The sequence below is a fragment of the Microbispora sp. NPDC004025 genome (assembly GCF_053604425.1).
Map to the genome: position 1 here is coordinate 1 of NZ_JBSGHN010000019.1, position 57,671 is coordinate 57,671.

At 72.6% G+C, this 57,671-nt stretch carries 46 protein-coding genes (1 of these 46 running past the window's edge); 22 read left to right on the plus strand and 24 right to left on the minus strand.

The genetic code is table 11. The annotated features are described in order from the left end of the window. Window positions 1-447 precede the first annotated feature (447 nt). Genes ACWEQG_RS34255 through ACWEQG_RS34265 form a run of 3 tightly spaced genes read left to right on the plus strand, consistent with a single transcriptional unit; the run spans window position 448 to window position 3,415 of the window. The gene (locus tag ACWEQG_RS34255; RefSeq protein WP_452291181.1) at window positions 448-1,416 is read left to right on the plus strand and encodes a mechanosensitive ion channel family protein; all 969 of its coding nucleotides are present in this window, start codon (window positions 448-450) and stop codon (window positions 1,414-1,416) included. Between the two features lie 34 nt (window positions 1,417-1,450). After that, window positions 1,451-1,834 (plus strand): globin, encoded by a 384-nt coding sequence (locus ACWEQG_RS34260; RefSeq protein WP_363462680.1) that lies wholly within the window; start codon window positions 1,451-1,453, stop codon window positions 1,832-1,834. Window positions 1,835-1,864: 30 nt separating this feature from the next. After that, complete coding sequence (locus tag ACWEQG_RS34265; RefSeq protein WP_452291183.1) at window positions 1,865-3,415, plus strand: glycoside hydrolase family 13 protein; 1,551 nt, start codon at window positions 1,865-1,867, stop codon at window positions 3,413-3,415. Window positions 3,416-3,546: 131 nt separating this feature from the next. Here ACWEQG_RS34265 and ACWEQG_RS34270 read toward each other — a convergent pair whose 3' ends face one another. From ACWEQG_RS34270 to ACWEQG_RS34315, 10 genes are all read right to left on the minus strand, one after another. Then, the gene (locus tag ACWEQG_RS34270) at window positions 3,547-3,951 is read right to left on the minus strand and encodes an acyl-CoA thioesterase (protein ID WP_452291185.1); all 405 of its coding nucleotides are present in this window, start codon (window positions 3,949-3,951) and stop codon (window positions 3,547-3,549) included. A gap of 93 nt (window positions 3,952-4,044) precedes the next feature. Then, on the minus strand, window positions 4,045-5,709 hold the full coding sequence (gene ettA, locus ACWEQG_RS34275) for an energy-dependent translational throttle protein EttA (RefSeq protein ID WP_452291187.1): 1,665 nt from the start codon (window positions 5,707-5,709) through the stop codon (window positions 4,045-4,047). Between the two features lie 10 nt (window positions 5,710-5,719). After that, window positions 5,720-7,021: a GGDEF domain-containing protein gene (locus ACWEQG_RS34280; protein ID WP_452291189.1), complete on the minus strand. Its 1,302-nt coding sequence runs from the start codon at window positions 7,019-7,021 to the stop codon at window positions 5,720-5,722. Between the two features lie 530 nt (window positions 7,022-7,551). Continuing rightward, entirely contained in the window at window positions 7,552-8,313 is a 762-nt protein-coding gene (locus ACWEQG_RS34285) for a single-stranded DNA-binding protein (protein WP_452291190.1), read from the minus strand. A gap of 213 nt (window positions 8,314-8,526) precedes the next feature. Continuing rightward, window positions 8,527-10,158 (minus strand): GTPase, encoded by a 1,632-nt coding sequence (locus ACWEQG_RS34290; RefSeq protein WP_452291192.1) that lies wholly within the window; start codon window positions 10,156-10,158, stop codon window positions 8,527-8,529. 58 nt (window positions 10,159-10,216) lie between these two features. After that, window positions 10,217-12,568: a dynamin family protein gene (locus tag ACWEQG_RS34295; protein WP_452291194.1), complete on the minus strand. Its 2,352-nt coding sequence runs from the start codon at window positions 12,566-12,568 to the stop codon at window positions 10,217-10,219. Then, a complete protein-coding gene (cobA, locus tag ACWEQG_RS34300) occupies window positions 12,565-13,797 on the minus strand; it encodes a uroporphyrinogen-III C-methyltransferase (RefSeq protein WP_452291196.1) in 1,233 nt (410 codons plus the stop codon). The genes ACWEQG_RS34295 and cobA overlap by 4 nt, the downstream gene beginning before the upstream one ends. Window positions 13,798-13,925: 128 nt before the next feature. Then, window positions 13,926-15,011: a nicotinate-nucleotide--dimethylbenzimidazole phosphoribosyltransferase gene (gene cobT, locus ACWEQG_RS34305; RefSeq protein ID WP_452291198.1), complete on the minus strand. Its 1,086-nt coding sequence runs from the start codon at window positions 15,009-15,011 to the stop codon at window positions 13,926-13,928. A gap of 99 nt (window positions 15,012-15,110) precedes the next feature. Then, window positions 15,111-16,277 (minus strand): sirohydrochlorin chelatase, encoded by a 1,167-nt coding sequence (locus ACWEQG_RS34310; protein WP_452291200.1) that lies wholly within the window; start codon window positions 16,275-16,277, stop codon window positions 15,111-15,113. Window positions 16,278-16,491: 214 nt separating this feature from the next. Next, window positions 16,492-17,580, minus strand: coding sequence for a GNAT family N-acetyltransferase (locus tag ACWEQG_RS34315; RefSeq protein ID WP_452291202.1), 1,089 nt, complete (start codon window positions 17,578-17,580; stop codon window positions 16,492-16,494). Window positions 17,581-17,714: 134 nt separating this feature from the next. Between ACWEQG_RS34315 and ACWEQG_RS34320 the strand changes: the two genes are divergently transcribed. Next, on the plus strand, window positions 17,715-18,134 hold the full coding sequence (locus ACWEQG_RS34320) for a DUF2795 domain-containing protein (RefSeq protein ID WP_076435018.1): 420 nt from the start codon (window positions 17,715-17,717) through the stop codon (window positions 18,132-18,134). A gap of 9 nt (window positions 18,135-18,143) precedes the next feature. Beyond that, entirely contained in the window at window positions 18,144-19,211 is a 1,068-nt protein-coding gene (locus ACWEQG_RS34325) for a baeRF2 domain-containing protein (protein ID WP_452291204.1), read from the plus strand. 38 nt (window positions 19,212-19,249) lie between these two features. Here ACWEQG_RS34325 and ACWEQG_RS34330 read toward each other — a convergent pair whose 3' ends face one another. From ACWEQG_RS34330 to ACWEQG_RS34340, 3 genes are read right to left on the minus strand one after another with little or no spacing between them, the layout of a single operon-like run. After that, window positions 19,250-19,861: a LutC/YkgG family protein gene (locus ACWEQG_RS34330; protein ID WP_452291206.1), complete on the minus strand. Its 612-nt coding sequence runs from the start codon at window positions 19,859-19,861 to the stop codon at window positions 19,250-19,252. Further along, window positions 19,858-21,273 carry a lactate utilization protein B gene (locus ACWEQG_RS34335; RefSeq protein ID WP_452291208.1) on the minus strand — a complete coding sequence of 472 codons (1,416 nt, stop codon included), beginning with the start codon at window positions 21,271-21,273 and terminating at the stop codon, window positions 19,858-19,860. Before ACWEQG_RS34335 ends, ACWEQG_RS34330 begins: the two co-directional genes overlap by 4 nt. Further along, the gene (locus ACWEQG_RS34340; RefSeq protein ID WP_452291209.1) at window positions 21,270-22,007 is read right to left on the minus strand and encodes a (Fe-S)-binding protein; all 738 of its coding nucleotides are present in this window, start codon (window positions 22,005-22,007) and stop codon (window positions 21,270-21,272) included. Before ACWEQG_RS34340 ends, ACWEQG_RS34335 begins: the two co-directional genes overlap by 4 nt. Window positions 22,008-22,095: 88 nt before the next feature. Between ACWEQG_RS34340 and ACWEQG_RS34345 the strand changes: the two genes are divergently transcribed. After that, window positions 22,096-22,809 (plus strand): FadR/GntR family transcriptional regulator, encoded by a 714-nt coding sequence (locus ACWEQG_RS34345; protein ID WP_452291211.1) that lies wholly within the window; start codon window positions 22,096-22,098, stop codon window positions 22,807-22,809. Between the two features lie 20 nt (window positions 22,810-22,829). After that, entirely contained in the window at window positions 22,830-23,843 is a 1,014-nt protein-coding gene (locus ACWEQG_RS34350) for an LLM class F420-dependent oxidoreductase (RefSeq protein WP_452291213.1), read from the plus strand. Here ACWEQG_RS34350 and ACWEQG_RS34355 read toward each other — a convergent pair. Further along, window positions 23,812-24,522: a CTP synthase C-terminal region-related (seleno)protein gene (locus tag ACWEQG_RS34355; RefSeq protein WP_452291215.1), complete on the minus strand. Its 711-nt coding sequence runs from the start codon at window positions 24,520-24,522 to the stop codon at window positions 23,812-23,814. The genes ACWEQG_RS34350 and ACWEQG_RS34355 overlap by 32 nt on opposite strands. Before the next feature lie 76 nt (window positions 24,523-24,598). Between ACWEQG_RS34355 and ACWEQG_RS34360 the strand changes: the two genes are divergently transcribed. Further along, window positions 24,599-25,441, plus strand: a complete 843-nt coding sequence (locus ACWEQG_RS34360) for a LysR family transcriptional regulator (protein WP_452291217.1) — start codon at window positions 24,599-24,601, stop codon at window positions 25,439-25,441. Here the strand turns inward: ACWEQG_RS34360 and ACWEQG_RS34365 are convergent. The 5 genes from ACWEQG_RS34365 to ACWEQG_RS34385 all read right to left on the minus strand — a co-directional run bounded on the left by ACWEQG_RS34365 (window position 25,431) and on the right by ACWEQG_RS34385 (window position 32,979). Then, window positions 25,431-25,907: a hypothetical protein gene (locus ACWEQG_RS34365; protein WP_452291219.1), complete on the minus strand. Its 477-nt coding sequence runs from the start codon at window positions 25,905-25,907 to the stop codon at window positions 25,431-25,433. The genes ACWEQG_RS34360 and ACWEQG_RS34365 overlap by 11 nt on opposite strands. Before the next feature lie 1,033 nt (window positions 25,908-26,940). Beyond that, window positions 26,941-30,465 (minus strand): DNA polymerase III subunit alpha, encoded by a 3,525-nt coding sequence (locus tag ACWEQG_RS34370; RefSeq protein WP_452291221.1) that lies wholly within the window; start codon window positions 30,463-30,465, stop codon window positions 26,941-26,943. 79 nt (window positions 30,466-30,544) lie between these two features. Beyond that, on the minus strand, window positions 30,545-30,811 hold the full coding sequence (locus ACWEQG_RS34375; protein WP_079314666.1) for a DUF6504 family protein: 267 nt from the start codon (window positions 30,809-30,811) through the stop codon (window positions 30,545-30,547). Between the two features lie 123 nt (window positions 30,812-30,934). After that, on the minus strand, window positions 30,935-32,176 hold the full coding sequence (locus tag ACWEQG_RS34380; protein ID WP_452291223.1) for a hypothetical protein: 1,242 nt from the start codon (window positions 32,174-32,176) through the stop codon (window positions 30,935-30,937). A 104-nt stretch (window positions 32,177-32,280) separates the two neighbouring features. Then, window positions 32,281-32,979: a GntR family transcriptional regulator gene (locus ACWEQG_RS34385; RefSeq protein WP_452291225.1), complete on the minus strand. Its 699-nt coding sequence runs from the start codon at window positions 32,977-32,979 to the stop codon at window positions 32,281-32,283. 183 nt (window positions 32,980-33,162) lie between these two features. Here ACWEQG_RS34385 and ACWEQG_RS34390 point away from each other — a divergent pair, with 183 nt between their 5' ends. Genes ACWEQG_RS34390 through ACWEQG_RS34405 form a run of 4 tightly spaced genes read left to right on the plus strand, consistent with a single transcriptional unit; the run spans window position 33,163 to window position 36,758 of the window. Next, complete coding sequence (locus ACWEQG_RS34390; protein ID WP_452291227.1) at window positions 33,163-34,404, plus strand: NRAMP family divalent metal transporter; 1,242 nt, start codon at window positions 33,163-33,165, stop codon at window positions 34,402-34,404. A gap of 1 nt (window position 34,405) precedes the next feature. After that, the gene (locus ACWEQG_RS34395) at window positions 34,406-35,188 is read left to right on the plus strand and encodes a LamB/YcsF family protein (RefSeq protein WP_452291229.1); all 783 of its coding nucleotides are present in this window, start codon (window positions 34,406-34,408) and stop codon (window positions 35,186-35,188) included. Continuing rightward, window positions 35,185-35,814 carry a 5-oxoprolinase subunit B family protein gene (locus ACWEQG_RS34400; RefSeq protein ID WP_452291231.1) on the plus strand — a complete coding sequence of 210 codons (630 nt, stop codon included), beginning with the start codon at window positions 35,185-35,187 and terminating at the stop codon, window positions 35,812-35,814. The genes ACWEQG_RS34395 and ACWEQG_RS34400 overlap by 4 nt, the downstream gene beginning before the upstream one ends. Window positions 35,815-35,840: 26 nt before the next feature. Then, entirely contained in the window at window positions 35,841-36,758 is a 918-nt protein-coding gene (locus ACWEQG_RS34405; RefSeq protein ID WP_452291232.1) for a 5-oxoprolinase subunit C family protein, read from the plus strand. Between the two features lie 112 nt (window positions 36,759-36,870). Here ACWEQG_RS34405 and ACWEQG_RS34410 read toward each other — a convergent pair whose 3' ends face one another. Then, complete coding sequence (locus ACWEQG_RS34410; protein WP_452291234.1) at window positions 36,871-37,800, minus strand: Dyp-type peroxidase; 930 nt, start codon at window positions 37,798-37,800, stop codon at window positions 36,871-36,873. A gap of 737 nt (window positions 37,801-38,537) precedes the next feature. Between ACWEQG_RS34410 and ACWEQG_RS34415 the strand changes: the two genes are divergently transcribed. Together ACWEQG_RS34415 and ACWEQG_RS34420 are read left to right on the plus strand one after the other, a co-directional pair. Further along, window positions 38,538-46,043, plus strand: coding sequence for an RHS repeat-associated core domain-containing protein (locus ACWEQG_RS34415; RefSeq protein ID WP_452291236.1), 7,506 nt, complete (start codon window positions 38,538-38,540; stop codon window positions 46,041-46,043). 82 nt (window positions 46,044-46,125) lie between these two features. Beyond that, complete coding sequence (locus tag ACWEQG_RS34420) at window positions 46,126-46,827, plus strand: DUF6193 family natural product biosynthesis protein (RefSeq protein ID WP_452291238.1); 702 nt, start codon at window positions 46,126-46,128, stop codon at window positions 46,825-46,827. A 9-nt stretch (window positions 46,828-46,836) separates the two neighbouring features. On the opposite strand, the gene ACWEQG_RS34425 is transcribed toward ACWEQG_RS34420, so the two are convergent. After that, complete coding sequence (locus ACWEQG_RS34425; protein WP_182908688.1) at window positions 46,837-47,574, minus strand: GntR family transcriptional regulator; 738 nt, start codon at window positions 47,572-47,574, stop codon at window positions 46,837-46,839. A 112-nt stretch (window positions 47,575-47,686) separates the two neighbouring features. On the opposite strand from ACWEQG_RS34425, the gene ACWEQG_RS34430 reads away from it, so the two are divergent. The 8 genes from ACWEQG_RS34430 to ACWEQG_RS34465 all read left to right on the plus strand — a co-directional run bounded on the left by ACWEQG_RS34430 (window position 47,687) and on the right by ACWEQG_RS34465 (window position 54,917). Beyond that, window positions 47,687-48,838, plus strand: a complete 1,152-nt coding sequence (locus ACWEQG_RS34430; protein ID WP_363464825.1) for an ABC transporter substrate-binding protein — start codon at window positions 47,687-47,689, stop codon at window positions 48,836-48,838. Between the two features lie 4 nt (window positions 48,839-48,842). Continuing rightward, complete coding sequence (locus ACWEQG_RS34435; RefSeq protein ID WP_363464828.1) at window positions 48,843-49,679, plus strand: ABC transporter permease; 837 nt, start codon at window positions 48,843-48,845, stop codon at window positions 49,677-49,679. Further along, window positions 49,667-50,554 carry an ABC transporter permease gene (locus ACWEQG_RS34440; RefSeq protein WP_452291240.1) on the plus strand — a complete coding sequence of 296 codons (888 nt, stop codon included), beginning with the start codon at window positions 49,667-49,669 and terminating at the stop codon, window positions 50,552-50,554. The genes ACWEQG_RS34435 and ACWEQG_RS34440 overlap by 13 nt, the downstream gene beginning before the upstream one ends. Next, a complete protein-coding gene (locus ACWEQG_RS34445; RefSeq protein WP_452291242.1) occupies window positions 50,551-51,633 on the plus strand; it encodes an ABC transporter ATP-binding protein in 1,083 nt (360 codons plus the stop codon). The genes ACWEQG_RS34440 and ACWEQG_RS34445 overlap by 4 nt, the downstream gene beginning before the upstream one ends. Further along, a complete protein-coding gene (locus ACWEQG_RS34450; RefSeq protein WP_452291244.1) occupies window positions 51,623-52,303 on the plus strand; it encodes an HAD family hydrolase in 681 nt (226 codons plus the stop codon). The genes ACWEQG_RS34445 and ACWEQG_RS34450 overlap by 11 nt, the downstream gene beginning before the upstream one ends. Before the next feature lie 24 nt (window positions 52,304-52,327). After that, window positions 52,328-52,681, plus strand: a complete 354-nt coding sequence (locus tag ACWEQG_RS34455; RefSeq protein WP_452291246.1) for a winged helix-turn-helix transcriptional regulator — start codon at window positions 52,328-52,330, stop codon at window positions 52,679-52,681. Between the two features lie 134 nt (window positions 52,682-52,815). Continuing rightward, window positions 52,816-53,871: a zinc-binding alcohol dehydrogenase family protein gene (locus tag ACWEQG_RS34460; RefSeq protein ID WP_452291248.1), complete on the plus strand. Its 1,056-nt coding sequence runs from the start codon at window positions 52,816-52,818 to the stop codon at window positions 53,869-53,871. An 83-nt stretch (window positions 53,872-53,954) separates the two neighbouring features. Then, window positions 53,955-54,917 (plus strand): quinone oxidoreductase family protein, encoded by a 963-nt coding sequence (locus ACWEQG_RS34465; RefSeq protein ID WP_452291250.1) that lies wholly within the window; start codon window positions 53,955-53,957, stop codon window positions 54,915-54,917. Here the strand turns inward: ACWEQG_RS34465 and ACWEQG_RS34470 are convergent. The 3 genes from ACWEQG_RS34470 to ACWEQG_RS34480 form a co-directional block, all read right to left on the minus strand. Further along, a complete protein-coding gene (locus ACWEQG_RS34470; protein ID WP_452291252.1) occupies window positions 54,907-56,136 on the minus strand; it encodes a glycosyltransferase in 1,230 nt (409 codons plus the stop codon). The genes ACWEQG_RS34465 and ACWEQG_RS34470 overlap by 11 nt on opposite strands. A gap of 159 nt (window positions 56,137-56,295) precedes the next feature. Further along, window positions 56,296-57,348, minus strand: a complete 1,053-nt coding sequence (locus ACWEQG_RS34475) for a PucR family transcriptional regulator (protein ID WP_452291254.1) — start codon at window positions 57,346-57,348, stop codon at window positions 56,296-56,298. Beyond that, window positions 57,348-57,671: the final stretch of an ABC transporter permease subunit gene (locus ACWEQG_RS34480; protein WP_452291256.1), read on the minus strand. Its footprint extends 477 nt past the window's final position; the window shows 324 of its 801 coding nt (coding positions 478-801); its start codon lies off the right edge, out of view — the gene reads right to left on this strand; it ends in the stop codon at window positions 57,348-57,350. The genes ACWEQG_RS34475 and ACWEQG_RS34480 overlap by 1 nt, the downstream gene beginning before the upstream one ends.

The following is a 57,671-nucleotide window of genomic DNA, read 5'->3' on the forward strand; positions in this document are numbered from 1 at the left end:
CTCTGGCGGCCGCCCGCCCGCCGTGGGCGCAGCCACCCCGGCCCGCCCCCCCGGCGCCCCGGCGACGCTGCGGCGTCCCGCCCGCCCCGACCCGTCCGCATTCCGGCACGACCGGCGGGCCGACCGGCCCGCCGGCATCATGGACCGCCGTCCGGCCCCGTCGAGCAGGTGGGGCCGGGCGGTGATCGGGGGGGATCCCCCACTTGGAGAACGGCGACGGGCACGCTTCCGGGTGCGCGCCCGCGTCCTGCCACACCGTCACTGGAGCGTGTCCGGTCCGCCCTCCGCGGCCCCGGACGGGACGCGCTTCCGTCTTCCCCGGCGATGTGACGGAGGCCGGATCAGTCGGCAGTATTGGCTACGTTCAATAACTGCCGATGATCCGATCCGGGGGGGATCCACCTCGTGTTGCCGCTGTCACCCGCGACACCCAGTCCAGAGCCGACCGTGCCGGATCTCGATGTGATCGGCCAGAAGGTGGCGAAGGCGTGTGACAACAACGACGGCATCTTCTGCACCGTCCTGAACAGCGCCTTCCCCGAGAAGGACTTCCCCGCCTGGGTGCAGCTCGTGGCGGGCATCGTGGACGTGCTGCTGCTGATCGCCCTCATCCTGGCCGGAGCGCTGGTCATCCGGAAGGTCGTGCACCGGCTGATCACCCGGCTCACCGTGCGGGCCAGCGTCGGCGTGCTGCCGGAGCGGCTGCGCGGCAGGGCCGTGCTGACCAGCACGGAGGCCGCCGCGGCGATCATGACGGAGCGCCGTCGGGCACGCGCCGAGACGATGGGCTCGGTGCTGCGGAGCCTCGCGTCCGTCGTGATCCTGGGCACCGCGGCGCTGATGATCTTCGCGAAGCTCGGAGTCGAACTGGCGCCGCTGCTCACGAGTGTCGGAATCATCGGTGTGGCGGTCGGCTTCGGCGCCCAGGAGCTGGTCAAGGACTTCATCGCGGGCATGTTCATGCTGCTGGAGGACCAGTACGGCGTGGGCGACGTGATCGACACCGGCGTGGCCGTCGGCACGGTGGAGGCCGTCACGCTCCGCATCACCCGCCTGCGCGACGCGGACGGCAAGGTCTGGTACGTGCGCAACGGCACGATCACCCGCATCGGCAACGAGTCGCAGGGCTGGTCGAGGGCCCTGGTGGACGTCCCGGTTCCGTACGACAGCGACGTGGCGACGGTCCGCGACCTGCTGACGAACATCGTCCACGACATGTGGGAGGACCCGGAGTACCGGGACACGGTCATCGTCGAGGAGCCGCAGGTCTTCGGCCTGGAGTCGGTGTCGGGCTCGTCCGTCATCTTCCGCGTCACCGCGAAGACCGTGCCCGCGCGGCACCTGGAGGTCGCCCGTGAGCTGCGCCTGCGGGTGAAGCGCGCCTTCGACGACAAGAGCCTCACCTTCGCCGCCTGACATTACCGATCGGTAGCTGGCCTAGGCTGAATTCGTGACCAGCGAGCAGACCTTGTCCTTCTACGAGGCAGTCGGCGGCGAGGAAACCTTTCAGCGGCTCGTCCACCGGTTCTACCAGGGCGTCGCGGACGACCCCCTGCTGCGCCCGATGTACCCCGAGGAGGACCTGACCGGCGCGGAGGAGCGGCTGCGCCTGTTCCTCATGCAGTACTGGGGCGGCCCGAGGACCTACAGCGAGCAGCGCGGCCACCCCCGGCTGCGGATGCGGCACGTGCCGTTCGTCGTCGACGACGCGGCACGCGACGCCTGGCTGAGGCACATGGGCGACGCCGTGCGCTCCCTCGAGCTGCCGGCCGAGCTGGAGAAGCAGCTGTGGGACTACCTCGTCTACGCCGCCCACAGCATGGTCAACGCTTAAGCAACGGAAGCAGCGGGCAGCCAAAGACACATGGAAACAACCCCCTGGTGGCGTGATGCCGTTGTCTATGAGATCTATGTCCGCAGCTTCGCCGACGCCTCCGGCGACGGTACGGGCGACCTGGCGGGAATCAGGGACCGCCTGCCGTACCTCGCCGAGCTCGGCGTCGACGCTGTTTGGCTGACCCCCTTCTACCCCTCCCCCATGGCCGACGGCGGCTACGACGTCGCCGACTACCGCGACGTGGACCCGTTGTTCGGATCGCTGGCCGACTTCGACGACCTGGTCGCCGACGCGCACGCGCACGGCCTGCGGCTGATGGTGGACATCGTGCCGAACCACAGCTCGTCGGCCCACCCCTGGTTCCAGAAGGCCCTGGCGTCCCCCAGAGGCTCGCAGGAGCGCGAACGGTACATGTTCCGGGACGGCGGCCCCGAGGGCGGCGGAAGCGGCCACGGAGAGCCGAACAACTGGCTGTCCACCTTCGGCGGGCCGGCCTGGACCCAGGCGCCCGACGGGCAGTGGTACCTCCACCTGTTCGCGCCCGAGCAGCCCGACTTCAACTGGCGCAACCCCGAGGTGCGGGAGGAGTTCCTCGACATCCTCCGCTTCTGGCTCGACCGGGGAGTGGACGGCTTCCGGATCGACGTCGCGATGGGCCTGATCAAGGAGGAGGGGCTGCCCGACACGGACCCGGGCTTCGGGGCGAAGTCGCCCATCTGGAGCCGGCCGGAGGTGCACGACATCTACCGCGAGTGGCGGCGGGTGCTCGACGCCTACCCCGGCACCCGCGTCGCCATCGGCGAGGTCTGGACCGACTCGGCCGAGGACCTGGCGTTGTACGTGCGCCCGGACGAGCTGCACCAGAGCTTCAACTTCGCCTGGCTGGAGGCCCCCTGGTCGGCCACGGCCTTCCGCAAGGTCATCGACGACACGCTGAAGGCCGTCACCTCGCCGACCTGGGTGCTGTCCAACCACGACGTCGTACGGCACGTCACCCGCTACGGCCAGGGGTCGCTCGACCCGGGGGCCGGCCTGGCACGGGCTCGCGCGGCGCTGCTCGCCATGCTCGCCCTGCCGGGGTCGGCCTACCTGTACCAGGGTGAGGAACTCGGGCTGCCCGAGGTCACCGATCTCCCACCCGAGTCACGGCAGGACCCGATCTTCGCGCGGTCGAACGGCGAGGTGCCGGGCCGCGACGGCTGCCGCGTGCCGCTGCCCTGGTCGGGCACCGAGCCGCCGTACGGATTCGGGCCGGGCGGCTCGTGGCTGCCGCAGCCGGCGGACTGGGCCGACCTGACCGCCGAGCGGCAGGCGGCCGACCCGTCCTCGACGCTGTGGTTCTACCGGCGGGCGCTGCAGACGCGGCGGGAACTGCGCGGCACCCTGCCCGACGCCATCACCTGGCTGGAGTCGCCGGAGGACACGCTGTTGTTCCGGCGAGGCCGTCTCATCTGCGTGATCAACTGCGGTGAGGGCGCGGTCGCGCTGCCGCCCCACGACCGGGTGCTGATCACCAGCGGCCCGCTCGACGGCACCTCCCTGCCCGCCGACACCGCGGCCTGGCTGCTCGCGGGCTGACCTCGCCACGTTCCGGGGCCGGCCGCGGGCCCTCGCCGTCGCGGCCGGTCGCCGGCGTTCCGATGCCGGACGCCGTGCTTGCGGGTGCGGGGTCCTGTCCCGGAGCGTGATCGGCGTCGGGGGCGCCGGCCTCAGGACAGGGCGGAGAACCGCTTGAGGTAGGCGAGTTCGTCCCCGTCGAGCCTGCGGGGACGGGCGGCCCCGGCGTCGTAGGCGACCATGACCGTGCGCGCCTCGACGTAGAGCGTCTCGTCGTCGCGGATCTCGTACGCCAGGGTGAAGCGGACTCTGGAGATCTCGGTCACCCACACCTCGACACGTACGGGGTCGGTACGGAAGGTCAGTGGCCGACGGTAGTCGATCTCGTGCCGGGCCACCACGAGGTCCTGACGGCGGCCGGCGTCCTCGCGCGGCCGGTCCCACAGCATGGACACCCGCGCGTCCTCGAGGTAGTCGAAGAAGCGGACGTTGTTGACGTGTCCCAAGCTGTCGATGTCGGCGAAGCGCACCTTGCGCTCGAAAACGTAGCGGGTCATCTGATCCGGGTGATTACGCAGCTCGGCCACCGGTCAAAACTAACGGGCCCGCGTCCCCCGCCAGGCGGCGGGGGACGCGGGCCGTGAGTCCGCTCAGTCGCGGGTGAGCTTGCGGTAGGTGACGCGGTGCGGGCGGGCGGCGTCCGCACCCAGCCGCTCGACCTTGTTCTTCTCGTAGTCGGCGAAGTTGCCCTCGAACCAGAACCAGTTCGAGCCCTCTTCCCACGCCAGGATGTGAGTGGCGATGCGGTCGAGGAACCACCGGTCGTGCGAGGTGATCACGGCGCAGCCCGGGAAGTCGAGCAGCGCGTTCTCCAGGCTGGACAGCGTCTCGGTGTCGAGGTCGTTGGTGGGCTCGTCCAGGAGCAGCACGTTGCCACCCTGCTTGAGGGTGAGCGCGAGGTTGAGCCGGTTGCGCTCGCCGCCGGACAGGACGCCCGCGAGCTTCTGCTGGTCCGGGCCCTTGAAGCCGAACGCCGCGACGTACGCCCGCGAGGGCATCTCGACGTTGCCGACCTTGATGTGGTCGAGCCCGTCGGAGACGACCTGCCAGACGTTCTTGCTCGGGTCGATGCCGGCCCTGCCCTGGTCGACGTAGGAGATCTTGACGGTCTCGCCGACCGTGATGGACCCGGTGTCCGGAGTCTCACCCCCGGTGATCATCCGGAACAGCGTGGTCTTGCCGACGCCGTTCGGGCCGATGATGCCGACGATGCCGTTGCGCGGCAGGTCGAAGGACAGCTCGTCCATGAGGAGCCGGTCGCCGAAGCCCTTGCTCAGCTTCTCGGCCCGGATGACCGTCGTGCCGAGGCGCGGGCCCGGCGGGATCTGGATCTCCTCGAAGTCGAGCTTGCGGTACTTGTCGGCTTCGGCGGCCATCTCCTCGTAGCGCTGGAGACGGGCGCGGCTCTTGGTCTGGCGGGCGCGCGCGTTGGAGCGCACCCACTCCAGCTCCTCCTCCAGGCGCTTCTTGCGCTTGACGTCCTTCTGGCCCTCGACCTTCAGACGCGCGGCCTTGGCCTCCAGGTAGGTGGAGTAGTTGCCCTCGTAGGCGAAGCACCGGCCGCGGTCGAGCTCCAGGATCCAGCCGGCCACGTTGTCGAGGAAGTAACGGTCGTGGGTGACGGCCAGGACGGTGCCGGGGTACTTCTCCAGGTGCTGCTCCAGCCACTGGACGCTCTCGGCGTCGAGGTGGTTGGTGGGCTCGTCGAGCAGCAGCAGGTCGGGCTGCTCCAGCAGCAGCTTGCACAGCGCGACCCGGCGCCGCTCGCCACCGCTGAGCGTGGTCACCTCGGCGTCGGGCGGCGGGCAGCGCAGCGCGTCCATGGCCTGTTCGAGCTGGCTGTCGAGGTCCCACGCGTTGCGGTGGTCGAGCGCGTCCTGCAGGCGGCCCATCTCCTCCAGCAGCTCGTCGCTGTAGTCGGTGGCCATCTGCTCGGCGATCTCGTTGAACCGGTCGAGCATCGCCTTGGTCTCGGCGACGCCCTCCTCGACGTTCCCGAGCACGGTCTTCGACTCGTTGAGCGACGGCTCCTGCAGCAGGATGCCGACCGTGAAGCCGGGCATCAGCCGGGCCTCGCCGTTGGACGGCTGCTCCAGCCCCGTCATCATCTTGAGCAGCGTGGACTTGCCCGTGCCGTTCGGGCCCAGGACGCCGATCTTGGCCCCCGGCAGGAACGACAGCGTGACGTCGTCGAGGACCACCTTGTCACCGTGCGCCTTGCGCACGCGCTGCAACGTGTAGATGTACTCCGGCATACCTTCAAGCCTAGGGGATAGCACCGGCAGCGCCGTCCGCGCTGCGGGGAGGCGGGGCCACGGGGGCGGCGGGGAGACAGACCCTGTCCCTGCCGAGCTCCTTGGCGCGGTAGAGGGCGAGGTCGGCGGCGGCCAGCAACTCGATGAGATCCTCACCGTGCACGTTCATGATGGCCACCCCGGCGGAGACCGTGACCGTGACCGTCGCCTGCTCGGACGGGACCACCATCCGGCCCACCCGGGCGCGCAGCCGCTCGGCCACCCGCCGCGCCTCGTGCACGTCGGCGCCGGGGAGCAGCACGACGAACTCCTCACCGCCGAACCGCCCGACCACGTCGTACTCGCGCAGCTGGGTGCGGAGGGTGGCCGCCACCTGGGCGAGGACCTGGTCCCCGACCAGGTGGCCGTAGGTGTCGTTGACCTTCTTGAAGTGGTCGATGTCCACCAGGACCAGCGCGAGGGTGTCCCCGGTGCGCTGCGCCCTGACAATCTCCGTGTCCGCCTCCCGCTGCCAGGCGGCCGCGTTCAGCAGGCCCGTCTTCGGGTCCGTACGAGCCGCGGCCTGCAACTGGGCGTGCAGCAGACTCCGCTGGAGCAGCACGACGGGCGGCAGCACGAGCAGCAGCAGTGCCAGGTTGAGCCCGCAGACGGCCGCGACGAGCACGCCGAGGCAGAGCTCGACCGCGTCGAGGAGGACGCGTTCGCGGTCCCAGAGGACCTCGCCCCAGCGGCCTTCGGGGTCCGACGCGTGCGCCGCGACCGCGATCAGCGCGGTGTTGAGCACCGTGAACAGCACAGCGCAGGCCGCCGCGACCGCGATCGGCCCGCCTTCCCCCGACGACAGGTGCGCGGGAATGGGGACCGTGCGATGGAAGACGGCCGAGGCGGAGGCCGCCGCGAGCCCGATCGCCGCCGCGCTGAACACGCGGCGGTACAGCACGGTCGCCCGGACCCTGAGTTGCAGCAGGATCTGCATCGGTATGGGCGCGAGCAGGGCGTAGACCGGCGGAAGCAGGAACGCCACCGGCAGCCACCAGGCGGACAGCAGGTCGCGGGACACACCGGCCGGCATGCCGAGACGACGGGTCGCCTCGATGCACACCGCCCCGCACACGGTGAGCGCCGAGAACATGACCAGGTGGGGAGCGTGGAACGCGGTGGACCTCGCCAGCACGGCGATCAGGACCGCGTCGAACGCCACGATCGCGCACACGTATGACACGAGGGCGGGCGGCTGGGCCAGCAGCGGCCAGCGACTTCGCGAGCAGATCGCGCTTCGCGGCCTGGCCGAGGTCTGACCGGTCACCGTCATCCCGCCCCCCAGTAGCCGAACCAGTAGCCAGAAGCTCCATCTCACGATGAGTAACACAATAATTGCGGAGTGTGCGAAGCGCGACGGGAACCGCTACCTTGGCACGGTGGCCATCTGCTTCTGATGGGCTAAGGACGCATCTGCGGCGGTTTGGCCGCGGACTCCTGCGGCCCTAGCGGACGGACATGCGGACGGACATGTCGGGTGCGGGGGATAGCGAGCGGAAGCGGGCCACCGCCGGAAGGAGCAGCCATGCTGCGAGGCGTCATCTGGACCTGATCGGGCCCTGCGGAGCCGACCCACGGCGTCCCACACGCCCTCCCCGGCCGGCCTGGCCCCTCCACCGCGCTGCCACCGGTATCACCTGCGTACGCCGCTCCGCCCCGCTGTGCGGTGGGCGTGCCGGTCCGCCGCATGGTGGAGGAGTTCGGCCGCTGAACGGCCGGCGGATGCAGGTGCTCTGGCTGCACACCGCGACCCGCGCCCGGCGCCCGGCACAGCGGGTTCTCCGGCGCGGGGCGACGGCGTGATCAGGCGGCCAGAGCGGGTGGGAGCCAGGCGTCCTCGCCGCTCCGATGGTCGCTCTCCGCGGTCTCCGGATCAGACGCGTCGCCCGCGTCGGACGCGCCGCCCGGGCCGGTCACGGCGGACGTAGTCTCCGGTGCGTCTCCCGCGTCGATCTCCGCCGGCCCGGCGGTCCGTACCGTGTCGGCGGCCCGCCAGGCGTCGCGGGCGCCGGCGGTCTCCCCCGCCCCGGCGGCCCGCAGGGCCTCGTCGTCCGTGCCCCGCCCGCCAACGAGGGCGTCGAAGGCCTCGTCACCGCCTCCGGCGACTCCCCCGGCGAGGGCGGCCGTGCCGGTGAGCTCCCACTCCCGCGTCGCGTCCTCCATCGCCTGGCGCTCGCCGTCGCTCGGCGCGCCCGCCGAGTAGGCCCGGATCGGCTTCTCGAACGTGGCGATGCCCCACTTCAGGTCGTGACCCACGGAGCTGGCCTCGATCTCCGCCCAGAACCGCTGCTCGCCGTCGCGCTCGAACTGCTTGATGCGCAGCTTGCCGTACACAACGACCGGGTGGCCCTTGCGGACCGACTGCTGGACGTTGTCCGCCAGTCCCCGGTAACAGCGCACGGTGTAGTAGGTGGTGTCCCTGGTCTGCCAGGTGTTGGTCTGCTGGTCGAGGACGCGCCTGTTGACGGCCATCCGCATCGAGGTAACGCGAGAGCCGTCGCGGAACTGGTACTGCCGGGGGTCGTCGGTGACGTTCCCGCTCAGCGTGACGAAGATGTCGTTCATCGATGTGCCTCCCCGGCCCGGTCACTCGCCGGGCTCGGGTGACCACACTGGCCTGGGACATCACCGCGCCACCGGCCAGAACCGGGTTCTGTGGATGACGCGGCACCTGTGGACAGCCTGCGGACCGGCAGCCCGTGAGCCGGCAGACTGCCGGACCGGCAGCCTATGAACGGACAGCCCCGCTGACGGCCGCCTCCGCGACCACGTCGCGCGTCAGCGCCTGGTGGCCGCCATCGCGCCGAAGAACTCGTTGTACCGGTCCAGCTCGCGCTCGACCGGCTCGACGACCATGTCCTGCGCCAGGACGCCCACCCGGCGTCGCATGTCGCGCTCCAGCCGGTCGCGTTCCTTGCCCGCCGCGAGCACCACGAAGTTCCTGCTCGCCATGGCCGAGAACAGCCCGAGCCCGAGGACACTGATCATCATCAGCCCCACCCAGGGCAGCACGCCCACGTCGCCGAGGACCTCGGCAGGCGGGCGGCCCGCCTTGAACACGCCGTACGCGAGGATCGCACCCGCCCAGGCGAGGCTCGCGACGAACATGACCACCAGGAGGTACTGCCAGATCTTCAGCAGCCACCACCAGGCGGGCACCCGGTCGAGCGGCGGAGCCTCCTCCGCCAGATCGTTCGACAGCGCCTCGGGAAGCTCGTCCACCCGCGAGCGGGCGGCCTCGCGGACGCCGTCGCGCCACACCTCGGGCATGCCGGCCGTCAGCCCGTCGGCGAGCGCCAGCACCGCGTTGTCCACCTCGGCGGGCTGGGCGGTGACCGCACTCGCGACCAGGCCGCGGATGTCGTCCTTCACCGCCCCGAGACGCAGGCTCTTGAGCGGGTCGGGCCGCAGCCGGGCCGTCCAGCGCGCGTACGGCCAGCCGACCCAGTCGCCCGAGCGGACGGCGTGCACGTTCTCGAGAGCCTCGCCCAGGGCGGAGACACCGATCGCGTCGCACAGCGCGTCGACCAGCCCGGCACGCCGCGCTCCGTCCACCGTGGGCTCCACCCGCAGCAGTTCCGGCATGTCCTTCACCAGCCGCTGCACGAGCCGGTCGAGATCGGCTTCGAGACGCTGGTAGGCCGCCCGCCGGGCGGCCACGGACTCGGCCAGGACGGCCTTAAGGCTGTCCACGCCCTTGCCGGTGGTGGCGGACGTCGCGACCACGCGGGGATGGGCCACGCCCTCACGCCGGAGAAGATCCTCCAGGTCGGCCACGCACTCCGCCTGCTCCTCGGGGGTGAGCCGGTCGGACTGGTTCAGCACGAAGACCGTCACCGCGTCGTGACCGGTCAGCTCGGTCACGTAGCGCCGGTGCACCGAGGCGTCGGCGTACTTCTGCGGGTCGAGCACCCAGACGATGAGGTCGGCCACCTGGATCAGCCGGTGGGCCTCGTGGTCGGTGAGCGCGCGGATCGAGTCGTGGTCGGGCAGGTCGAGCAGGATCAGCCCGTGCAGCTGGCTCTCGCCCTTGTCGAGGGCGCTGGCGCGGGCGAACCGGTGCCGCCACTGGATCTGCAGCCAGTCGAGCAGCGGGCCCGCGCCGTCGATGCCCCACACGCAGGCGTGGGTGCGCGCGGTGGTCGGCCGGCGTACGCCGATGGGCGAGAGCTCCAGCCCGGAGACGGCGTTGAACAGGGAGGACTTCCCGCTGCCCGTGCCGCCCGCGAGCGCCACGACCGTGTGGTCGGACGACAGCTTGAGCCGGTCGCCCGCGCGCAGCAGGAGCTGGGCCGCCTCCGTGACCAGCGCCGGGTCGAGCCGTCCCTGCCCCAGCTCGACGATCTTGGCCAGGGCGGCGAGCCTGGAGCCGAGCCCGTGCTGCGTTTCGGCGGTGCTGAGAGCCGTCATGGATTCCTCACCGTGGTGCCGGAGGCGTACTCGGGTGTGAGCTGCCGGATCGGCTCCGTCATCGTGCGACCTCGAGGTTGTACGTTGCCTGGTACAGCCGCGTCGCCGCGGCCTCGTCCGGGATGCCGGCGCTGTCGAGCGCGTCGACGTACCGGAGGGTCTCCTCGTCGAAGAGCAGGCCGACGCGGGCACGCAGGTCGCTGCGGGCCTTGGCGCTGATGTTGCGGAGCGACTCCGCGCCGAGCAGGCCGCGCAGCAGCCGCTGGGGCAGCGCGCCGGCGCCCGCGCCCGCCGGGGCGTCCGTGGCGCCGTAGCCGAGCAGGCCGATCATGAAGATCAGTGCGAGCGACTCCACGTCGAACGAGATCAGCTTGGCCACCGACCGCTTGGTCACGCCCTCGGTGCGGATCAGTTCGGTGACGTGGTCCTGCCAGGCGGTGACGGTCCTGGTGGTCCTGCGTCCGATCTCCTCCGACGGGCGGCCGAGCCCCGGGGTCGCGGCAAGCCGGTCGCCCGCGCCCGCCCGCTGCCGCCACCGCGCCACGACCTCCTCGGCGGCCTGCTGGACGGCCGAGTTGACCAGCGCTTCGAGGCCGGTCCGCAGGGCGGTCCTCAGTCCGCGCACGCGCTCCGGGCCCTGCTGGTGGCCCTTGCCACCGCGCCGCAACTGCAGAGTGCGCATGAGGTCGCCGGAGCCGGCGAAGTCCTGCCACCGCGCGAGCACCTCCCCGCGCAGCAGCGAGCCGTCCCTGGTGGCCTCGTCGATCCCCGCCAGAGCCCCCATGTACGCCGCGTCGACGTCGGAGCGCAGATCGGCGCGCAGGGCGACCTGGGTCTCCAGGTGCCGGGCGAGGGCGGGCAGCCGGGTGCGGAAGCTGTTCAGCACGCCGTTCAGCGTGGTCTTGACCGCCGCCTCCCGCCGCTCGTCGTCGACGGACAGCGCGGACAGCCACATGCGCAGGTCGGCGATCTCGATCTCGGGCAGCCGCCCCTCCCGTACGGCCGTCTCGTTGATGACGAAGCACTCGACCTCGCCCAGGCCGTACTCCTTCAGCATGCGGCCGAAGTGCTTGACGACGACGTCGCGGGATTTCGGCGGCACGCGGGACAGCACGATGACCAGGCGCGCCCCGCGTTCCTTGGCCCGGCGCAGCAGCCCCCAGGACGGCGCGTCGGCGTAGCGGGACGCCGTGGTGACGAACACCCACAGGTCGGCGGCGTCCAGCATGCGATGCGCGATCTCGTGGTGCTCCTCCACGACCGAGTCGATGTCGGGTGTGTCGAGCAGCGCGAGTCCCCGGGGCAGGGACGGGCTCGACGTCAGCACCACGCTGCCGGCCGGGGCGTCCCGCGTGGGTTCGCCGAGCCTGTGCAGGTCGCCGAGGAGGTCGCCCCGCGCGTACCACTCATGGTCGTCGGGGTGACAGGCGAGCACCGGCGTCGCCGTCGTCGGCCGGCGCACGCCCGTGGCCGAGACCTTCCGCCCGGCGAGCGAGTTGACGATGGTGGACTTGCCCGCCCCGGTCGAACCGGCCACGACGATGAGCGCGGGCGCGGTGCTCATGTGGATGCGCGGGATGACGTAGTCGTCGAGCTGCGCCAGGACCGCCGCCTGCGCCTTGCGCGCCTCCTCGGAGCCGGGCACGTCGAGACCGAAATGCAGGCCCTTCACCGCCGTACGGAGCTGGTTGAGCGCCTCGGTCAGCGCCGCGGAGACCGGCTCCGGCATCGGGAACGAGCGGACCCGGTCGTCGTCGGACGCGTCCTCCTCCGCGGTCGCCGCGCCCGTCTCCTCCACGGTCTCCGCGTCGGTGACGTCCTCGGCGTCCTGCTCGCCGTCGCCGCCCTCCGGCCAGGCAGCCTCTTCCTCCCCGGTCTCCTCCCCGTCGGCTTCCGCGGCCGCGGAGGATCCTCCGGGCGCGCCGTCGCCGGGGTCGTCGGCCGCCGTGTCCTTCACAACAGTGTCGTCCGGAGCCGCGTCATCCGGAGCCGCATCGTCCGGGGCCGTGTGATCCGGAGCCGTGTCGTCCGAGGCTGCGCCGGTCTCGGCGGGCCGTACGACGCCGGCGTCCACCTCGGGGGCGCGGGCGTCCTCCTCTGGGGAGGCCGCGGCGGTCTCCTCTGGGGAGGCCGGAACGGTCTCCTCTGGGGAGGCCGGAACGGTCTCCTGCGCGGTCTCCACTACCGGCTCGGGCGGAGCGGGCGCGGACGGGGCGGGCAGCGGCCCGCGCGAGTCCGAGGGACGCGAAGCGGGCTCCGGATCGGGCTCGTCGTCGCGGATCGGGCGGAACGCGACGGTCCGCGCCCCCGGCGACTCCGGGTGCTCCTCGATGTCCGGCTCCTCGGTCACGGCGTCGCCGGAACTCGCACCGGTCCCGTGGTCGGGCGTGTTCCTGGCTGCCGATCTCACGGGACCCGCTCCGCTCGCACCATCTCGATCTCCTGGCCGACCTTGACGACCTCGCCGACGATCACGATCGCCGGAGGCCGCACTCCGGCCGCGGTCACCCGTTCCGCCACGGTCGACAACGTGGCGGCAACGGCTCGCTGGGTCGGAAGAGTACCGTCCTGTACCACCATCACGGGAGTTTCCGGTGAACGTCCGTCTCGAACCAGCGTTTCGGCGATCTCCTTGATCCGTTCGACCGCCATGAGGAGTATCAGGGTTCCGGTCGATCGCGCCAATCCGGGCCAGTCGACGGTCGACCTTGGGTCGCCGGGCGGGACGTGCACGGAGATGACGTGGAACTCCTGGCTGACCCCGCGGTGGGTGACCGGGACCCCGGCGGACCCGGGGACCGCGACCGCGCTGGTGATCCCGGGCACCACGGTCACCGGGATGCCCGCCCGGGCACAGGCGATCATCTCCTCGCCGCCGCGGCCGAAGACGAACGGGTCGCCGCCCTTCAGCCGTACGACGAACTTGCCCGCGCGGGCGTGCTCGACGAGCAGTTCGTTGATCTTCTCCTGGGACAGCGACCGGCCGTACGGCACCTTCGCCGCGTCGATCAGCTCGACGTCGGGCGACAGCTCGTCCAGGAGCGCGCGCGGCGCGAGACGATCGGCCACGACCACGTCGGCCTGGGCCAGGAGCTGGCGTCCCCGCACGGTGATCAGGCCGGGGTCGCCGGGGCCGCCGCCCACCAGCGCGACGCCGACCGGCTTGGTGCGGTGCCGCCTGGCGTCCACGGTGCCGTCGCGCAGCGCGCCGACGATCGCGTCGCGGATGCCTGCCGCGCGGCGGGGGTCGCCGCCGGCGGTGACCGCCACGCTGACCTCGTCCACCCGCCCGCTGGCGGGGGTCCAGGCCGCGGAGGCGTCCTTGTCGTCGGCCCGCACGCACCAGATGCGCTTGGCCTCGGCCTCGCCGGCGACCGCGGTGTTGACGTCGCGGTGGTCGGTGCAGGCGTGCACGAGCCAGGCGCCGTCGCAGTCGCCGACCTGGTACGGCCGCCGTTCCCAGATCACCCGCCCGGTGGCGATGAGGTCGTCCAGCGCCGGGGTGACGGTGGGCGAGATCAGGGTGACGGAGGCTCCGGCGTCGAGCAGCGCGGGGACCCGCCGCTGTGCGACGCGTCCGCCGCCGACCACGAGAACACGCCGCCCATCGAGGCGGAGGCCGAGCAGGTAGGGCGCCATGACCCCAGTCTCCCTATCGCGTAAAGCGTGCATTGTTAGGAGGCAAACCTACCCGCTGGGCTCGGGCGACATTCACCGGTTGAGACTTGTGAGTCCACGGGTCGGTCGCCCCGCGGGCCCAGGCGGGCTCACTGTCCCTTGTCCGCCACGCCCGCGGAGTCGAAGGTGGCGACCTCGTGCATGACCCGCGCCGCCGCGCTGACCAGAGGGTGGGCGAGCAGCCCGCCCGTTCCCTCGCCGAGACGCAGCCGCAGGTCGACGAGCGGGTCGAGGCCCAGGTGGGCCAGCGCCGCCGCGTGGCCCGGCTCGGCCGACCGGTGCCCGGCCAGGCAGTAGCCGATCGCGTCGGGCGCGATCCCGCCGGCCACCAGGGCCGCCGCTCCGGCGATCACCCCGTCCAGGATGACGGGCACCCGGGCCGCGGCGGCGCCGAGCACGAAACCGGCGATCGCCGCGTGCTCCAGGCCGCCGACCGCCGCGAGCACGCGCAGCGCCGCGTCCGGCCCGTCCGGTACGGCCCCCGTCTCGGCGATGCCGTTGGCCCGCAGGCCCCGCCGTACGATCTCGATCTTGTGCTCGTAGGTGGCGTCGTCGACGCCGGTCCCCCGCCCCGTGACCCCGGCGGCGGGCCTGCCGGTGAACGCGCAGATCAGGGCGGCCGACGCGGTGGTGTTCGCGATGCCCATGTCGCCCGTGACCAGGCAGCGCGCGCCCGCGCCCACCAGGTCGCGGGCGATCTCGATGCCGACGGCCAGGGCGGCGCCGGCCTGCTCCGGCGTCATCGCGGGCCCCTGCGACAGGTCGGCCGTGCCGTACGCGACCTTGCGGGCGAGCAGCCGGGGCGCGGGCGGCAGGTCGGCCGCGACTCCCACGTCCACCACCGTCACCGACGCGCCCACCTCGGCGGCGAAGGCGTTGGCGACGGCTCCTCCCGCGGTGAAGTTGGCCACCATCTGCGCGGTGACCTCCTGCGGCCAGGGGCTCACCCCCTGCGCGTGCACGCCGTGGTCGGCGGCGAAGATCGCCAGAGCGGCCGGGGACGGGAGCGGCGGCGGGCAGGTCCCGGCGATGCCCGCGAGCCGCACCGCGACGTCCTCGAGGACCCCGAGCGAGCCGCTCGGCTTGGTGAGCCTGTCCTGGTGGGCCCTGGCCTCCGCCATGGGGCCGGGGTCGACCGGGCGGATGGCGCCGATCGTCTCGCCGAGGGACGTCATGCTCTCTCCTTCTGTCGCCACCTGGTCCGGCCGCGGCGCCCCTGATGCCGGCCACCTGCTCCGGCCGGGCGGCCGCCGGAACACGGACCGGCGGGCGCGTCAGACGGCGCTGGCGACTCCGGGCTGGGCGAGGGGCCCGTCCGGCGCGTCGTCGCGGGGCTCCTCCCCCGCCTCGCCACGGCCGGCCACGCCGATCATGCTATCCGTCTCGATCTCGCCCTCCGCTTCCGGTTCGGGCATCTCGGCCTCGAGCGTCTCCACGTCGAGGACGTCCAGGTCGAGCTGCTCCAGATCCAGCGGCTCGGGATCGGCGTCCCTGGCCATGGTCAGGCGCGCGCCGATGGCGGTCACGAGGCCGGCGTCGGCCCCGGCGGCCGGGCTCACGTCCGGCTCCGCGCGCCTCGTGGGGAACGGCCGGGTCAGCGGCAGCACGGTGGACGGGCGGCTCGCGGCCGGCGACGAGGACTGCCCGCCCCCGGCGAGCGCCTCCTCGTACCTCTCGATCACCACGTCGGCGAGGCCCTCGCAGTCGCCGATCACCTCGGCGCAGCGGATGTCGAGGCCCTCGTGGTTGGCGCCGTACGCCAGCGCCTGCGCCCAGATGCGTTCGAGGACCGCGCCGGCGAACAGGACGTACGGCAGGACGATCACGCGCTTGGCGCCGAGCCTGCGGCAGCGCTCCAGGCCGCCGGGCACGCCCGGGCGGGTGTGCGAGACGTAGGCCGTCTCCACGGTCAGCAGGTCGGCGGCGTGGGTCTCCCAGAACAGCCGCGAGACCCGGTGGACCTCGGCGTTGACGGCGGGGTCGGTGGAGCCGTGCCCGACCAGGACGACCGCGGTCTCACCGGGCGCGATCTCGGCGGGCGGCTCGTCGCTCACGAACCGCGGCATCTCCGCGCGGGCGTCGGCGAGCCGCTCCGCGAGCAGCTTGAGCACGCGCGGATCGGGCCCGAGCGGGCGGCCGAGGTCGTATTCGAGCGTCGGGTGCCGCTCCTGTTCCAGGGCCATGGTGCCGGGGATGTCCCCGAGCGCGCGCCGGTCGCCGGTCAGGCTGAGCGGCACCGCGATCAGGTGGTGGTGCCCCCGGGCCACGAGAGAGGCGATGGAGTCGCCGAGCGGGGGGCGGGCGTTCGTGATGAAGCCGCCGCTCACTTCGGCGGGGAGCCCGTCGAGGCGGCAGCGGAGGCGGTGAACGAACCTGCCGAACTCGGCGACGCCGGTCTCATCGTGAGTGCCGTGGCCGATGAGCAGCAGCGGCGGTTTCATCTGGTCGATCTCCCCTGCAGTTGACCTGCGTCCGTTCACAATCCCCGCTCGCCGTCCGGGCCGGTTTCGCCCGAGCGCGCCGGACCGGGTCTCCCGCGTCGGGACGCGCGCTCGCCGGCCGGCGGGAGGCTCACGGCTGGCGAGGATAGCCTTCCGGCCCTCAATCATGGTGGCCGCTTGACCGAGCGGCCCAGCGACTAGGGCGATTCTTTACCTATTGCCATGAAATTTCCCCGTTGAGCATGCCGAAGAGTACGGCGTCGGCCCAGCCACCCGGGACCGGCAGCGCCTGCCGCATGATGCCCTCCTCGATGAACCCGGCCTTCCTCGCGACCGCCTGGCTGGCGCGGTTTCCCGTCGCGACCAGCAGATGGACCCGGTGGAATCCGAGGTCGAACAGGTGGGCCGTGGCCAGTTGGGCGGCCTCCACCGCGTACCCCCTGCGGCGGGCCCACGGGGCGATCCAGTATCCCAGCTCGGCGTCGCCGCGCTCGTGGTCCTCGCGCTGCACGCCGATGGCTCCGGCGAGCCGTTCCCCGTCCTTCGGCTGTATCGCGAAGTTGCCACCATAGCCGGGGCCGTTCGCGTGCGCGAGCCGGGTGCACCACTCCAGCGCGCGCTCCAGCGTGTAGCCCTCGGCCCACGTCATCCAGCGGGCGATCTCGGGATCGCCCTTGACCGCGTCGACGACGTCGAAGGCGTCGTGCCGGGCGAACGGCCGCAGGACCAGCCGCTCGCTCTCGATCCTGCGGCGCGGCACGGCCCGCTCGTCGCCGCGCAGCCGGCCGAAGACCACGAGGTCGTACGGGCCGTCGTCCTCGAATCCGGCGCCGCGCAGCAGTCCCTCACGGGTGAAGCCGGCCTTCTCCGCGACCCTGATCGACGCGAGGTTGCCGGCGTCGGCCCGCAGTTCGATCCGGCGCAGCGGGCCCTCCCCGAGCAGGCGGCCGACGAGCCCGCGGACCGCCTCGGTCGCGTATCCCCGGCCGCGGTGGGCGGGATGCACGCCGTATCCCACCTCCGCGGTGCCCGCGCCCCACTGGGTCTTGAAGACGCTGATCGACCCGGCCACACCCTCCCGCGCGTGCATCGCGAGGTGGATGCCCTGACCCGAGCGCCACAACTCGTGCACGCCGTACGACAGCCACTGCGCGATGCCCGAGGCGTGCCCGGGCGCGCCCGGCGGCAGCGCGGTGAGGTGCGCGCCGTCCTCGATGATCGCCCGCACCTGGCCCGCGTCTCCGGGGCCGAACGGCCGCAGGATCAGCCGTTCGGTGTTGACCGTCAGCCGCTCGTCGAACAATGCGTCACTCCATCACACGAGTGGATTTTCCGCTCGCCGCAGATTATGTGGGACACGGCCTCACCGCTCCCGATGTTTGGGGCAGGCGGTCCGGGTACGAGGCACGACAGTGACCCTAATCGGGAGGTGAGGTCATGAGTATCCAGCGCGGCAGCGACAAACACGGCCGCCGGCTCGACGAGGAGCAGAAGCACGAGACGCAAGGCCTCGTGCAGGGCGCCGGACGCACCCGGGTCGAGGAGTGGCGCGAGCCCGAGCCGACGCAGCAGCCCGAGGAGGACATGTCGCCGCCTCGCCGGCACCCGCCCGGCCGCGAGCCCGGGACGCCGCTCGGCATCACCCCCGCCGACGTGGAGCGCCGCAGCCATCTCGCCACCTGGCTCAGCGACGCCGGCTTCCCCGCCGACCCGGCCAAGCTGCTCGCCCACGCCGAGCACAAGAACGCTCCCGACGCCGTGATCGACGCCGTACGGCGGCTACCCGAGATGACGTTCCACAACATCGCGGAGGTGGCGGAGGCACTCGGACTCGGAGTGGAACGTCAGCGCTGGTAGGGAGGGCCCGTGAGACTGGACTTCATCCGCGGGCTGTACGAGCGGAGCGGCCCGTACGCCTCGGTATACGTGGACACCGACCGGTCGTCCGAAGGCGCGGCCAACGTGGTCCAGCGCCGGTGGGCCCAGCTCAGGGACCGGCTCGCCGAGGAGGGAGCCCCGGCCTCGGCCCTCGAGCCCATCGGCGAGCTGATGCTCGATCCGGTGTGGGCCGCGCCGGGGCGCGCGGTCTTCGCCAGGGAGGGCGAGGTCGTGCTCACCGAGGCGCTCGCCCACCGTCCGCGCCGGCAGACCGCGCGGTGGTCGCCGCTCCCCCACGTGGTGCCGTGGCTCGCGCAGCGCGGCGAGCACGTGCCGCACATCGAGGTGCTGGCCGACCGCGCCGGCGGCGAGGTGGTCGTCGTGGCCGACGGGCGGCGGCGGGAGCTGACCGTGGAGGTGGCGGAGGGGCCGCTCCAGAAGACCGGGGCGGGCGGCTGGTCGCAGGGCAACTTCGAGCGGGAGGTCGAGGAGACCTGGCGCCGCAACGCCGTCGCCGTCGCCGAGGTCGTCGAGAAGGAGGCGCACGGCATCGGCGCGGAGGTCGTGGTGCTGGCCGGTGATCCCAAGGCCCGCTCGCTCGTGACCGACTACCTCGCCAAGGACGTCGTACGGCGGCTGACGGTGGCCGAGCACGGCAGCCGGGCCCCGGGCGCCGACCTGGACCACTTCCGGCGGGAGGTCGAGAGCGCCTGCCGGGCCTGGACCGACCGGCGCTACGAGGAGCTGCTGAACACGTACGCGGCGGGCAACGCCGTGGCGGGACTCACGGAGACGGCACGGGCGCTGCGCGACCGGCGGGTGGGCGCGGTGCTGATGCACGACGACCCGTCGTCCACGGCCACGATGTGGATCGGGCCCGAGCCCACGCAGCTGTCCACCGATCCCACGGAGCTGACCGCCTGGGGGGTCGAGCGGCCCGTACGGGAGCGCGCGGACGCCGCCCTCGCGCGGGCGGTGGCCGCGACCGACGCCGAGCTGTGGTTCGTCCCGCGCATCGAGTCGCCGGACGGCATCGGGGCGCTGCTGCGCTTCTGATCCGGGATTCTGATCCGGGCTTCTGGTCCGGGCGAATCTCAGGTCACGATCAGCACTTCGAGCGTGCGGGGGCCGTGGACGCCCTCGACCCGGTTCAGCTCGATGTCGCTGGTCGCCGAGGGACCGCTGATCCAGGTCTGGGGCCGCGCGGGGTCGAGCCGGGCGACGGCGTCCGGCACCGCCGCGACGATCTGCGCGGCGCGCACCACGCACAGGTGATAATCGGGCACCAGCGTGAGCGCCCGCCGGCCCTGGCCCGGCCCGGTGTCGAGGACGATCGTGCCGGTCTCGGCGATCGCGACCGCGCAGGTCGTGAGCACACCGTCCACCGCGTCGAGGTCGGCGGCGCTCAGCGGCGGGTCGTCGGCGACCGCTTCCACACCTTCGGCGGGCGACCACCGTGGGGGGAACCCGCCGGGCACGACGACCCGGCGCGCCCCGCGCCCGGCGAGGGACCGCGCGACGCGCCCGGCCGCGCCCGCCTCGTCCACCACGTGGACCAGGGCGCGGTAGTCGCGGATCCGCTCCTCGAACAGGCGGATCTCGCCCGGGGCCGGGGACGGCCCGCGGTAGGCGCGGGTGATCCCGGCGTCGGGCACGCCCTCCAGCGCGCGGCGGACCCGGGCGAGGATCAGGTCGCGGGAGCTCATCGGCGTCCTCCGTCCGTACGGTCCCACCATTCGCGGAACGACTCGCGGGGCACCTCCGGGAGGTCCCTGGTGTCGGTCCAGCCGCCGAGCGGCCCCGGCAGTCTGCGGGGCACGAGCCGGCGCAGCCGTCCCCCCGCCCGCTGCAGACGCGCCAGCCGTCCCGAACGCTCGAACACCCATCCGGCCGCCGCCATCCCGGCGCGCTCCGGCCAGGGGTGGCGGGCCCGGGAACGCAGGTCCACCAGTACGGACGGGATGTCGATGGCCACCGGGCAGACCTCGTAACAGGCTCCGCACAGCGAGGAGGCGTAGGGCAGCGAGCGGTCCAGCTCCGAGCCCATGCCGCGCAGCTGCGGCGTCAGGATGGCCCCGATCGGCCCGGGATAGACCGAGCCGTACGCGTGGCCGCCGGTCCGTTCGTACACGGGGCAGACGTTGAGGCAGGCCGAGCAGCGGATGCAGCGCAGCGCCTGCCGTCCCACCTCGTCGGCGAGGACGCGGGTGCGGCCGTTGTCGAGCAGCACGAGGTGGAACTCCTGGCCCTCGGCGGCGCCTGTCCACGTCGAGGTGTAGGGGTTCATCCGCTCCCCGGTGGAGCTGCGCGGCAGGAGCTGGAGGAAGACCTCCAGGTCGCGCCAGGCCGGCAGCACCTTCTCGATGCCGACCACGCTGATCAGCGTGCGCGGCAGCGTGAGGCACATGCGGCCGTTGCCCTCGGACTCCAGCACGACCAGGGTGCCGGTCTCGGCGATCGCGAAGTTGGCCCCGGAGATCGCCACCTTCGTCCTCAGGAAGCGCTCGCGCAGGTGGAGCCGGGCCGCCTCGGCCAGCGCGGCGGGGTCGTCGGTCAGGTCCTCCGGGGCGGGGCGGCCCCAGCCGGACATGTGCTCGGCGAAGATCTCCCGGATCTCCGCGCGGTTGCGGTGGATCGCCGGGACGAGGATGTGCGAGGGCCGGTCGTCGCCCAGCTGCACGATCAGCTCGGCGAGGTCGGTCTCGTAGGCGGTGATGCCCCGCTCCAGCAGCGCCTCGTTGAGGCCGATCTCCTGGGTGGCCATCGACTTGACCTTGACGACCTCCGTCTCGCCCGTGGCCTTCACCAGGTCGGCGACGATCCGGTTGGCCTCCGCCGCGTCGGCGGCCCAGTGCACCTGGCCTCCGGCCGCCGTGACGGCCTCCTCCAGCTGGATCAGGTATCGGTCGAGGTTGCGGAGCGTGTGCTCCTTGATCGCCCGGCCGGCCTCGCGCAGCTCGGCCCAGTCGGGCGCCTCCGCCACGACGCTCGCCCGCCTGGCCCTGATGGTCCTGGTCGCCTTGCGCAGGTTGAACCGCAGCTGCGAGTCCCGTACGGCTCTCGCGGCGTTGCGGGGGAAGGGGCGGTCCGCCGGCATGCCGAGGAAGGTGACGCTCATCGGACCCCCGCCGTCTCGGTCGCGCAGAGGATCTCGGCCAGGTGCATCACGCGTACGCCCGCCTTCTGCCGGCCGAGCATGCCGCCGATGTGCATCAGGCAGGAGTTGTCGGCCGCGCACAGCACCTCGGCGCCGGTGTCGAGGACGGCGCGCACCTTGTCGGCGCACATCGCCGCCGACACGTCGGCGTTCTTGAGCGCGAAGGTGCCGCCGAAGCCGCAGCACTCCTCGGCGCCCGCCAGTGGCACCAGTTCCAGCCCCTTGACCTGGCGTAACAGCGTCAGCGGGCGGTCGCCCAGGTGGATGCCGCGCAGCGAGTGGCACGTCGGGTGGTAGGTGACCCGGTGCGGGAAGTACGCCCCCACGTCGGTCACCCCCAGCACGTCGACCAGGAACTCGGTCAGCTCGTAGGTCCTGGGCACGACCCGCGCCGCCGCGTCGGCGAAAGGACCGGACGACCCGGCCAGCTTCGGGTACTGCTCGCGGATCATGGCGGCGCACGAGCCCGAGGGGACGACGACGGCGTCGTAGCCGCGCAGCGCCGCCACACTGCGCCGGGCCAGCCGTACGGCCTCGTCCCGGTAGCCGGTGTTGGCGTGCATCTGCCCGCAGCAGGTCTGGGCGCGGGGGAAGTCGGCCTCCACGCCGAGACGGCGCAGCAGGCGCACGACCGCCCGTCCGGTGTCCGGGAAGAGCGTGTCGTTGACGCAGGTGACGAACAGGGCTACCCGCACATGCCCTCCCGGCGTGTATGGTCAGACCAAATATGGTCAGACCATACATCCTGGTTCGCCCCCGGCGACACCCGAGTGAGGAGCCGCGGTGACCACCGGAGAACGCCGGCGTACGGACGCCCGCCCGCGCGCCTTCGAGGAGGTGCTGGCCCGGATCGAGGAGCGCATCGCGGCCGACGGCCTGACCGTCGGCGACCGGCTGCCGGGCGAACGCCAGCTCGCCGAGCAGCTCGGCGTCGGGCGGTCGTCGGTCCGCGAGGCGCTGCGCGTGCTGGAGACCCTCGGCGTGGTCACGCCGCAGGCGGGCCGGGGCCCGGACGCCGGGGCGGTGCTCACCTCCCGCCCGGGAAGCGCGCTCACCGACCTCCTCCGGCTGCATCTCGGCCTCGCCACGCTCTCGATGCGCGAGGTGATCGACACCCGGCTGATGATCGAGCAGTGGGCCGCGGCCCGGGCGGCGGCGGTTCCGGCGGGAACCGCGACGGCGCGGATGGCGGAGGCGATCGCGGCCATGGACGCGGCCCGCGACCCCGCCGAGTTCGTCGAGCACGACATCGCGTTCCACCTGGCCCTCGCCGAGGCGTCGGGCAACCGGCTGATCGTGGCGGTCATGCGGGCGCTGCGCGACGCCGTGCGCCGCTACGCCGTGGACGCCGTCGTACGGCTCGGCGACACCGGCGGGCTTCAGGACGACCACCGGCGCATCCACCGGGCGATCGAGGACGGCGACGCCGCCGCGGCGGCGGCCGCGGTCGCCGGGCACCTCGCCCGCGCCTATCCGGAGTCTGGCCCGGATTCATAGAACGTGTTCTAATCACGCGTGTGGCCGATGATCTGAGACTCGGGCTGAACCTCGGGTACTGGCAGCGGAGCGCCGACGACGCGACCGAGGTGGTGCTGGCCGCCGAGCGCCTCGGCTACGAGTCGGTGTGGACCGCCGAGGCGTACGGCAGCGACGCGTTCACCCCCCTGGCCTGGTACGGCGCCAGGACCAGCCGGATCAAGCTCGGCACCAGCGTGGCCCAGCTGTCCGCCCGTCCCCCGGTGACCACGGCGATGACCGCGATGACGCTCGACCACCTCACCGGCGGGCGGCTGCTGCTCGGCGTCGGCGCCTCGGGCCCGCAGGTCGTGGAGGGCTGGTACGGCCGGCCGTTCGCCGCGCCGCTCGCCCGCACCCGCGAGTACGTCGAGATCATGCGGAAGGTGTGGCGGCGGGAGGAGCCGGTGACCAGCCCCGGCCCGCACTATCCGCTGCCGCTGCCCGGCGGCCTCGGCAAGCCGCTCAAGCTGATCACCCATCCGCTCCGCCCCGACATCCCGGTCTACCTGGGGGCCGAGGGCCCGAAGAACGTCGCGCTCGCGGCCGAGATCGGGCAGGGCTGGCTGCCGCTGTTCGCCTTCCCCGAGAAGATCGAGGCGATGTACGGCGACGCGCTGGCCGGCGCGAAACCGGGGTTCGACATCGCCGCCATGGTCATGGTGGTCGTGACCGGCGACCTGCGGGCCGCGCTCGACGGCGTGAAGATGATGCTGACCCTCTACATCGGCGGCATGGGGGCGAAGACCCGCAACTTCCACGCCGACATCATCGGCAGGATGGGCTACGCCGAGCAGGCCGGCCGCATCCAGGAGCTGTACCTGGCCGGCCGGCGTGACGAGGCGTTCGCCGCCATCCCCGACGAGCTGGCCGACGGCATCGCGCTCCTCGGCCCGCTCGGCCGCATCCGGGAGCGGCTGGAGCTGTGGCGCCGCAGCCCGGTCACCACGCTGCTCGTCATGGGCCCCCGCGACGAGCCCACACTCAGAGCCGTACGGGATCTGGTTCTCGGCTGAGCGCCGCCCGGTCGGCGGCAGCGGCGGCGAAGGCCCGGACCAGCGGGTGCGGCTGCCGTTCGGCCAGCTCGGGCTGGAACAGCGTGACCAGATAGAAGGGGTGACCGGGCAGCTCGGCCACCCGCGCCTCGCCCTCGTCGTCGTGCCCGGTGAAGCGCAGGCCGTGGGCCTCCAGGGTCTCCAGGTAGGCGGGGTCGGGGCCGTAGGAGCAGAAGTAGCGCTCCACGGTGCGGTCCGCGCCGACGACGCGCTCGGCGAGCGAGCCGGGGGTGAGCCGCACGGCCGCCTCGTGTCCGGCGAGGGAGCAGGACAGCTGCCTGATCAGCGGGTTCGGGGCATCGGGGTCGTTTTCGGCATGGCTGACGGTCAGCCCGCATACGTGACGGGCGTACTCCAGCAGCGCGTGCTGGAAGCCGGCACAGGTGCCGAGCAGCGGGATCGCGTGCTCGCGCGCGGTCCGGGCGGCCGTGATCGCCCCCTGCTCGCTGCGGTACGGGCTGCCGGGCAGGATCCAGACGCCGTCGAACCCGCCGAGGCCGGCGACCTCGTCGGTCCTGATCCAGTAGGCGTCGAGGTCCAGCCCCTCGCGCTCGCGCAGCGCGCCGAGGATGAGTGGGATGCGGGTGTGGGAGCGGACGGTGGGCGACCGGTCGCCGACCAGCGCGATGCGGGGTCTCATGGCGTCCATGCTGGCGACGTGCGAACTTAATGACAAATGATGATTCATAGGGTTCCCATAAGAGATGCTGATGCCCATGGATCCTCATCTGCTGCGCACGTTCGTGACCGTGGTCGCCGAAGGGTCGTTCTCGGCGGCGGCCGACCGGCTCGGCTACACCCAGCCCGCGGTGTCCCAGCAGATCGCCGCGCTGGAGGCCGACCTCGGGGTGCCGCTGCTCGGCCGCCGCCCCGTACGGCCGACCCGGGCGGGCGAACGCCTGCTGGAGCACGCCGGGCCGCTGCTGCTGCGGCTGCGGGCCGCGCGGGCGGACGTGGCACGGCTGTCCGCCGAACCGCGGACGCTGACCGTCGCCGCCGGCCCGCTCACCCTCACGGCGGGCACGGCGGCGGCGCTGGCCGGGGTGACGACGGTGCGCGTCGCGGGCGCGGCGGCGGCCGTGGCGCTGGTGGCCTCGGGCGAGGCCGATCTCGCGCTCGTCGACGGCCCGGCGGCGCCCTCCGACCCGCTGACTCTTCCCGAGGCGGGGCCGCTCACCACCGTAGGCGTGCGGGAGGAGAAGCTCGTCGTCGTGCTGCCGGAGGGGCATCCGCTGGCGGGCCGCGCCGGTGTGCGGCTGGACGACCTGGCGGACGCCGTCTGGGTCGACGCCGCGGAGGTGATGCCGCTCGACCGGCTGCGCGCCGTGGCGGGGCTCGACGGGCTGCGACCCGGCATCCGCTACGAGGGCCACGACCCGGCGGTCGCGGCGCGCCTGGCCGCGGCCGGGCACGGCCTGACTCTGCTGCCCGCGTCCGCCGCGCCGTGCGGGGTGCGGGTGCCGCTGGTCGCGCCGCGGATCGTGCACCGGGTCGAGCTGGTGCACGCGGCCCTGCCGCCCGGCCCCGCCGCCGGGGTCGTCCGCGCGCTCACCTCGTGAGCGACAGATCGCCCACGGCGTCCGCGTAGTAGACCGATTCGCCGAGGTGGAAGGCGATCTGGCGGAGCGTCCAGCCCTCGCCGGGCGAGTGGTCGAGCTGGTCCGGGGTCAGCGCCTCCAGGCGGGCCGTCCAGATCCTGGCGAGGCGGGTGAGCCTGCTGCGGGCCTCGTCGAGGTCCTGCCCGGTGAACGGGGCGAGGTCGGCCGCGGTAGTGATCATCGACGCGTGCCAATGGTCGGGCAGGGGCACGCGACCGGCCAGCCGGTCCTCGACCTCCGCCAGGTGGTCCACGAGGTGGTCGGCCACCCGGCGGATCGCCTTGTGCGGGGTGTAGATCCGGTCGCCCGAGGGCACCGGACGGCCGTCCCAGGCGGTCCAGGTCTCCGCCAGGCGGAGAACGTGGTCGATCATCCCGGTCACGACCAGCGCGGGCACGCGGTCGTCGGTCAGCGGGGCGTCCGTCATGTGCGGCCTCCAGGGGTGTGAACGGGTCTGCGCGCAGGCTAGGGCCAGGCTGTTTCGACGCCCGCCGAAACGTCCCGGCGGCACGCCGCGAAGGTCGGGTGAGGCCCTTTTCCACGGGCGTACGAAGATCGGATTAGCGGCGGCGCGGACGGGATAAGAGTGAGGCAGGTCACACACCCGGCGCGGGGGGAGAACACATGCGGTCCACGTCGTCAGCGGTGAGCCGGGCGGCGGCCGGCGTGTACGCGGCCCTCGCCGCCCAGGTCGTCTCGGTGGCCGCGCTGGCCGTGTTCGAGGAGTCCCGGGGCAACCGGCTGGCCTCGCAGATCGCGGCCTTCGGCGGAGATCCCGCCTCTCCGGCCGCACGGGCCGTCAGCGGCGCGGCGACGACGTTCGCCGTGCTGGTCCTCGCGCTCCTCACCGCCACCGTGACCGCCGCGCTCGCCTATTTGTCCTGGCTGCGGCAGGTGCGCCCGGCCACGCCGCCCGTCGCGCTCGCGGCGGCGTGCCTCGTGCCCGGGGTGAACCTGGTGGTCCCGCTGTTCCTGACGGACCTCGCCTGGCGTGAGGCCCCCGCGAAACCCCGCGGCCGCCCGGCGGGCCGTACGCGGCGGGCGAACGGCTCGGGGACCGCGGGCGGCGCCGCCGGGCCCGCGGAGCGCACCCGATGGCTGGTGCTCCTCGCCTGCTGGGGGGTGAGCTGGCTTGCGGCGCTCGGGCTGGTGTTCGCCGGCCCGGCGCGGGAGGGGCTGACCGGCCTCGGCACGCCGCAGGCCGCCGCGGCCGCCGTCGCGGCGCTCCTGTGCGCCTCGGCCGTCCGCGAGGTCACCGCCCGGCACACGGGTGCGGGGCACGGGCGCCCGGCGCGGCCCGCGATCCGGCCGCAGGTCCACCTCAGCTCCGCCGGCACCCCTGCCCACGACCATGCTCTCGACCAGGCACTCGACCAGGCCGAACGGCCGTCCGGCAGGCCCGTCGCGGCGGCGCCGGCCGCTCGTGCGGCACGGGCCGGGCGCGCGGACGGCGGGGAGGATCACCGGCCGGGCGACGGCCCCGAGCTGCCGGAGCTGGCGTGCCAGAGCCGCCGCTGGGGCTCCCCCGAGTGGCCGAGGAACCGCCCCTCCCGCACGGCCGGCGGAGCGCCGTTGTCGGAGTAGGGCGACACCCGGAAGCCGTTGCCGTACTCGATGGGCCGTCCGCCCACCCCGGCGCCGGGCGCGGGCACCTCGTTGATCACGGCGCGTACGGCGTCGAGCCCTTCGGTGCGCCACACCCGGTCGAGGTCGGCGAGGTTCCAGCAGTTCACGGCGCGCAGCGAGACCGCCCGGCCTCCGGTGCGCCGCACCACCCCCCTGGCCGCCAGCAGCCACGACCCGAACACGGTCGCGGCCGTGTGCGCCTGCACCGACTCGAAGAACGTCAGGTCGATCGGGCCGGTGGAGTCGTCGACGGTAGTGAAGATCACCCGCTGCCCCGACCGCACGGCGGGCGTCTGGGTGGCGACCTTGACCCCCGCGACCAGGACCTCCGCGCCGTTGCGCTGCCGGAGCAGATCCCTGGCCCGCGTCACGCCGAGCGCGTCGAGCAGGTCGCGGTAGAAGTCCATGACATGGCGGCTCACGTCCATGCCGAGGATCTCCAGCTCGGCCTCGACGGCCTCGGCCTCGGTCATCTCCGGCAGCTCTCCGGGCGTGACATGTTCGGTGAACCCCATCGGGAGCTGTCCCTCCGCGCCCCCGGGAGAGCCGCGGTCGAGCGCGCGGACCTGGGCGACCAGGTCGCGCCTGGTCAGCCGTCCGGGCCGCCAGCGCGGCTCCCCCGGCCGCAGGCCGTGCAGCGCGTCGAACCCGCCGACCTCCACGATCCGCTCGGCGACCGGACGCGAGGGCCGGGCCCGCTCCCAGAAGTCGGCCAGCGAGGTGTACGGCCGGCCGGCGACCATGCGGTCCACCTCGGCCTCGCTCACCCCCCGGACGGCCGAGAACGGCACCCGCAGGCCGTACCCGCGGCCGTACCCGCCGGGGCTCTCCTCCGCCGGTCCCGTACGCTCCACCAGCCAGGTCTTCCCCGAACGGTTGACGTCGAGGGGCAGGACGTCCACCCCGCACTGGCGGGCCTCGTCGAGGATGACCCGGCTGGGGTACATGCCGGGGTCATGGGTGAGCACACCCGCGAGGAACGCGGCGGTGTGGTGCCGCTTCAGCCAGGCCGACTGATAGGTGGGCAGCGCGAACGCCGCCGCGTGGGCCTTGCAGAACCCGAACCCGCCGAACGCGTCGAGCACCTTCCACGCCCGTTCGACGACGTCGGGCGCGTAGCCGTTCTCCCTGGCGAGCGGCACGAACCAGGCGCGTACGGCGGCACGGCCCTCCGGCGTCCCGAGGGCGCGGCGGGCCCGGTCGGCCTCCGACAGCCCCGACCCGGTCATGACGTCGATGACCTTCATGACCTGCTCGTGGAAGACGACCACCCCGTTGGTCTCCGTGAGCGCCTCGCGCAGCGACTCGTGCGGGTAGCGCGGCTCGCGGAAGCCGTGCCTGGTCTCCAGGTAGGGCGTGACCATGTCGGAGTTGACCGGTCCCGGGCGGAACAGCGAGATGTCCACGATCAGGTCGTGCATCGTCCGCGGCTCCAGCTTGGCGACCAGCTCGCGCTGTCCCGGCGACTCGATCTGGAAGCAGCCGATCGTGCGGCTGAGGCGGATCATGTCGTAGGTTTCGGTGTCGTCGCGTGGCACGGCGTCCAGGTCGATCTTCCGGTTCTCGACCCGTTCGACCTCCTGCAGGGCGTAGGCGAGCGCCGACTGCATGCGCACCCCGAGCACGTCGAGCTTGAGCAGGCCCGCCTCCTCGACGTCGTCCTTGTCGAACTGCGACATCGGGAACTCCAGCAGGCTGCGCTCGACCGGCGTGCGGTCGCGCAGCGTGGAGTTGCCGATCAGCACGCCGCAGGGGTGCAGCGCGATGTGCCGGGGCAGCCCGTCGAGCCGCTCGGCCAGGCGGAACACGGTCTCCAGCGACCGGTCGTTCAGCCCGCTGTCGCGCAGCTCCGGCAGGTCGGACAGCGCGGCCCTGATCTGCCTGGCCCGCACCTGCGGGAACGCCTTGGCGATGACGTCGATCTCGTGCGGCGGCAGGCCCATCGCGGCGCCGACGTCCCTGATCGCGCTGCGGGCGCGGTAGGTCTCCATCATCGACACGCAGGCCACCCGGTCCTCGCCGTACCGGCCGAGGATCGCGCGGTAGCAGTCGAGGCGGCGGGCCGACTCCACGTCGATGTCGATGTCGGGCAGGCCCTTGCGGCCCTCCGACAGGAAGCGCTCCATCAGCAGGCCGTGTTCGAGCGGGTTCACCTCGCCGATGCCGATCAGGTAGTTGACCAGGCTGCCCGCCCCCGAGCCGCGGATCGCGCACCGCACGCCCATCGCCCGGATCATGTCCGTAATGCCGGCGACGGAGGTGAAGTAGCCCGACAGCCGCTTCTTCTCGATCACGCCTAGCTCGGCGGCGAGCCGGTCGCGGGCCTCGGCCGAACGCTCCAGCCCCCGCCGGGCCAGCCCCTCCTCGCAGCGGTTCCGCAGCAGGGGCACCGGGTCCTCGCCGACCTCCGGCAGGTGGAGCCGGGGCCGCTCGGGTTCGAGCAGCGGCACGATCTCTACGGGGTCGAGCACGCACCGGTCGGCCACGCGGCGCGTCTCGGCGAGTAGCCGCCCGGCCCGGCCGGGATCGCCGCCGCAGATCCGCGCGGCCACCCGCGTCATCTCGGCGCCGTCCTTCAGGTACGCGTGGGCCGTGGGGTCGTCCAGATGCCGCCCGTCGAGGGGCACCAGCTTGCGCGCCGCGTCGAGCACGTTGCCGACCTGGTGGTCGGCGGCGTCCAGGTAGCGGACCGCGTTGGTCAGCACGACCGGCACGCCCATCGAGTCGGCCAGCCCGATCATGCGCGCGGCGGTGTTCGCGTCGCGGTAGCCGTACAGGTCGGACACCTCGACGACCAGGTCGGGGACGACCGCGCGCCAGGCGGCCAGCAGGGCGCGGGCCTGGTCGTCGCGCCGTTCGGCCACCGCGCGGCCGACCCCGGAGCGGGGCCCGAGCAGCACGGTCAGCCGCGGCTCCCCGTCCGGGCCGGTCGCGTGCTCGGCCACCATCCCCGGCGTGACGTGCGGCTCGCCGCGTTCCCCCGCGTGGTGGGCGGCGGTGACCAGGTGGCACAGCGCGGCCCAGCCGTGCGAGCGCGCGAGCACGACGACCCGCGCGGGCTCGGCCGCCGGCCTCCTCCGCGCCGTACGGCGGCCGGACGGCGGAAGACCGCCGCCGAACAGGTCGTCCGGCGTGGAGTCCGGACCGAGGGCCAGATCCACGCCGGCGACCGGGCGGACACCCCGCTCGTGGCACGCGATGACGTGCTTGATCGCGCCGTAGAGGCCGTCGCGGTCGGTCAGCGCCAGCGTGTCCATGCCGTGCTCGGCGGCCCGCCGGACGAGGGCGGCGGGGAACGCGGTGCCGTACCGCAGCGAGAAGGCGGACGCCACGTGCAGGTGGGCGAAGGCGTGCGTCACCGGCGCGCCCCCGTCCGTCCCCCGGTCCGTCCTCCAGCGGCCCGTCCCCCGGTCGTCGTGGGTGGCTGGAGCGTTCCCATCAGTCCCAGGCCCTCAGCAGGAGCCATCCGCCGCTGGCGGTGTCGAAGCGCAGTTCATAGGTCCCGACCTCCTTGCCGGCCGCGGCCCCCAGTCGCCAGAAGCGCCGCTCGCCGGGATCGGCGTCCGAGGTCTTCCACCATTCCCTGGCGACCACCCAGTGGTCCTGGATCTCGCGGACGGTGTAGAGCCGGTCACGCCAGACGAACTGAGCAGGGTGCCCGTCCCGGACCCACACCTCGATCGGATCGCCGTAAAGTCTGCTCAAGACTCCTTCTCCCTGTGGCTTTCTGGCCACCCGGGGGAAGACGGGCGGATGATTCGGGCAGAATCGCCGCTACTTCGAACATACGTTCCCAGGAGGGTGAACGCAAGTCGGCGGGCCGCGTGTTCAGTCGGCGAGCCAGACGCCGCTGCCCTGGTAGGGCGGCTCCTCGCGCTCGGTGTCGTCGGCCGCCACCGCCCAGACGCGGGCCGCCCCCGGCTGCCTCACGACGGCCGCCACCCGGGTGTGCCCGAGCGGCCCGGCCGGAAACGTCCCGTACGTCCATTTGCCGCCCGACAGGTGACCGACCGCCGTGTTCCACTCGGTTTTGGAGTAGAACAGCCAGAACCCGCCCCGGCCGTCGGCCTCCAGCCGCACGTGCGGGTCGAGCCCGGGCTCGGACGGCAGGCTGTGACTCCACCGCCCGTTCTCCCGCCGCAGCAGCAGCGTGCGGCCGCAGTAGGTCACGTCTTCCTCCTGGACGCCGCAGACCCACGCGATCCAGCCGACGGCCGCCACCCGGCCCGACTCGTCCACGGCGAGGTCGACGAGCTCGGAGAGCTGGTTCCGGTGCAGCACCGGGACCGCGGGCAGCGGGACCATGCTCCAGGACCAGCCGTTCCACCGGGCGACGGCGGCCCGGCCGCGGCTGGAACCGGCGGCCCAGACCTCGCCGCCGGGCAGGCCGCCGACGTCCTTGGCGACCAGCGGCGGCCGCGCCTTGCGCCAGGCGGCGCCGTCCCAGTGCCGCAGATCCGACCAGGAGCTCCAGGCGCCCTCTGCTCCCCCGGCCCCGTCCAGGAAGTTCGCCTTCACGATCGCCCAGACGTCGCCGGGGCCCGCCGCGTGCACCCGTTTCAGGTCGGCGCCCAGGCCGGGCGCCGCGGTCCATCTCCGCCCGTTCCAGCGCGCGGCGTTCTCCCCGCCGAACAGCCACACGTCGCGGTCGGACGACGCGGCCATGGCTCTCGGCTCGGGCACCATCGGCGGGGCCGCGACCTCCTGCCACCGCCCGCCGTCCCCGCGCAGCAGCAGCGGCGTCCCCGTCTCAGGCCCGCAGGCGCGGGGCACCCGGGTGCCTGCCGCCCACACGGTCCCCTCGCGGGTCACGGCCAGGCCCCTGAGCCGGTCGCGGTAGTCGTAGTACGCCGCGCGCCACGCTCCGGCCCGCCCGTCCTCCCCGCCCGGCTCCGGCGTCGGCGACCCGGTCAGGCAGGAGGGCGACGGGCGCTCCCGCACGGCGGGCTCGCCGCTCACGGCGTCGGACTCGTTCCAGGTCTCGAGATCGCGGGGCGTGGGCGACGCGCATGCCGCCGGCAGGATCACCGCGGCCAGCGCCGCCGTCACTCCGAGAATCCGCGTCCGCATATCCGTAGGACGCGGCGGCCGGTCATCCGGTTCTGCCGAAACCGCAAGCCGGATCGGCGGGCCCGGATCGGCGGGCCCAGCCCGGCGAGCCCAGCCCGGCGGGCTCAGCCGGTGTGTTCCGCGTAGGCGGCCAGCAGCTGGGCCTGCGCGGCGTCGAAGTACGCGAGCAGCTCCCGCTCGGCCCGCTCGTGGTCACCCTCTGCCAGCAGCGCGGCGATGCGCGCGTTGTCTTCCAGGTAGGGCTCGTGGAAGGTCCTGAGCTCGCCCATGACGTGGAAGGCCAGCCGCAGCTCGGCGAGCAGGCGCGCCATGCTCTCGTCCACGCGCGGGCTGGACAGCAGCGCGGCGATGGCCCGGTGGAATCGCATGTTGGCGGTGCCGACGGCTACCCAGTCGCCGGCCTCCGCGGCGGTCCGGCCCTCCTCGACATGGCGCCCCACCTCCCGTACGGCTTCGGGCGGGGCCGCGGCGGCGGCGCGCACGCCCGCCGTCTCCAGGATGCGCCGCATCGCGTAGATGTCCGCCACGTCGGCCGCCGCGAGCTTGCGCACGAAGACGCCGCGGTGCAGCTCGTGCACGAGCAGGTTCTCGTGCGACAGCAGTCTGAACGCCTCCCGGAGGGTGTTGCGGGAGACGCCGAGCAGGTTGCCGATCGTCTCCTCCGACAGGCGGGTGCCCGGCGGCAGGGAACCGTCGATCACGTTCTCCCGCAGGACGTCGGCGACCAGTTCGGCGGCGCTGGCCCGATCGAGCAGCGGCCGAGCCGCGCTCAACCGTGCCGCCCAGTCAGCCATGGCCGTCATTCCGTGATCCCTTCTTGGTCGCCAGATCACCTCAGCTTAGGCCGGACACGCCGGTCCGGCCGCGCGAGAGGCCGGGGCGCGGGCTCGGGCAGGACGAGTGTAACGCGGAAGCAACCACAAAAGTATTGCCGGATCGTTGAACAATCCTCTAACTTCGGCGCAGAGGCGAGCGAAGGAGTCTCCATGGACACACCCCCCACCACCCAGGCGGCCTCACCCGCGGAAGCCACGGGCGGAGGACGGCGCGCGGCCCTGCTCGGCGCGATGTTCCTCATGGCCACCAGCGCCATCGGCCCCGGCTTCATCACTCAGACGACGACGTTCACCGCGCGCCTCGGGGCGGCGTTCGCGTTCGCGATCATCGCGTCGATCCTCGTCGACATCGCCGTCCAGCTGAACGTCTGGCGCGTGATCGCGGTCTCCGGGATGCGCGCCCAGACACTGGGCAACCGGGTGCTGCCCGGCTCCGGCTACGTCCTGGCCGGCCTGGTGGCCTTCGGCGGCCTGGTGTTCAACATCGGCAACGTCGGCGGCGCGGCGCTCGGTCTCAACGCCCTCGCGGGGATCGACGTCAAGATCGGCGGCGCGCTGTCCGCCCTGATCGCCGTCGGCGTCTTCCTCAGCAGGAGAGCCGGTGTGGCCGTCGACCGGATCGTCGTCGTCCTCGGGATCGTGATGGTGGCGCTGACGCTGTACGTGGCGATCGTCTCCCACCCGCCGGTGGGCGAGGCCCTGCGGCAGACCGTCCTGCCGGACGCGGTCGACTTCCTCGCCGTCACGACGCTGATCGGCGGCACGGTCGGGGGGTACATCACCTACGCGGGGGCGCACCGGCTCATCGACGCGGGCCTGACCGGCCCCCAGAACGCCCGGCGCATCGCCCGCGGCTCGGTCACCGGCATCCTCGTCACCGGGCTCATGCGGGTGATCCTCTTCCTCGCCGCGCTCGGCGTGGTCGCCGGGGGCTTCCGGCTTGCCCCGGACGCGGCGAACCCGGCCGCCGACATCTTCCGGAGCGCGGCGGGCGAGCTGGGCCTGCGGCTGTTCGGGGTCGTCCTGTGGGCCGCGGCCATCACCTCGGTCATCGGCGCGTCGTACACGTCGGTCTCGTTCCTCGCCAGCTTCTCGCCGCGCACGGATCGCCACCGCTCGTGGATCACGGTGGCCTTCATCGTGGTCTCGACCGCGGTCTTTCTGCTCCTCGGCAAGGCTCCGGCCAACCTCCTGATCCTCGCCGGAGCACTCAACGGCCTCATCCTGCCCGTCGGCCTGGCGGTGATCCTCTGGGTCGCCGCGCGCCGCCGCGATCTCCTGGGCGGGTACCGCTACCCGGCCTGGCTCCTCGCCGTAGGCGTGCTGGCCTGGGCGCTTACCATCTACCTCGGCTGGAACTCTCTCAGCGGCATCAGCGCACTCTGGAGCTGACGTGTCCTACCGAACCACGCGCATCGACCTCAACTCGGACCTGGGCGAGGGCTTCGGCCAGTGGAAGCTCGGCGACGACGAGGCGCTGCTGTCGATCGTCACGAGCGCCAACGTCGCCTGCGGATTCCACGCGGGCGATCCGGTGATCATGCGGCGCACCTGCGAGACCGCGGCCGCGCGCGGCGTGGTGATCGGCGCCCAGGTCGGCTACCGCGACCTGGCGGGCTTCGGGCGGCGCTTCATCGACGTGCCGCCCGTCGAGCTCGCCGACGACGTCATCTACCAGATCGGGGCGCTGGACGCCTTCGCCCGGGTGGCGGGCGCCAAGGTCAGGTACGTCAAGCCGCACGGCGCGCTCTACAACGCGATCGTGCACCACGAGGCGCAGGCCGCCGCGGTGGTCGCGGCCGTGCGGGCCTACGACCCCGGCCTGCCCGTGCTCGGTCTCCCCGGCTCGGCGTGGCTGCGCCAGGCCGGCCGGGCCGGCCTCACCACGGTCGCCGAATGCTTCGCCGACCGCGCCTACACCCCCGAGGGCACGCTGGTGCCGCGCGGTGTGCCCGGCGCCGTCCTGCACGACCCCGCCCGGGTCGCCGAGCGCAGCGTGCGCATGGCCAGGGGAGAGCCGATCGAGGCGATCGACGGGACGCCGCTCACCGTCACGGCCGACTCGATCTGCGTGCACGGTGACAGCCCCGGCGCCGTCGCCATGGCCATGGAGGTCCGCGACGCGCTCAAGGCGCACGGCATCGGCCTGGCGCCGTTCGCCGGGGAGAGCCCGTGAACGCACGGCTGCACCGCTGCGGCGAGCACGCGGTCCTGGTCGAGCTCGACCGGCTCGAGGAGGTCGTCGCCCTCTACGACGCCCTCGCGGCCGACACCCCGCCGGGAGTCGTCGACATCGTCCCCGCGGCGCGGACCGTGCTCGTCCGGTTCGAGCCGCCGGCGCGCCACGCCGCGGTGGAGGCCGCCGTCATGGCCGTACGGCCGGCGGGAGGCCGCCGTACGACGGCAGAGGAGGTGGTGATCCCGGTCGTGTACGACGGCGACGACCTCGGCGACGTGGCCGCGCTGACCGGGCTCACCGAACGCGAGGTCGTGGCGGCGCACACCGGGACACCCTGGACCGTCGCCTTCTGCGGGTTCGCCCCCGGCTTCGGCTACCTGATCGGCGGCGACCCCCGGCTGGCCGTGCCGCGGCGGCCGGAGTCGCGCGTACGCGTGCCCGCCGGGGCCGTGGGGCTCGCCGGGGAGTTCAGCGGGGTCTACCCGCGCGAGTCGCCGGGCGGCTGGCAGCTCATCGGGCGCACCGAGACCGTGGTGTGGGACATCGCGGCCGACCCGCCCGCCCTGCTGCGCCCGGGGGTCCGGGTGCGGTTCACGGAGTCGCCGCGAGCGGGGGCATCGTGACGGGTGCGGCTGTAAGCGGGGCGGCCGTGAGCGGGTCCCGGCGGGCGCTGCTGGTGCTGGCTCCCGGCCCGCTCACCACCGTGCAGGACCTCGGGCGGCGCGGGCACGGCCATCTCGGCGTCGGGCGTTCCGGCGCCGCGGACCGCGGCGCGCTGCGGCTGGCCAACCGCCTGCTGGCCAATCCCGAGGACGCGGCCTGCCTGGAGATCACGCTGGGCGGGCTGGAGGTGCGCGCCACCGGCGATCTGCTCGTGACGCTCGCCGGCGCGCCCTGTCCCGCCACCGTCACCGACGCCGGAGGACGCACGCGCGGCATCGGGCACGCGTCGGTCGAGCGCCTGCCGGACGGCGCCACGCTCCGGCTCGGCGTGCCGTCCCGCGGGCTGCGGACCTACCTCGCGGTCCGCGGCGGGATCGACGTCCCGGAGGTGCTGGGGTCGCGGGCCACCGACCTGCTCTCGGGGGTCGGCCCGGAACGTCCCGTCCCCGGATCGGTCCTGCCCGTCGGGCCCGCGCCGGCGGGGTTTCCCGTGGCCGATCTCGCCCCGGTGCCCGAGCCCGAGTCCGGCGTGCTCACGCTGGACGTGATCCCGGGGCCGCGCCACGACTGGTTCGAGCCCGGGGCGCTCGCGGCCCTGTGCGCCGAGCCGTACGAGGTCACCGCGCAGAGCGACCGGGTCGGCATGCGGCTGCGCGGGCCTCGCCTGGAACGCGCGCGCGCAGGAGAGCTGCCGAGCGAGGGCATGGTCCCCGGCGCGTTGCAGGTGCCGCCGTCCGGCCAGCCGACGCTCTTCCTCGCCGACCACCCCGTGACCGGCGGATATCCCGTCATAGCCGTGGTGCGCGACGCCGACGTCGACCGGGCGGCGCAGGCGCGCCCCGGGCAGCGCATCCGTTTCCGCGTGACCGGCGACCACCGGCCTGCCGGCCCGAGGAGGTCCTGACGGAACGCGACCCCGCGCGTTTGCTCCCCGCGAGGCGCGGGAGCTGTTCCGGGGAGGACTGGTCACGCCCGCCTGCGGCTGGGCGGGCGGACCTGTGCGGCGGTGACCGCGCTCAGCCGCTCCACCACCGATCGGGGTCCAGCCTGGCGGGTACGAAGAAGTAGCCCCCACCCGTTGTGAGCGTGTACCGGCTCATGGCCTCACCCGCCAGGCGTCCCTGGACGGCCTCGAAGCCACGCGCCAGGTCCGCCTGGTAGCACACGAACAACAGGCCCTCGTCCAAAGTGCCGGAGCCGTCCCTGCCACGGCTGTAGGAGAAGCTGCGGCGGAGCATGCGAGGTGGTTCGACTCCGGGCAGCCGCGGGTTGGCGCGGCGAACGTGGGAGTCCAACGGCGTGATCGACCCGTCCGCGTCCCCGGCGAACGCTGCGTCGTCGAACGGGGCGAGCCCGTCCAGGCGCGTCCCGTCACGGTGCCGTCCGATCGTCTTTTCCTGCACCTCCACGGGGTCGGCGTCCCACAGCGTCTGAGCCAGCCGGACGAGCCGGACCACCTGGTAAGTGCCGGCGCGCGCCCAGTGCGGCTCTCCCGCCGCCTCAGGCACCTCGATCAAATCCCGCAATGCGCCCTGGCTTCCACGGAGATCCGGATTTCCGTAGCCTTCCGTGAATCCGAAGAGATTACGAGTGAGCGCCCGGCCGCTCTCCTCCCGGTTCTCGTTCCTGAAGCCGTGCACCGACCATCGGACCTGGTGGCCGGGAATCGTGTCCAGCAGGTCCCTGGTCGCGCTCTGCGCCTCTCGCGCGGTCGCGGCGCAGATCTGGACCAGCACGTCTCCATGGGTGAAGCCGGGATCGAGCAGGTCCCCCGGGAACGAGGGCATCCGGCTCAACTGCCGGGGACGTCCGACGGGCATGCCCTTGTCGAACAACGACGCCCCGAGCCCGATCGTGATTTCGGCGGACGCGGGCGACGTCCGCGTCGCCGCTCCGAGTTCGCGGAAGAACGGCTCGGCCTCGTTGACCTCGAGAGCGGTGAACACCGCGTACGAGGGTGGCGGTGACATGAGAACGGCGGGCTGAGAAGACCGCGGACTGTGCCCTCCGCTACCCGCGGTGAGCAGAGCACCGCCCACCACCGTTCCCGCCGTCGCCAGTGCCCTCCGGCGAGAGATCGGCCGGCTCGGAATTCCGGTCGGCAACAAGTGGCGCTCCCGGCCCGGCTCGCCGCGCCGAGCACCAAAATCTACTGACGGATCGCCCATGACCACGGTTTCCCAGCCATGCATCTCCTGAAAGGATAAGTTTCCGGATCAACTCTTGACCGAACTTGCGTCTTATAACAGGATACGTCCTGTTGATATTGATCTTCGAGATAGTTCAACAACCTGTCAAGGGGCCACGGACCGACCGGGATCGAGAATTCCGGGCTGGACGGGGCGTGCACACAGGGGCACTTCTGGCGGCCATGGCGGCTCCGCTCAACGCGAAAACGAGTTCGCCGTCGATTGCCGAAGGCGCCATTTTCGAACCCGATTCAGGGCGATCGCCGGTTCCGCCGATCCCGGAGAGTTCGGCAGGCCGAAATCACCCACGACATCGGGTGGAAGCGATTTCCACGTGCGGATGAATTCCTGGCCGAGTCGCCACGCGAGACCTCCTGCGTCGCCGTCGGCCTTACAGGGGCGGAGTCGGGCCGATGCGCGTACGGGTACGTTCTCGGATTTTCATCGCCGCTTTGGCGATGCTCGTGGTCCAATCGGCCCTTCCCACGGGATCGATGACGGCGTATGCGGGGTCGGCGACGGAAAAGGACATGGTGGCCGCCGCCGCCGGACCTACCGCTGAGACGGTCTCCGGGGAAGAGACCGAGGCGTCCACCACCTCGCGCGTCCACGGCCCGGTCGCCCCTGCGGCGTCGGCCCCGGCGGGCCCGGCCACCTACGCCTACGACGCCGCCGGACGCCTGGTCGGGGTCACCCAGCCCTCCGGTGAGACGGCCCGTTACCGCTACGACCCGACCGGGAACCTGCTCGGCGTCGACCGTTTCCCGTCCAGCGATCTGTCGGTGCTGAGCGTGGTCCCCACCTCCGGCCGGCCGGGAGCCACCGTCACCGTCAACGGCACCGGCTTCTCCGCCACCGCATCGGCGAACCAGGTGACCTTCAACGGCACGACGGCGACGGTCACCGGGGCGACCCCCACCTCGCTCCAAGTGGAGGTGCCGGCCGCGGTGACGGCGGGCCCGGTGCGTGTTCAGGTGGGCGGCACCACGGTCACCGGGGAGACGTTCACCATCGCCGCCGCGCCACCGGCCGTCACCGCGGTCTCGCCCACGGCCGGGCCGCCCTCCACCACCGTGACGCTGACCGGCTCCGGCTTCGACCCGGTGCTCGCCGACAACGTTGTGGACGTCAACGGCACCCTCGCCGAGGTGACGGCGGTCACCGCGACCAGCCTGCAGTTCGTGGTCCCCCTCGGAGCGACCACCGGAGACATCCTCGTCACCACCCCCGCGGGCGGGACGAAGGCGCCCGGCCAGTTCTCTGTGCCCTACCCGGAGATCGACGCGGCCCTCATCGAGAGCGTCACCCCGATGACCGTCGGCGGTGCGGCCCAGGCCGTCAGCGTCGGCACCGCGGGCAGGGCCGCGCTGGTGGTGTTCCGCGCCCCCGACGACGGCCAGGTCGGCATCGGGCTGACCGCGTCGACCTTCAGCGGCTCGATCAAGGCCCAGGTGGTCGGTCCCAAGGGCAAGGTGGTCGCCGAGCTGTCCGGCATTCCGGCCCGTGATCTGGAGCTGACCCGTCTGGAGGCCGACGCCACCTACCAGTTGCTGCTGGACCCCGACGTCGCGTCGGACACCGGGCAGGTTCAGGTGACCCTGAGCGCTCCGGCCGGCGGGCAACTCGCCGTCAACGGCACGGCGTCGGTCGCCGCACTGTCCAGGCCCGGACAGGACGGACTGTTCACCTTTATGGGCCAGGAGGGCGACGATCTCAGCCTGGGCTTCACCGCCGACACGCTGACCAGCTACGCCTTCGTCGACATCCTGGCCCCCGACCTGTCGGTCCTGGTCGACGACTATCAGCTCACCACCGGGGGGACCGCCGACATCGACCTTCCGGCGCTCGACGCGTCCGGCACATACGTCGTCCGCATCGACCCCAACCAGGCGTCGACCGGCAACGTCACCCTCACGCTTTCGGCCGCGCAGACCGCCGTCCTGACCTCCTCGGGCGCCGCGACCCAGATCTCCATCACCCGTCCCGGTCAGGACGCGGTCGTGACCTTCAGCGGCGCCGAGGGCGAGACGGCCAACATCGGCCTCACCTCCAGCACTCTCAACCAGGACACCAAGTTCACCGTCAAGGACCCCTCGGGGAACGTCCTGGTGGACTGGACCTTCCTGAAGATCTACTCCGCCTCCGACATCGACCTCACGCGGCTGCCCGCGACCGGAACCTACACCGTGCGGCTCGACCCCGCGTCAGCCGGCACCGGCGGGGTGCGGCTGACGCTCTCCCCTCCCACCACCGCGGGACCGCTCACGGCGAACGGTTCCGCGCTCACCGCTTCGATCACCCGCCCCGGCCAGGACGCCGTCTTCACCTTCACCGGGACGGCCGGCACGAAAGTCAACCTCGGACTGAGCACCACGCTGTCCAAGAACGCCTACATCTACGTCAGCAAACCGGACGGCTCCCTCCTCGTGGACGGCCGGCTCCTCGTGGCCTACACCAAGGGGAACGTCGATCTGACGCTGCCGGCCGACGGCACCTACCGGCTCCGGCTCGACATCGCCGACGCCGGGACCGGCAACGTCACCGCCACGCTCTCCACTCCTTTCGCGGCCGGCGAGGTCACCCCCACGGGACCCGCCAAGACGGTGTCAATCGGCCGTCTCGGCCAGAACGCCGTCCTGACCTTCACCGGGACGGCAGGGCAGGCGGTGAACTTCGGGTTCACCGGCAACACGTTCACCGATCAGATCTACGTCGATTTCGTGGCGCCCGACGGGACGGTCGTGGTCAACGACCGGAGCGTCGCCGCGTACTCCAAGAGCGATCTGGACCTGCTGTCGCTCCCGGCGTCCGGCGCCTACCAGCTCGTCATCGACCCGGCGTACGGGGTGACCGGAAGCATCACCGTGACCGGCTCCCTGTCGGTCCTGCCCGGCGAGCTGGCCGTGAACGGCGCGGCGCTGCCCGCCTCGCTCACCCGGGCGGGTCAGGACGCGATCTTCACCTTCACCGGCGCAAGTGGGCAGCTCCTGCGGCTGAACGTGTCCGGCGTGGCGTCGTTCGGCGGCAGTTACGTGTTCGTCACGGTGATCAAGCCCGACGGCACTGAGCTGAGCCCTTACGCCACGCTCAGCGCCGACGGGGCGGTCACGGTTCCGGCTCTGCCCGTCTCCGGGTCCTACAAGATCGCAGTGGACGTCGGCAACGCGGCCACGGGAACCGTCACCCTCGCGCTCGCCACCAGGACGGCGGCCGTCGCGCCGACGGCGCGGACTGCGCCCACGCCTGCACCGGCGCCGGTGCCGGTGCCGTCTGCCTCGGAACCCACGTCTCCGCGGCTCGAGACCATGGCCGGCGAAGCCATGGGCAAGGGCCCGTCATGGCAGCCGGACCGCGGCAACCTGATCGGTTTCGACTGGAACATCCGGCGCGGCCCCGCGCAGCAGGCACAGGCGTTGACCGCCGCGCCCGGCCAGACCGCGCTGGCGGGCCAGGTCCGTACGGTGGACGGCCGGGCGCTGCCGCGCGTCGCCGTACGGCTCGGCGAGACGCGCGGGGAGACCGACGCCCAGGGCAGGTTCCTGCTCACCGGAGCGCCCGCCGGCATGGGAACCCTGGTCGTCGACGGGGGCCCGGCGGGCCGTAAGGGCGTCAGATACGGCCACTACGAGATGCGGGTCGAGGTGGCCGCCGGGCGGACCACCGCGCTGCCGTACACCATCTGGATGCAGCAGCTCGACACCGAGCACATGGTGCGCTTCCCCTCGCCGGCGACCGCGGAGACCGTGCTGCGCACTCCCAAGATCCCGGGCCTGGAGGTGCGCATCCCCGCGGGCTCGGTCATCCGCGACGGCGACGGCCGCATCGTGACCGAGCTGGGGATCACGCCGATCCCGGTCGACCGGCCACCGTTCCCGCTGCCCGAGCGCGGCATCGTCCCGGTCTACTTCACCGTGCAGCCGGGCGGGACGTACATTTTCCCCGACGGGGCGCAGATCATATATCCGAACTACACCAAGCTGCCGGCCGGCACGCGGGTGGACTTCTGGAACTACGACCCCGAGCGGCGCGGCTGGTACGTCTACGGCAAGGGCCGGGTGAGCGCCGATGCGCGCCAGGTCGTCCCGGACCCGGGCACCAAGGTGTGGGCGTTCCACGGCGCCATGTTCAACACCGAGTTCATCCCGCCGTGGCTGAAGAAGTGGGCGAAGGACTTCGTCGACTGGCTGTCGGGTGACCCGGTGGAGCTGTCGTCGGGCCTGATGTCCGACACCCGGACCGACCTCGCCGTCGACGACGTGATGCCGATCGACGTCACCCGTGTCATGTGGCAGGGCGATGTCGAGCCGCGTGAATTCGGGATCGGGACCACCTCCCGCTACGGCATGATCCTCCACTCCGAGCACCAGTACACCGAGGTGGACCTGTACATCCCCGGCGGCGGCAAGGTCCACTATGTGCGGACCTCGCCCGGCATCAGCTTCACGGACGCGGTGTTTGAGGCGCGTGGCACCACCGGGGAGTTCCAGGGCTCGAAGGTGTGGTTCAAGGGGAACGGCAGCTGGGTCGGCGACTGGCGCCTGACCCTCCGCGATGGCACCGAGTACGTCTTCCCGCAGTACTCACGGCTCAGCGCGATCCGGGACCGGCACGGCAACGAGATCCGGCTCACCCGGGCCGCCAACCCGACCGAGGACCTGACGCAGATCACCTCCCCCAGTGGCAAGTGGATCAAACTGAGCTACGACGCCCAGCACCGCGTCGTCCAGGCCCGCGACAACATCGGCCGCACAGTGGGATACGCCTACAACGCCGCCGGACGCCTGGAGACCGTGACCGACCCCGCGGGGAAGGTGACCCGCTACACCTACGACTCCTCCGGACGCCTCGCCACGGCCAGGGACGGCCGCGGCATCACCTACCTGACCAACGAGTACGACACCGCGGGGCGGGTCCGGCGGCAGACGCTCACCGACGGGCAGGTGTACGACTTCGCCTACACCACCGACGGGAACGGCCAGGTCACCGAGACGCGCGTCACCGAACCCGGCGGCAGGGTGCGGCGCGTCACCTTCGCGGACGGCCTGTTGAACACCGACACCACCGCGTACGGCACGCCGCTGGCGCGCACCGTCACCTACGAACGCGACGCGGACCAACGGGTGGACACCGTCGTCGACCCCTTCGGACGGCGCAGGGCCTACCACTACGACGCGCGGGGAAACGTCACCCACACCACCACTCTGGCGGGCACCGCGAGCGCCGTCGATTCGGCCAGGGTCACCTACGCGGGGCCGTACGGCCAGCCGACGAAGATCGTGGACGAGCTGGGCAAGACCACGAAGTTCGGCTACGACCAGAACGGCAACCTGGCCTCGGTCACCGACCCGATGGGCCGCTCGGCGACCTACGTACACAACCGCGCCGGGCAGCTCACCTCGGTCACCGATCTCACCGGGCAGACCACGACGTTCACCTACCGTCACGGCCAACTGGCCGGCGCCACCGGCCCGGCGGGCGGCAGAACGACCTTCTTCAGCGACGCCGCCGGGCGCCGGACAGCGGTCACCGCTCCCGACGGCACGACTTCCCGTGTCGTCTACGACGCCCGCAACCAGGTCACCCAGACCGTCGACCCGCTCGGCCAGACGCTGACCTTCGGCTACGACGACACCGGCAACCTGCGTACGCTCACTGACGCGCGCCAGCACAGCATCACCTGGAGTTACGACGACTCGGACCGGGTGATCGGGGTCACCGACCCCCTCGGCCGTTCCTCCTCCGCCACGTACGACGCCGCGGGACGACCCGTCACCACCGTGAGCCGCAAGGGCACGGTCACCGAGATCGACTACGACACGCTGAACCGGCCCACCCGCGTCTCCTACGGTGTCAGCGGCGCCGCCGCCGAGTCGCGCACAACGTTCTCCTACGACGCCTTCGACCGGTTACAGCAGGTTACCGACACCGCGACCACCGCCCCGGCCACCTTCGGCTACGACGACCTCGACCGCACGACCCAGGTGACCACGGCGAACGGCGCGATCGGTTACACCTACGACGCCGCGCAACGGCTCGCCACCATGACCGCCACCGGTCAGGCTCCCGTCACCTACACCTACGACGACGCCGGCGACATCACTCGCATCGCCCAGGGGGCGCAGCAGACCGATGTCCACCGCGACGGCTCCGGACGCGTCGACCGTCTCGGCCTGCCCGGCTCCTGGAGCCAGAACTACACCTACGACACGCGCAACCGGATCACGGCCGTGACCTACGAACACGGCGCCACCGTCAAGGGCGTGCTCAACCAGGCGTACGGCCCGACGGGCAACCTGACCGAGGTCACCGGCGACTTCGCGAGGATCGCCCTGCCCCAGGCCGTCACCGGCCTGACCTACGACGACGCCAACCGCCTGACCAGCCGAGGCGGCCAGACCCTCACCTACGACAACGACGGCAACCTCACCGACGACGGCACCACCACCTACAGTTGGAACGCACGCGGCGAGCTCACCGGCCTGAACCGCACCGGCCTGAGTGCCGCCTTCGGCTACGACCCCCTGGGGGACCGGGATCGCCGCAGCGTCGCGGGGAGCATCCGGAACTACCTGAACGGCCAGGGCAACCCCGTCACCGAGACCGAAGGCGCCGGCGCCGCCACAACCCTGCTCTCCGCCGGCACCGACCGCTGGCTCGCCCGTACCTCACCCACCGGCACCCGGGCGTACCTGACCGATCCCCTCGGATCGGTCCTCGCGCTCGGCGACGCCTCCGGCCAGATCACCGCCTCCTACACCTACGACCCGTACGGCAACGCCTCCGCAAGCGGCGACCCGGAGGGCAACACCCTGACCTACACCGGCCGGGACGACGACGGCACCGGCCTGATGTACTACCGGGCCCGTTACTACAGCCCCACCCTCCAGCGCTTCATCAGCGAGGACCCCATCGGCGTCGCCGGGGGCTCCAACCTGTACGCCTACGCGGCGAACTCGCCGACGAACTACACCGATCCCACAGGCAACAATCCCATGCTCGTCGGCTGCCTGGTCGGAGGGCTCACCGACGGCGCCATCGACTACCTGAGCCAGCGCCTGTCGGGCCGCAAGGTCGACTGGGGGCTGAGCGGCGTCGGCGGCGCCGCACTCGGCGGCTGCCTGCTGGGCGGTCTGTTCGGCGCCTTCGCCAAGCTGCCGAAGTTCGGGCGATGCCTGCTCAACAGCTTCACCGCCGACACCCTTGTGGTGATGGCCGACGGCAGCCGCAAGCCGATCTCAGCCGTACGCGTCGGAGACAAGGTGCTGGCCGCCGACCCGGAGACCGGCGAGACCCGCACCGAAGAGGTCACCGCACTGATCACCGGGAAAGGCGAGAAACAACTGGTTCACATCACCGTCGACACGGACGGACCCGGCGGAACCGCGACCGGGACGGTCACCGCGACCGACGGGCATCCCTTCTGGGAACCGGTCCTCGGCGAGTGGCTCACCGCCGGCAGGCTGAAGCCGGGCATGTGGCTGCGCACCGGCGCGGGCACGCACGTCCAGATCACCGCGGTTGCCCGGGAGACCGTGCACACGCGGGTCCACAACCTGACGATCGCCGACCTGCACACCTACCATGTGCTCGCCGGAACGGCGTCGCTTCTCGTCCACAACGACGGCTGCGGAGTGGCACTGGGGTTCCAGGTGCACGGAACCAAGCAGTTCGCGGAGGGCAGAGGCCTGCGGCACTTCCTGCACCCGCGCTATTCCGGGGACGCGTGGCGGGCGCCGGTCCAAAGAGCGATCGGTGACGGCACCGTGGACCTGCACGTGAACACGACCGGCTTCAACGCCGGCTTCCGTGAGATGGTGATGCGGGGTAAGAGCACCGGCGCCAGGGCGACCGAGGAGGAGATGTACTGGATCGCGAGAGCGGTCGCGAACGGCCGCAGGGAATGGAGTTCCGTCAGGTTCTACGACGAGAACGGGAACATTCTGAACATTCCCGAACCCGACTGGTCGACCTTCGGCAGGCTTCCTGATTTCTATTTCTGAGCCGCCGAGCCCCCGTCACGGGTCGGGGCCGGGCCTGCCGCGTACGATACGATGACGCGCCGCTGGAAAGGGACGATGCCGGGTGGCGGAGACAGGAAAAGATCCGGACGACGCAATAGCCGGCGTCGTCGACGGGAGCCTTTACCCGGACCTCCTGCGGGACGGCGGCCTCGCGCCGGCGATGCGCCGCCTGGCCTCCCGCGGCCGATGGGATCTGGGCCCGATCGAGACCGAGCCCGGCCCGGCGCGTTTCGTCACCGCCACGATGAGTTCCGATCGGGGCAGGATCGCGATTCTCCTCGGCGCCGAGAAGCGCTTCTTCTCCATCAGGATCTCGCACCTGGGCCATGTCTGGGCAAGCGGCGCCACCGACGACCTGGCGGCGGTCACCGAGGTCGCGGACGCCTGGCGCAGGGGCGCGACCCTGGACGAGCTGGTGCGCCGCTTCCCCTTCATGCGGACGAACGCGCTGGCGCTTGCCTTCGAACGGGGCGACCCGATCCCCGCGCAGTGGGACGGGCTTCTCGGAGATCCCGGCCTCGTTCACGTCCGGCCGCTGGTGAGCGCGGCCCATTCCGACGAGCGGCTGCGCGCCCTGTTTCCCTACGTCAGCCATGGCGCCCTGCGCCTCTACCGGGATGTTCGCGACACGTCGCTGGGGGAGCTTCGGCTCGTGCCGCTGGCCGGCGGAGGGTTCCGGGTCGAGGCGACCTGGGACGGCTCGACGGGCGAAGCCGGCTCGCTGCGGGAAGCCGTGGGACTCGCTCTCTCCTTCCTGTCCTGACCGGGCCGGTCAGTCGCCGGCGCGGCGGACGAGGGGGTTGGCGGCGGTGGAGTTGCGGATGCTGAAGGTCACGCTCCCGGCGCGGTAGCGGTCGTCGGAGGACTCGACGGGCCGGCCCTCCTGGGTGGTGGTGACGCGGCGCTGGCGCAGCAGAGGACTGCCCCGCCGCACGCCGAGCAGCCGGGCGTCCTCGCTGCCGGCCGCCACCGCGTCGATCAGGTGCTCGCCGTACGCGAAGACCAGGCCGACCGACTCGTAGAGCTCCTGGGTCACCGACTCGCAATCGGGGTCGAGCCGCTCGACGGCGGGGGCGATCCAGCCGGCGTAGACGGTGCGCTCGACCAGCACCGGCTCGCCGTCGAGCCGCCGCAGCCGCAGCACGGCGAGCACCTCCTCCCCCGGCTCGAGCGACAGCCGTACGGCCTCGGAGGGCGAGCACGGACGGCGCCCGGAGGACAGCACGGTCCCGCTGGCGCGGTAGCCCATCGAGCGGGCCCACTGCGCGAAGCTGTGCAACTCGGCGAAGCTCTGGCTGCGCTCGCTGCCGAGCACGATGCGCCGGGCGCCCTGCCGGGACCCGACCAGCCCCTCGGCGGCGAGCAGGGCGACGGCCTGGCGGACGGTCCCGCGCGCGGCGGCGTACCGTAAGGCCAGCTCAGCCTCGGAGGGAAGCTGAGCGCCTATCGGATAGTCCCCCCTGACGATGGCGTCCCGCAGGTCACTCGCGATCTGTTCGTAGCGCGCCATCGTGCTGAGCCCTTCCGTTCACGCGACTGACATCGATATGCGACTTACTGGCTCTGGCTTGTTTGTACAAGTTCGCCTAAGTTCGATCCACGCACCATAGTGGGAGGGACCTTTGTCCACACGTACCGCCGGCCTCGTGGCCGCGCTCACGATAACCACCTCAGTGATCGCGGCCTGCGGCGCCGCCCCGACGACCGCCGGCGGCGGCTCGGGATCGGGCGACTCCAAGGCCGCCTCCGCGACCTCCGCCCAGGACTTCGGCGGCATGGACAAGCTGGTGGAGGCCGCCAAGAAGGAGGGCCGGCTCAACACCATCGCGCTGCCGCCGGACTGGGCCAACTACGGCGAGGTCATCAAGGCGTTCGAGGCCAAGTACGGCATCAAGATCACCAATGACAACCCCGACGGCTCCAGCCAGGACGAGATCAACGCGGTCAAGACCCTCAAGGGCCAGGACCGCGCCCCCGACGTGCTCGACCTCGGCAGCGCCTTCGCGCTCAGCGGCGCCCAGGAGGGCCTGTTCGCGCCGTACAAGGTGCAGAGCTGGGACAAGATCCCCGACGGGCAGAAGGAGAGCGGCGGCGCCTGGTACTACGACTACGGCGGCTACATCTCCATCGGCTGCGACGCCAAGCGGGTCAAGACCTGCCCGCAGACGTTCGCCGACCTGCTCAAGCCCGAGTACAAGGGCATGGTCGCGCTGAACGGCGACCCGACCAAGGCCGGCGCCGCCTTCGCCGGCGTGTACGCCGCCTCGCTCGCCAACCAGGGCTCGTTCGACGACATCCAGCCCGGCATCGACTTCTTCAAGAAGCTCAAGGAGAACGGCAACTTCAACCCCGTGGAGGCCACCCCCGCCACGGTCGAGAAGGGCGAGACGCCGATCACCCTCGACTGGGACTACCTGCAGGCCAGCTACGCCAAGGAGTTCGCGTCCAAGGGCGTGGACTGGAAGATCGCGATCCCCTCCGACGGGCAGTACGCCAACTTTTACGCCCAGGCGATCAACAAGTGGGCGCCGCACCCCGCCGCCGCCCGCCTGTGGCAGGAGTTCCTCTACAGCGCCGAGGGCCAGAACCTGTGGCTGAAGGGCTACGCCCGCCCGGTGCTGCTGCCGTCCATGCAGGAGGACGGCAGCGCGGACGCCGCCATGGTCGACCAGCTCCCCAAGGTCGAGGGCACCCCCTCCTTCCCCACTCCGGACCAGGTCAACAAGGCCAAGGAGGTCCTGGCGAGCGGGTGGGGCGCGGCGGTCTCGGGCTGAGACCGTGCGCGACAGCCGTACGCGATCGAAGAGCCGGTGGGCGGCCGCGCCGCTGCTGGTCTTCGCCGTCATCGTCTTCGGCGTGCCGATGCTGGTCCTCCTCGGTGGCACGTTCACCAAGGAGGGCTCGCTCAGCACCGCCAACCTCACCGAGTCGCTCCAGGGCGCGTACCTGACCGCCCTGCTCGGGAGCGTCAAGATCTCGGCGCTCGTGGCGGTGCTGGGCGGGGTGCTCGGCACCTTCCTCGCGCAGGCCGTGGTGACCTCCAGGTTCCGGGCGCTGCGCGAGGCGGTGCTGACCGCCTCCGGTGTGCTGGCCAACTTCGGCGGCGTGCCGCTGGCCTTCGCCTGGATCGCCACGCTCGGCAACTCGGGCGTCGTCACCACCACGCTCGGCCTCGGCCAGCACGGGTGGAGCCTGTACAACTTCTGGGGTCTCACCCTGGTCTATCTGTACTTCTCCATCCCCCTCCAGGTGCTCACGGTCGTGCCCGCGCTGGACGGGCTGCGCCCGCAGTGGCGTGAGGCCGCGCAGAACAACGGCGCGAGCACCTGGCAGTTCTGGCGGTACGTCGGGATCCCGGTGCTGACCCCGGCGCTGCTCGGCGGGGTCGTGCTGCTGTTCGGCGGCGCGTTCTCGGCCTACGCCACGGCGCAGGCCATGGTCGGGTCCACCGTCCCGCTGGTCACGCTGAAGATCGCCGACGCGCTCACCGGCAACGTCCTGATCGGGCACGAGAACGTCGCGCTGGCCCTCAGCCTCGACATGATCGTGGTCGCTGGGCTGGTCATGGCCGTCTACCTCCCGCTGCAGCGAAGGAGCGCCCGATGGCTTCGCTGACCCCCCAGGTTTCCACACAGGTGACCGCACAGGTCGCCCCCGGAACGGCGCCCGCGCGCGGCGGCCGGCCGCGCCGTCCCCGGGTGTGGCGCGGCGTGGTCCTCGTGCTCGCCGCCGTCTACTTCCTCGTCCCGCTGATCGCGTCGTTCGTCTTCACGGTGAAGGCTCCCGACCAGGGCTTCTCGCTCGACGCGTACGGCCAGATCTTCTCGGCCGAGGGCTTCGGCGGCAGCCTCCTGCTGTCGCTCGGCCTCGGGCTCGCCACGATCGTGCTGGTGCTGCTGCTGACGCTGCCCGCCGTGGTGGCCGTACGGCTCGGCGCGCCGCGGCTGCGGCCGGTGCTGGAGGTGGTCTGCACGCTGCCGCTGGTCGTGCCCCCGATCACGTTCGTGGCCGGGATCAGCACGGTGCTGCGGTGGGGGCCGGACTACCTGGCGAGCACGCCCTTCTACCAGACGATCATCGCGCTGCAGAACCCCGGATTCCCGGTGGTGCTCGTGCTCGCCTACGTCGTGCTCGCGCTGCCGTTCGCCTACCGCTCGCTCGACGCGGGCCTGGGCGCGATCGACGTGCGCACGCTGTCGGAGGCGGCCAGGAACCTCGGGGCGTCGTGGCCCCACGTGCTACTGCGGGTGATCATCCCGAACATGCGGTCGGCGATGGCCAGCGCGTCGTTCCTCACGCTGGCGCTGGTGCTCGGGGAGTTCACCATCGCCCGGTTGCTCAGCTTCGAGACCTTCCCCAACTGGATCTACCGGATCTCCGGCTCACAGGCGCAGGTGTCGGTGGCCGTCTCGGTGTTCAGCCTGCTGATCACCTGGCTGCTGCTGCTCGCCCTGTCGTCCGCCGGCGCGAGGCAAAGGAGTGGATCATGAACGGCGCCCGGGTCGAGTTCCGCGGCCTGCGGCGGCGGTTCGGCAGCACGGTCGCGCTGGACGGGCTCGACCTCACGGTGGAGCCCGGCGAGCTGATCGCGCTGCTCGGCCCGTCGGGATGCGGCAAGACCACCGCGCTGCGCTGCCTGGCCGGCTTCGAGCAGCCCGACGAGGGCGAGGTCCTGGTGGACGGCGCCGACATCACGCGCGTGCCGGCCAACCGGCGCGACGCCGGCATGGTCTTCCAGTCCTACAGCCTCTTCCCCAACCTCAACGCGCGGGACAACGTGGGCTTCGGCATGCGGGTGCGCAAGGTGCCCGCCGCCAGGCGGCACGCCCGCGCGCAGGAACTGCTGGAGCTGGTCGGCCTGCCCTCGGTCGGCGACCGCTACCCCCACCAGCTGTCCGGCGGTCAGCAGCAGCGCGTGGCGCTGGCCCGCGCGCTCGCCCTGGAGCCCAGGGTGCTGCTGCTGGACGAGCCGCTGTCGGCGCTCGACGCCAAGGTGCGGGTCACGCTGCGCGAGGAGATCCGCCGCCTGCAGCTCTCCCTCGGCATCACGACGATCTTCGTGACGCACGACCAGGAGGAGGCGCTGTCGATGGCCGACCGCGTCGCCGTGCTGCGCGACGGCCGTCTGGAGCAGGTCGCCGGCCCCGCCACGTTGTACGACCGGCCGGCCACCCCGTTCGTCGCCGAGTTCGTCGGGGCGATGAACCACCTGCCCGGCCTGGTGTCGGGCGACCGGGTCACGGTCCTCGGCCAGACGCTGCCGGTGGAGGGGCCGTCCCCGGACGCCGCGCGGGCGGACGTGCTCGTGCGGCCCGAGGCCGTGCTGGTCACCCCCGACGGCGAGGGCGACGGGATCGTCATGGTCTCCTCGTTCCGCGGCTCCACCGCCCGGCTGCGGGTCCGCCTGGGCGACGGCACCGAGGTGCTCGCCGACGTGCCCGGGCACGACTCCGCGCGCTTCGCGCCCGGCACCGCCGTACGCGTCGGGCTGGTCGAGCGGCCCGTGCTCGTGTCGGCCCGTACGGAGACCGGAGCCGCGGCGGCGATCCCCGAACCCGATGTCGTCTAGCGGGTGCGGCCCGGCGGCGGTCCTGTTCGACATGGACGGCACGCTGGTGGACACCGAGGGCCTGTGGTGGGACGCCTGCGTGGAGGTCGCCGGCGGCCTGGGCTCCCCTCTCGGGAAGGCCGACCGGAAGGCGTTGTACGGCCTGTCGGTCGAGGACGCCGCCCTGCACATCACCGCCGCCCTGGACACCGCCGGGGGTCCAGGGGGTCCCGGGGCACCGGCCGTCGAGGCCATGCTGACGGACGCGTTCACCGCCCGGCTCGGAAGCGGGGTGACCACGCTCCCCGGCGCGGTCGCGCTGCTGGAGGCCCTGCGCGCGGCCGGGGTCCCGGCCGGGCTGGTCAGCGCGTCCCCCCGGCCGGTCGTGGACCTGGTGCTGGAGACCGTCGGCGGGCACCGCTTCCGGCTGTCGGTGGCCGCCGGGGACAGCGCCAGGAACAAACCCGCGCCCGATCCGTACCTGGCCGCCGCCGCGCGGCTCGGCGTCGACCCCGCCGCGTGCGTGGCGATCGAGGACAGCCCGACGGGCGTCGCCTCGGCCCGGGCCGCCGGGTGCGCCGTCATCGCGGTCGGCCTCCCGGTCACGGCGAGCGGCGTGACGACCGTGCCGACGCTGGAAAGCGTCGACCTGCCGCTGCTGCGCCGGCTGGTGGTTCCCCCAAGGGCATAAGTTCCTTTTGGATATCTTCACGGCATGAACACCGTGTGCGACGACCCCAAGGACGTCTACTCCGCCGCCTGCCCGTGCCGCGACATGCTCGACCTGCTGGCCAACAAGTGGAGCGCACTGGCCCTGGGGGCCCTGGAGGACGGGCCGCGGCGTTTCGGCGCGCTGCGCGCCCGCCTCCAGGGCGTCAGCCCCAAGGTGCTCACCCAGACGCTGCGCCGCCTGGAAGACCACGGCCTCGTCCACCGCGAGGTGTATCCGGAGGTGCCGCTGCGCGTGGAATACAGCCTCACCTCGCTCGGCAGGGACGCCAACGTCCCGCTCGCCCACCTGCGGACGTGGGTGGAGCGCAACATCGGCCGCTTCCCCGGCTCCGAATAGCCCTCCTCACCTCGATGGTTCCCATCGGGTACTCGTATCCCTTGCGGGTAACCAGGCTCCGGCGGGTACCGTCCCACAGTCACCGCGGCGCCGTGCGATCCGCACCCGCCGCCTTTGTGTCTGGGAGGACCATCATGAGTGAGCACCCGAGCACGACCCTGTCCGCCGTACCCGCCGTCATGCCCGCCGTCGCCTACCGGCGCAGCCTTCCCGTCGACGACCCGGAGAGCCTCCTGGACGTCGAGCTGCCGGTGCCCGAGCCCGGCCCGCGCGACCTGCTGGTCCGGGTGGAGGCCGTCGCCGTCAACCCGGTGGACTACAAGGTCCGGCGGGGCAGCGATCCGGGCGGCGAGCCCAAGGTGCTCGGCTGGGACGCCGCCGGCACCGTGGTCGCCGTGGGCGGCGAGGTGGAGCTCTTCGAGGTCGGAGACGAGGTCTACTACGCCGGCGCGATCGACCGGCCCGGCGCGAACTCCCGCTTCCACGTCGTCGACGAGCGCATCGCCGGCCACAAGCCCGCCACGCTGTCCTTCACCGAGGCCGCCGCGCTGCCGCTGACCTCCCTCACGGCCTGGGAGGGCCTGTTCGAGCGGCTGGGCCTGCGCGGCGACGCTCTCGACCAGACGGGGACGCTGCTGGTGACCGCGGCCGCGGGCGGCGTCGGCTCCATCGTCGTGCAGCTCGCACGCGCCCTGACCGGGCTGACCGTGATCGGCACGGCCTCCCGGCCGGAGACCGTGGAGTTCGCCCGCCGGATGGGCGCCCACCACCTGGTGGACCACCGCGCGCCGCTGGCCAAGCAGCTGGCCGAGGTCGCGCCGGACGGCGTCGACTTCGTCTTCAGCACGACCGGCACCGACCGCAACCTCACGGCCTACGCCGAGGCGCTCACCCCCTTCGGCCGGATCGTCGCCATCGACGACCACGACTCCCTCGACATCGGCGTGCTCAAGCCGAAGAGCATCGCCTTCCACTGGGAGCTCATGTTCACCCACTCGCTGTTCAAGACCCCGAACCAGGTGAACCAGCACCGCACCCTCGACCGGGTGGCGCGGCTCGTCGACGCCGGGGTCGTCACGACCACCGCCAACCTGGACCTCGGCCCGGTCAACGCCGCCAACCTGCGCGAGGCCCACCGCATCCTCGAATCGGGCACCGCGATCGGCAAGATCACCCTCACCGGCTTCTGAGGCCCGCCGTACCGGGGCCCCGGAACAATTTCCGGGGAGCGGCCGGTTAGGGGCATTCAGGAGAGACCAGACAGGAGCCGCGCATGCATGCCATCGTCGTCCCCGCGTACGGTGATTCCTCGGTGCTGGAGTACGCCGAGCGTCCCGACCCCGAGCCCGGCCCCGGTGAGGTGCTGGTCGAGGTCGCGGCGACGGGCGTCAACTTCATCGACGTCTACCACCGCGAGGGCCGCTACCCGATGCCGCTGCCGCTGGTGCCCGGCAACGAGGGCGCCGGCACGGTCACGGCCGTCGGGCCCGACGTGACCGACATCGTGCCCGGCGACCGGGTCGCCTGGGCCAGCGTCATGGGCTCATACGCCACCAGGGCCGTGGTCCCGGCGGACAAGGCGATCCGGCTCCCCGACGGGCTGTCGCCGGACCTGGCGGCGGCGGTGCTGCTCCAGGGGCTGACCGCGCACTACCTGACCCACTCCACGTATGCGATCCGGTCGGGTGACGACGTGCTCGTGCACGCGGCGGCCGGCGGCATGGGCCTGCTGCTCGTGCAGATGGCCAAGCTCCGCGGCGCCCGCGTGATCGGCACGGTCTCCAGCGCCGAGAAGGAGAAGCTCGCCCGGCAGGCGGGCGCCGACGAGGTCGTCGGCTACGAGGGCTTCCCCGAGGCCGTGAAGGAGCTCACCGACGGCGCCGGGGTGCACGTGGTCTACGACGGGGTCGGCGCCGCCACGTTCGACGGATCGCTCGCGTCGCTGCGGCCGCGCGGCATGATGGCGTTGTACGGCGCGGCCAGCGGGCCCGTCCCGCCGTTCGACCCGCAGCGGCTCAACGCGGCCGGGTCGCTGTTCCTGACCCGGCCCACCCTCGGGCACTACACGGCCACCCGCGAGGAGCTGCTGTCGCGGGCGAACGACCTGCTCGGCTGGGTCGCCTCCGGCGCGGTGAAGGTGCACGTCTCCCAGCGCTACCCGCTGGCCGAGGCCCGGCGCGCCCACGACGACCTGGAAGCCAGGCGGACGACCGGCAAGCTGCTGCTCATCCCCTGACCGTCCCCTCGGCCGCCATGGCGGCCAGACGTCGCGCCGCGACTTCGGCGCCGTCGGTGCGCACCTCGCCCGCGACGGCCCCGGCACGGGCCGCCACATCGGGGTGGAGGACCCGCCGGAGGGCCGCGGTCAGCGACTCGGCGGTCGGCGCGACGGGCGGGTGCGCGGTCCCGATCCCGAGTTCGCCGACCCGCCGCGCCCAGTAGTGCTGGTCGTAGTGCTGCGGCAGGACGACCTGGGGCGTCCCGGCCAGCGCGGCGGCGGTCGTGGTGCCCGCGCCACCGTGGTGGACGACGGCGGCGACCCGGGGGAACAGCGCCCGCTGGTCGGCCTCGTCGATCGCCAGGCAGCCGGGTCCGTCGTCCGCCGGGGACAGGCCGGCCCAGCCGCGGAGCACGACCACGCGGCGGCCGAGCGCGCGGGCCGCGTCCGTCATCGCCGCGGCGATGCCCTCGGGCGCCCGGATGCTCCCGAAGCCGACGTAGATCGGCGGTTCGCCGTCGTCGAGGAACTTCTCCAGTTCCGGTGGCAGCGGGCGCCGCTCCGGCAGGATCCAGGCGCCCGTCTGCACGACGTCGATGTCCGCGGGCTCGGGCCAGGGCCCCAGCGCCGGGTCGGCGGCCAGCCAGGGCCGGTCGGTGAACATGTGTCTTCTGGTGTCCGTGACCGGAGCCAGGCCGGCCGACGCCCGGTGGGCGTTGAGCGCGGCGCCGACGGTGCCGTTCCAGCGCCGCGCATCCTCGGCCCAGAGCGCGCGGTTGCCGGCCGTCGCGTCCGCTGGCCCCTGCCCCCAGACGGGCACGGGCGCATGGTGCGGCGACGGCAGCGTGACCGGGCAGTAGCTCACGTAGACGTAGCCGATCCCCAGCTGCTCCGCCACCGAGCGGGCGGCCATCGACATGGCCCCGCCGCCCACGATGACGTCGCAGCCCTCGGCCGCCGCGGGGATCGTGGCGAACTGGACGGCGATCGTGCCCTCGATCATCCGCCGGCGTTGCTCGGGCGTGGGCGGAGCCTGGACCCGTGGGGCGGCCGACGCCACCGGGCGCAGCTCGGGCCCGATGGGCACGACGGGGAATCCCAGGCGCTCGATCCAGCCGCGGAAGTCGGGCGGCACGCACAGCCGGGCCTCATGCCCGAGGGCCCGCAACTCCACGGCCAGCGCCACCATCGGCTGGACTTCCCCCCGCGTTCCGATCGTGGACAACAGCACGCGCATGTGCACTCCCCTGTGACGGCATGGCGAACGTGAGCCTGCCCGCGGCCGTGTGCCGCACCGGGCGATCCGGCTGACGGCCTCCGATTCTGCGGCGTCACCGGGGTCTTGCCGCAAGCCCCCTCGTCGCCTATACGTTGAAAGTGGCGGGGGATGCTCCGATCAGGCCAGAGGGTGAGCCGGCCACTCCAGGAGGCGGGCCCCGAGCACGGCCGTCTCCAGCGTGAACCGCTGGGTGGGGTCGCTCGGCGAGAAACCGGTCAGCCTCCGGATCCGCTCCAGCCGGTAGGTGATCGCCCGGGTGCTGACGCCGAGCCTGCGCGCCGCCGCCGTGTGGTTGCCCTGGGAGGCGAAGACGGCCTCCAGCGTCTCCAGCAGCGCCTCGGGCCCGCCGCGCGCGGAGGTCAGCGGCCCGAGCACGGTGGAGACGAGGTCCACGATCGCCTCCCTGTCGCGCAGCAGCACCGGGAAGACCAGCAGGTCGGCCGCCCTCAGCACCTGGGCGCGCAGGCCGAGGCGCTCGCCGAGGTCGATGGCGCCCGCCGCCTCGCGGTAGGAGGTGACGATGCCGCCGGGGCCCTGGTGGGGGCGGCCCACCCCGGCCCGCCAGTCCGTCAGCGCGGCGCGTACGTGGTGGGTGAACTCGCCGCTCGCGGCGGCCAGCGCGGCCGGGGACACGCACACCAGCAGACCGTCGCGGACGGCGACCAGGATGTTGTGCGAGCCGAACCGGGCCACCAGCGCCTGCTCGATCCGCGCGGCCATCGGGTCGCCCGGCGCCACCGGGACGCCCGGCCTCGCCACGGTCACGACGTACGCCCCGGCGAGCCGCAGGCCGAAGTGCTCGGCCCGCTCGGCGTCCGCCCTGCCCTGCAGCAGGTCGTCGACGAACAGGCGGCGGGCCTCCTCCTCCTGCCGGAGGGCGGCGCGCTGGGCCTCCTCGTAACCCTCGATGTAGGCGGCCACGCCCCGGCGTACGGCGCCGAACGCCCCGCCGGCGGTGAGCTCGGCGGCGTGCAGGCAGGCGTCGGCGAGCACCCGCAGCGGGATGCCGCGCTCGGCGGCGAGGGCGCCGCACTCGCGCAGGCCGTCCACGTCGGCGCGGCCGGGCAGCCTGCCGGTGGCGGCCGACGCGGCCAGGACCGACAGGAACCCGCCGAGTAAGTCGGCGGGCACCCCGGTCGCCTCGCTCACGCGAGCGAGAACGCTGTCCATCAGACTCCTACGTCACGCCGTTCGAAGGCGAGCAGCGCCGTCATGAGCAGGACGGCCGTCGCACCCAGCAGCACAAGGTAGTCACCGTACGGCCAGCCCTGATAGAGCGGCCTGCCGTCGAGGTAGTAGTGGACGGGCGAGATCCAGCGCAGCCAGGAGATCGCGTCGACGTTCCTGCCCATGGTCTCCACGACGTAGCCGGCGACGCCCCACACGCCGACCACGGCGAGCGCGACCTGCCGGCGCCCGAAGGCCGCGCCCACGGCCAGCGTCAGCGTCCCGAAGAACAGCACCAGCAAGAACAGTCCCGTGTGCGCGGCGAG

Bases quoted from the DNA above. Each gene is read 5' to 3' on its own strand.
- ACWEQG_RS34335 (WP_452291208.1), bottom strand. From the start codon at position 21,273: ATGAGCGTCACCTTCCTCGGCATGCCGGCGGACCGCCCCTTCCCCCGC.
- ACWEQG_RS34455 (WP_452291246.1), top strand. From the start codon at position 52,328: ATGAACACCGTGTGCGACGACCCCAAGGACGTCTACTCCGCCGCCTGC.
- ACWEQG_RS34285 (WP_452291190.1), bottom strand. From the start codon at position 8,313: ATGAACGACATCTTCGTCACGCTGAGCGGGAACGTCACCGACGACCCC.
- ACWEQG_RS34310 (WP_452291200.1), bottom strand. From the start codon at position 16,277: ATGAAACCGCCGCTGCTGCTCATCGGCCACGGCACTCACGATGAGACC.
- ACWEQG_RS34465 (WP_452291250.1), top strand. From the start codon at position 53,955: ATGCATGCCATCGTCGTCCCCGCGTACGGTGATTCCTCGGTGCTGGAG.
- ACWEQG_RS34380 (WP_452291223.1), bottom strand. From the start codon at position 32,176: ATGCGGACGCGGATTCTCGGAGTGACGGCGGCGCTGGCCGCGGTGATC.
- ACWEQG_RS34330 (WP_452291206.1), bottom strand. From the start codon at position 19,861: ATGAGCTCCCGCGACCTGATCCTCGCCCGGGTCCGCCGCGCGCTGGAG.
- ACWEQG_RS34460 (WP_452291248.1), top strand. From the start codon at position 52,816: ATGAGTGAGCACCCGAGCACGACCCTGTCCGCCGTACCCGCCGTCATG.
- ACWEQG_RS34425 (WP_182908688.1), bottom strand. From the start codon at position 47,574: ATGGCGCGCTACGAACAGATCGCGAGTGACCTGCGGGACGCCATCGTC.
- ACWEQG_RS34440 (WP_452291240.1), top strand. From the start codon at position 49,667: ATGGCTTCGCTGACCCCCCAGGTTTCCACACAGGTGACCGCACAGGTC.
- ACWEQG_RS34320 (WP_076435018.1), top strand. From the start codon at position 17,715: ATGAGTATCCAGCGCGGCAGCGACAAACACGGCCGCCGGCTCGACGAG.
- ACWEQG_RS34390 (WP_452291227.1), top strand. From the start codon at position 33,163: ATGGACACACCCCCCACCACCCAGGCGGCCTCACCCGCGGAAGCCACG.
- ACWEQG_RS34415 (WP_452291236.1), top strand. From the start codon at position 38,538: ATGACGGCGTATGCGGGGTCGGCGACGGAAAAGGACATGGTGGCCGCC.
- ACWEQG_RS34360 (WP_452291217.1), top strand. From the start codon at position 24,599: ATGGATCCTCATCTGCTGCGCACGTTCGTGACCGTGGTCGCCGAAGGG.
- ACWEQG_RS34280 (WP_452291189.1), bottom strand. From the start codon at position 7,021: ATGACGGTGACCGGTCAGACCTCGGCCAGGCCGCGAAGCGCGATCTGC.
- ettA (WP_452291187.1), bottom strand. From the start codon at position 5,709: ATGCCGGAGTACATCTACACGTTGCAGCGCGTGCGCAAGGCGCACGGT.
- ACWEQG_RS34385 (WP_452291225.1), bottom strand. From the start codon at position 32,979: ATGACGGCCATGGCTGACTGGGCGGCACGGTTGAGCGCGGCTCGGCCG.
- ACWEQG_RS34475 (WP_452291254.1), bottom strand. From the start codon at position 57,348: ATGGACAGCGTTCTCGCTCGCGTGAGCGAGGCGACCGGGGTGCCCGCC.
- cobT (WP_452291198.1), bottom strand. From the start codon at position 15,011: ATGACGTCCCTCGGCGAGACGATCGGCGCCATCCGCCCGGTCGACCCC.
- ACWEQG_RS34270 (WP_452291185.1), bottom strand. From the start codon at position 3,951: ATGACCCGCTACGTTTTCGAGCGCAAGGTGCGCTTCGCCGACATCGAC.
- ACWEQG_RS34445 (WP_452291242.1), top strand. From the start codon at position 50,551: ATGAACGGCGCCCGGGTCGAGTTCCGCGGCCTGCGGCGGCGGTTCGGC.
- ACWEQG_RS34355 (WP_452291215.1), bottom strand. From the start codon at position 24,522: ATGAGACCCCGCATCGCGCTGGTCGGCGACCGGTCGCCCACCGTCCGC.
- ACWEQG_RS34290 (WP_452291192.1), bottom strand. From the start codon at position 10,158: ATGACGGCTCTCAGCACCGCCGAAACGCAGCACGGGCTCGGCTCCAGG.
- ACWEQG_RS34450 (WP_452291244.1), top strand. From the start codon at position 51,623: ATGTCGTCTAGCGGGTGCGGCCCGGCGGCGGTCCTGTTCGACATGGAC.
- cobA (WP_452291196.1), bottom strand. From the start codon at position 13,797: ATGGCGCCCTACCTGCTCGGCCTCCGCCTCGATGGGCGGCGTGTTCTC.
- ACWEQG_RS34365 (WP_452291219.1), bottom strand. From the start codon at position 25,907: ATGACGGACGCCCCGCTGACCGACGACCGCGTGCCCGCGCTGGTCGTG.
- ACWEQG_RS34470 (WP_452291252.1), bottom strand. From the start codon at position 56,136: ATGCGCGTGCTGTTGTCCACGATCGGAACGCGGGGGGAAGTCCAGCCG.
- ACWEQG_RS34265 (WP_452291183.1), top strand. From the start codon at position 1,865: ATGGAAACAACCCCCTGGTGGCGTGATGCCGTTGTCTATGAGATCTAT.